The sequence below is a fragment of the Alkalihalobacterium sp. TH-98 genome (assembly GCF_057473385.1).
The window spans coordinates 1-56,810 of the sequence record NZ_JBYCKM010000005.1; the positions used below are offsets into that span (position 1 = coordinate 1).

The 56,810-nt window shown below is 36.8% G+C and carries 66 protein-coding genes (1 of these 66 running past the window's edge); 45 read left to right on the forward strand and 21 right to left on the reverse strand.

Translation table 11 applies throughout. From position 1 onward, the window contains the following. The 9 genes from AC2VNP_RS01465 to AC2VNP_RS01505 all read left to right on the forward strand — a co-directional run. Positions 1 to 476, forward strand: a 476-nt coding sequence (locus AC2VNP_RS01465; protein ID WP_486915448.1) for a hypothetical protein, incomplete at its 5' end; no start/stop codon positions are given. Positions 477 to 492: 16 nt separating this feature from the next. Continuing rightward, on the forward strand, positions 493 to 828 hold the full coding sequence (locus tag AC2VNP_RS01470) for a hypothetical protein (RefSeq protein ID WP_486915449.1): 336 nt from the start codon (positions 493 to 495) through the stop codon (positions 826 to 828). 267 nt (positions 829 to 1,095) lie between these two features. Continuing rightward, a complete protein-coding gene (locus tag AC2VNP_RS01475; protein WP_486915451.1) occupies positions 1,096 to 1,383 on the forward strand; it encodes a LytS/YhcK type 5TM receptor domain-containing protein in 288 nt (95 codons plus the stop codon). Positions 1,384 to 1,570: 187 nt separating this feature from the next. Beyond that, on the forward strand, positions 1,571 to 1,864 hold the full coding sequence (locus AC2VNP_RS01480) for a GGDEF domain-containing protein (protein ID WP_486915453.1): 294 nt from the start codon (positions 1,571 to 1,573) through the stop codon (positions 1,862 to 1,864). 487 nt (positions 1,865 to 2,351) lie between these two features. After that, the gene (locus AC2VNP_RS01485; protein ID WP_486915455.1) at positions 2,352 to 2,474 is read left to right on the forward strand and encodes a hypothetical protein; all 123 of its coding nucleotides are present in this window, start codon (positions 2,352 to 2,354) and stop codon (positions 2,472 to 2,474) included. 81 nt (positions 2,475 to 2,555) lie between these two features. Further along, positions 2,556 to 3,866, forward strand: a complete 1,311-nt coding sequence (locus AC2VNP_RS01490; RefSeq protein WP_486915457.1) for a protoglobin domain-containing protein — start codon at positions 2,556 to 2,558, stop codon at positions 3,864 to 3,866. Positions 3,867 to 4,154: 288 nt separating this feature from the next. Then, positions 4,155 to 6,086: an ATP-dependent DNA helicase gene (locus AC2VNP_RS01495; protein WP_486915459.1), complete on the forward strand. Its 1,932-nt coding sequence runs from the start codon at positions 4,155 to 4,157 to the stop codon at positions 6,084 to 6,086. 312 nt (positions 6,087 to 6,398) lie between these two features. Continuing rightward, a complete protein-coding gene (gene rocF, locus AC2VNP_RS01500; RefSeq protein WP_486915461.1) occupies positions 6,399 to 7,307 on the forward strand; it encodes an arginase in 909 nt (302 codons plus the stop codon). A gap of 63 nt (positions 7,308 to 7,370) precedes the next feature. After that, positions 7,371 to 8,744, forward strand: coding sequence for a YjiH family protein (locus AC2VNP_RS01505; protein ID WP_486915795.1), 1,374 nt, complete (start codon positions 7,371 to 7,373; stop codon positions 8,742 to 8,744). 172 nt (positions 8,745 to 8,916) lie between these two features. Here the strand turns inward: AC2VNP_RS01505 and AC2VNP_RS01510 are convergent, their stop codons facing one another. Beyond that, positions 8,917 to 9,114, reverse strand: coding sequence for a cold-shock protein (locus AC2VNP_RS01510; protein WP_486915463.1), 198 nt, complete (start codon positions 9,112 to 9,114; stop codon positions 8,917 to 8,919). Positions 9,115 to 9,696: 582 nt separating this feature from the next. On the opposite strand from AC2VNP_RS01510, the gene AC2VNP_RS01515 reads away from it, so the two are divergent. From AC2VNP_RS01515 to AC2VNP_RS01530, 4 genes are all read left to right on the forward strand, one after another. Beyond that, positions 9,697 to 9,822: a hypothetical protein gene (locus AC2VNP_RS01515; RefSeq protein ID WP_486915465.1), complete on the forward strand. Its 126-nt coding sequence runs from the start codon at positions 9,697 to 9,699 to the stop codon at positions 9,820 to 9,822. 133 nt (positions 9,823 to 9,955) lie between these two features. After that, entirely contained in the window at positions 9,956 to 10,744 is a 789-nt protein-coding gene (locus AC2VNP_RS01520) for an enoyl-CoA hydratase/isomerase family protein (protein WP_486915467.1), read from the forward strand. A 247-nt stretch (positions 10,745 to 10,991) separates the two neighbouring features. After that, positions 10,992 to 12,125, forward strand: coding sequence for a zinc-dependent alcohol dehydrogenase (locus AC2VNP_RS01525; protein ID WP_486915797.1), 1,134 nt, complete (start codon positions 10,992 to 10,994; stop codon positions 12,123 to 12,125). 186 nt (positions 12,126 to 12,311) lie between these two features. Then, positions 12,312 to 12,746 carry a PaaI family thioesterase gene (locus AC2VNP_RS01530; RefSeq protein WP_486915469.1) on the forward strand — a complete coding sequence of 145 codons (435 nt, stop codon included), beginning with the start codon at positions 12,312 to 12,314 and terminating at the stop codon, positions 12,744 to 12,746. Between the two features lie 50 nt (positions 12,747 to 12,796). Here the strand turns inward: AC2VNP_RS01530 and AC2VNP_RS01535 are convergent, their stop codons facing one another. Continuing rightward, the gene (locus tag AC2VNP_RS01535; protein WP_486915471.1) at positions 12,797 to 13,135 is read right to left on the reverse strand and encodes a hypothetical protein; all 339 of its coding nucleotides are present in this window, start codon (positions 13,133 to 13,135) and stop codon (positions 12,797 to 12,799) included. Between the two features lie 237 nt (positions 13,136 to 13,372). Then, complete coding sequence (locus AC2VNP_RS01540) at positions 13,373 to 13,576, reverse strand: hypothetical protein (protein ID WP_486915473.1); 204 nt, start codon at positions 13,574 to 13,576, stop codon at positions 13,373 to 13,375. A 180-nt stretch (positions 13,577 to 13,756) separates the two neighbouring features. Here AC2VNP_RS01540 and AC2VNP_RS01545 point away from each other — a divergent pair, with 180 nt between their 5' ends. After that, positions 13,757 to 15,022, forward strand: a complete 1,266-nt coding sequence (locus tag AC2VNP_RS01545; protein ID WP_486915475.1) for a hemolysin family protein — start codon at positions 13,757 to 13,759, stop codon at positions 15,020 to 15,022. Between the two features lie 113 nt (positions 15,023 to 15,135). Here AC2VNP_RS01545 and AC2VNP_RS01550 read toward each other — a convergent pair whose 3' ends face one another. Genes AC2VNP_RS01550 through AC2VNP_RS01560 form a run of 3 tightly spaced genes read right to left on the reverse strand, consistent with a single transcriptional unit; the run spans position 15,136 to position 16,844 of the window. Further along, complete coding sequence (locus AC2VNP_RS01550; protein ID WP_486915476.1) at positions 15,136 to 15,564, reverse strand: ferritin-like domain-containing protein; 429 nt, start codon at positions 15,562 to 15,564, stop codon at positions 15,136 to 15,138. Between the two features lie 17 nt (positions 15,565 to 15,581). After that, positions 15,582 to 16,055: a hypothetical protein gene (locus AC2VNP_RS01555; protein WP_486915478.1), complete on the reverse strand. Its 474-nt coding sequence runs from the start codon at positions 16,053 to 16,055 to the stop codon at positions 15,582 to 15,584. Between the two features lie 6 nt (positions 16,056 to 16,061). After that, positions 16,062 to 16,844, reverse strand: coding sequence for a hypothetical protein (locus AC2VNP_RS01560; protein ID WP_486915480.1), 783 nt, complete (start codon positions 16,842 to 16,844; stop codon positions 16,062 to 16,064). A 208-nt stretch (positions 16,845 to 17,052) separates the two neighbouring features. Between AC2VNP_RS01560 and AC2VNP_RS01565 the strand changes: the two genes are divergently transcribed. Continuing rightward, complete coding sequence (locus tag AC2VNP_RS01565) at positions 17,053 to 17,631, forward strand: hypothetical protein (RefSeq protein ID WP_486915482.1); 579 nt, start codon at positions 17,053 to 17,055, stop codon at positions 17,629 to 17,631. A 51-nt stretch (positions 17,632 to 17,682) separates the two neighbouring features. Here the strand turns inward: AC2VNP_RS01565 and AC2VNP_RS01570 are convergent, their stop codons facing one another. Next, a complete protein-coding gene (locus tag AC2VNP_RS01570) occupies positions 17,683 to 17,802 on the reverse strand; it encodes a DUF6254 family protein (protein ID WP_275118153.1) in 120 nt (39 codons plus the stop codon). Between the two features lie 234 nt (positions 17,803 to 18,036). On the opposite strand from AC2VNP_RS01570, the gene AC2VNP_RS01575 reads away from it, so the two are divergent. Further along, a complete protein-coding gene (locus AC2VNP_RS01575; protein WP_486915484.1) occupies positions 18,037 to 18,570 on the forward strand; it encodes a DUF3189 family protein in 534 nt (177 codons plus the stop codon). A 130-nt stretch (positions 18,571 to 18,700) separates the two neighbouring features. Here the strand turns inward: AC2VNP_RS01575 and AC2VNP_RS01580 are convergent, their stop codons facing one another. The 4 genes from AC2VNP_RS01580 to AC2VNP_RS01595 all read right to left on the reverse strand — a co-directional run bounded on the left by AC2VNP_RS01580 (position 18,701) and on the right by AC2VNP_RS01595 (position 20,916). Next, a complete protein-coding gene (locus AC2VNP_RS01580; protein WP_486915486.1) occupies positions 18,701 to 18,952 on the reverse strand; it encodes a hypothetical protein in 252 nt (83 codons plus the stop codon). A gap of 253 nt (positions 18,953 to 19,205) precedes the next feature. Next, the gene (locus AC2VNP_RS01585; RefSeq protein ID WP_486915488.1) at positions 19,206 to 19,361 is read right to left on the reverse strand and encodes a hypothetical protein; all 156 of its coding nucleotides are present in this window, start codon (positions 19,359 to 19,361) and stop codon (positions 19,206 to 19,208) included. Between the two features lie 79 nt (positions 19,362 to 19,440). Next, on the reverse strand, positions 19,441 to 19,623 hold the full coding sequence (locus AC2VNP_RS01590; protein WP_418200381.1) for a DUF3918 domain-containing protein: 183 nt from the start codon (positions 19,621 to 19,623) through the stop codon (positions 19,441 to 19,443). Positions 19,624 to 19,968: 345 nt separating this feature from the next. Continuing rightward, on the reverse strand, positions 19,969 to 20,916 hold the full coding sequence (locus AC2VNP_RS01595; protein WP_486915490.1) for a 3'-5' exonuclease: 948 nt from the start codon (positions 20,914 to 20,916) through the stop codon (positions 19,969 to 19,971). Positions 20,917 to 21,718: 802 nt separating this feature from the next. On the opposite strand from AC2VNP_RS01595, the gene AC2VNP_RS01600 reads away from it, so the two are divergent. The 9 genes from AC2VNP_RS01600 (at position 21,719) to AC2VNP_RS01640 (ending at position 29,981) form a co-directional block, all read left to right on the forward strand. Beyond that, positions 21,719 to 23,965, forward strand: coding sequence for an AAA domain-containing protein (locus AC2VNP_RS01600; protein WP_486915492.1), 2,247 nt, complete (start codon positions 21,719 to 21,721; stop codon positions 23,963 to 23,965). A gap of 199 nt (positions 23,966 to 24,164) precedes the next feature. Beyond that, a complete protein-coding gene (locus AC2VNP_RS01605; RefSeq protein ID WP_486915494.1) occupies positions 24,165 to 25,484 on the forward strand; it encodes a cell wall-binding repeat-containing protein in 1,320 nt (439 codons plus the stop codon). 120 nt (positions 25,485 to 25,604) lie between these two features. Further along, positions 25,605 to 26,261: a potassium channel family protein gene (locus tag AC2VNP_RS01610; RefSeq protein WP_486915496.1), complete on the forward strand. Its 657-nt coding sequence runs from the start codon at positions 25,605 to 25,607 to the stop codon at positions 26,259 to 26,261. Positions 26,262 to 26,402: 141 nt separating this feature from the next. Then, entirely contained in the window at positions 26,403 to 26,543 is a 141-nt protein-coding gene (locus AC2VNP_RS01615; protein ID WP_486915498.1) for a hypothetical protein, read from the forward strand. An 80-nt stretch (positions 26,544 to 26,623) separates the two neighbouring features. After that, positions 26,624 to 26,920 (forward strand): hypothetical protein, encoded by a 297-nt coding sequence (locus AC2VNP_RS01620; RefSeq protein WP_486915500.1) that lies wholly within the window; start codon positions 26,624 to 26,626, stop codon positions 26,918 to 26,920. 215 nt (positions 26,921 to 27,135) lie between these two features. After that, complete coding sequence (locus tag AC2VNP_RS01625) at positions 27,136 to 27,894, forward strand: exodeoxyribonuclease III (RefSeq protein WP_486915502.1); 759 nt, start codon at positions 27,136 to 27,138, stop codon at positions 27,892 to 27,894. A gap of 99 nt (positions 27,895 to 27,993) precedes the next feature. Beyond that, positions 27,994 to 28,179, forward strand: a complete 186-nt coding sequence (locus AC2VNP_RS01630) for a hypothetical protein (RefSeq protein WP_486915504.1) — start codon at positions 27,994 to 27,996, stop codon at positions 28,177 to 28,179. Positions 28,180 to 28,212: 33 nt separating this feature from the next. Next, the gene (locus AC2VNP_RS01635) at positions 28,213 to 29,280 is read left to right on the forward strand and encodes a two-component system sensor histidine kinase NtrB (protein ID WP_486915506.1); all 1,068 of its coding nucleotides are present in this window, start codon (positions 28,213 to 28,215) and stop codon (positions 29,278 to 29,280) included. Positions 29,281 to 29,840: 560 nt separating this feature from the next. Further along, positions 29,841 to 29,981: a BH0509 family protein gene (locus tag AC2VNP_RS01640; protein ID WP_486915508.1), complete on the forward strand. Its 141-nt coding sequence runs from the start codon at positions 29,841 to 29,843 to the stop codon at positions 29,979 to 29,981. A gap of 229 nt (positions 29,982 to 30,210) precedes the next feature. Here the strand turns inward: AC2VNP_RS01640 and AC2VNP_RS01645 are convergent, their stop codons facing one another. After that, positions 30,211 to 31,365: a glycosyltransferase family 2 protein gene (locus tag AC2VNP_RS01645; protein ID WP_486915510.1), complete on the reverse strand. Its 1,155-nt coding sequence runs from the start codon at positions 31,363 to 31,365 to the stop codon at positions 30,211 to 30,213. 302 nt (positions 31,366 to 31,667) lie between these two features. Continuing rightward, on the reverse strand, positions 31,668 to 32,846 hold the full coding sequence (locus AC2VNP_RS01650) for a GTP-binding protein (RefSeq protein ID WP_486915512.1): 1,179 nt from the start codon (positions 32,844 to 32,846) through the stop codon (positions 31,668 to 31,670). 256 nt (positions 32,847 to 33,102) lie between these two features. Between AC2VNP_RS01650 and AC2VNP_RS01655 the strand changes: the two genes are divergently transcribed. From AC2VNP_RS01655 to AC2VNP_RS01675, 5 genes are all read left to right on the forward strand, one after another. Next, on the forward strand, positions 33,103 to 33,963 hold the full coding sequence (locus tag AC2VNP_RS01655; RefSeq protein WP_486915514.1) for an SDR family oxidoreductase: 861 nt from the start codon (positions 33,103 to 33,105) through the stop codon (positions 33,961 to 33,963). After that, entirely contained in the window at positions 33,941 to 34,423 is a 483-nt protein-coding gene (locus AC2VNP_RS01660; RefSeq protein ID WP_486915516.1) for a GNAT family N-acetyltransferase, read from the forward strand. Before AC2VNP_RS01655 ends, AC2VNP_RS01660 begins: the two co-directional genes overlap by 23 nt. 123 nt (positions 34,424 to 34,546) lie before the next feature. Then, positions 34,547 to 35,524, forward strand: a complete 978-nt coding sequence (locus AC2VNP_RS01665; RefSeq protein ID WP_486915518.1) for a ParA family protein — start codon at positions 34,547 to 34,549, stop codon at positions 35,522 to 35,524. Next, complete coding sequence (locus tag AC2VNP_RS01670) at positions 35,463 to 35,969, forward strand: hypothetical protein (protein WP_486915520.1); 507 nt, start codon at positions 35,463 to 35,465, stop codon at positions 35,967 to 35,969. Before AC2VNP_RS01665 ends, AC2VNP_RS01670 begins: the two co-directional genes overlap by 62 nt. Positions 35,970 to 36,087: 118 nt before the next feature. After that, the gene (locus AC2VNP_RS01675; protein ID WP_486915521.1) at positions 36,088 to 37,101 is read left to right on the forward strand and encodes a serine hydrolase domain-containing protein; all 1,014 of its coding nucleotides are present in this window, start codon (positions 36,088 to 36,090) and stop codon (positions 37,099 to 37,101) included. A gap of 58 nt (positions 37,102 to 37,159) precedes the next feature. On the opposite strand, the gene AC2VNP_RS01680 is transcribed toward AC2VNP_RS01675, so the two are convergent. Both AC2VNP_RS01680 and AC2VNP_RS01685 read right to left on the reverse strand, forming a co-directional pair. After that, on the reverse strand, positions 37,160 to 37,612 hold the full coding sequence (locus AC2VNP_RS01680; RefSeq protein WP_486915523.1) for a DUF456 domain-containing protein: 453 nt from the start codon (positions 37,610 to 37,612) through the stop codon (positions 37,160 to 37,162). 137 nt (positions 37,613 to 37,749) lie between these two features. Continuing rightward, entirely contained in the window at positions 37,750 to 38,115 is a 366-nt protein-coding gene (locus AC2VNP_RS01685) for a hypothetical protein (protein WP_418200367.1), read from the reverse strand. Between the two features lie 343 nt (positions 38,116 to 38,458). On the opposite strand from AC2VNP_RS01685, the gene AC2VNP_RS01690 reads away from it, so the two are divergent. Both AC2VNP_RS01690 and AC2VNP_RS01695 read left to right on the forward strand, forming a co-directional pair. Then, complete coding sequence (locus AC2VNP_RS01690) at positions 38,459 to 39,103, forward strand: transporter (protein ID WP_486915526.1); 645 nt, start codon at positions 38,459 to 38,461, stop codon at positions 39,101 to 39,103. 172 nt (positions 39,104 to 39,275) lie between these two features. Next, a complete protein-coding gene (locus AC2VNP_RS01695) occupies positions 39,276 to 39,845 on the forward strand; it encodes a nitroreductase family protein (protein ID WP_486915528.1) in 570 nt (189 codons plus the stop codon). Positions 39,846 to 39,924: 79 nt separating this feature from the next. Here AC2VNP_RS01695 and AC2VNP_RS01700 read toward each other — a convergent pair whose 3' ends face one another. Beyond that, positions 39,925 to 40,881 carry a calcium/sodium antiporter gene (locus AC2VNP_RS01700; protein ID WP_486915799.1) on the reverse strand — a complete coding sequence of 319 codons (957 nt, stop codon included), beginning with the start codon at positions 40,879 to 40,881 and terminating at the stop codon, positions 39,925 to 39,927. 647 nt (positions 40,882 to 41,528) lie between these two features. Here AC2VNP_RS01700 and AC2VNP_RS01705 point away from each other — a divergent pair. From AC2VNP_RS01705 to AC2VNP_RS01745, 9 genes are all read left to right on the forward strand, one after another. Next, a complete protein-coding gene (locus AC2VNP_RS01705) occupies positions 41,529 to 42,668 on the forward strand; it encodes an MBL fold metallo-hydrolase (RefSeq protein ID WP_486915530.1) in 1,140 nt (379 codons plus the stop codon). A 366-nt stretch (positions 42,669 to 43,034) separates the two neighbouring features. Beyond that, positions 43,035 to 43,601, forward strand: coding sequence for a sulfurtransferase TusA family protein (locus tag AC2VNP_RS01710; RefSeq protein ID WP_486915532.1), 567 nt, complete (start codon positions 43,035 to 43,037; stop codon positions 43,599 to 43,601). 57 nt (positions 43,602 to 43,658) lie between these two features. Then, positions 43,659 to 43,886, forward strand: a complete 228-nt coding sequence (locus tag AC2VNP_RS01715) for a sulfurtransferase TusA family protein (protein ID WP_486915534.1) — start codon at positions 43,659 to 43,661, stop codon at positions 43,884 to 43,886. A gap of 154 nt (positions 43,887 to 44,040) precedes the next feature. Further along, positions 44,041 to 45,705 (forward strand): SulP family inorganic anion transporter, encoded by a 1,665-nt coding sequence (locus AC2VNP_RS01720; protein WP_486915536.1) that lies wholly within the window; start codon positions 44,041 to 44,043, stop codon positions 45,703 to 45,705. 5 nt (positions 45,706 to 45,710) lie between these two features. Further along, positions 45,711 to 46,289 carry a carbonic anhydrase gene (locus tag AC2VNP_RS01725; protein ID WP_486915538.1) on the forward strand — a complete coding sequence of 193 codons (579 nt, stop codon included), beginning with the start codon at positions 45,711 to 45,713 and terminating at the stop codon, positions 46,287 to 46,289. 185 nt (positions 46,290 to 46,474) lie between these two features. Continuing rightward, positions 46,475 to 46,951: a DsrE/DsrF/DrsH-like family protein gene (locus AC2VNP_RS01730; protein ID WP_216828574.1), complete on the forward strand. Its 477-nt coding sequence runs from the start codon at positions 46,475 to 46,477 to the stop codon at positions 46,949 to 46,951. Between the two features lie 206 nt (positions 46,952 to 47,157). Next, entirely contained in the window at positions 47,158 to 47,490 is a 333-nt protein-coding gene (locus tag AC2VNP_RS01735; protein WP_486915540.1) for a rhodanese-like domain-containing protein, read from the forward strand. 329 nt (positions 47,491 to 47,819) lie between these two features. Then, complete coding sequence (locus tag AC2VNP_RS01740) at positions 47,820 to 48,185, forward strand: hypothetical protein (RefSeq protein ID WP_486915541.1); 366 nt, start codon at positions 47,820 to 47,822, stop codon at positions 48,183 to 48,185. Positions 48,186 to 48,200: 15 nt separating this feature from the next. Next, positions 48,201 to 48,560, forward strand: coding sequence for a rhodanese-like domain-containing protein (locus tag AC2VNP_RS01745; protein WP_486915543.1), 360 nt, complete (start codon positions 48,201 to 48,203; stop codon positions 48,558 to 48,560). Positions 48,561 to 48,621: 61 nt separating this feature from the next. Here AC2VNP_RS01745 and AC2VNP_RS01750 read toward each other — a convergent pair whose 3' ends face one another. Both AC2VNP_RS01750 and adh read right to left on the reverse strand, forming a co-directional pair. Continuing rightward, complete coding sequence (locus AC2VNP_RS01750) at positions 48,622 to 48,978, reverse strand: DUF779 domain-containing protein (protein WP_486915545.1); 357 nt, start codon at positions 48,976 to 48,978, stop codon at positions 48,622 to 48,624. 21 nt (positions 48,979 to 48,999) lie between these two features. Continuing rightward, positions 49,000 to 50,520, reverse strand: a complete 1,521-nt coding sequence (gene adh / locus AC2VNP_RS01755) for an aldehyde dehydrogenase (RefSeq protein WP_486915547.1) — start codon at positions 50,518 to 50,520, stop codon at positions 49,000 to 49,002. Between the two features lie 282 nt (positions 50,521 to 50,802). Here adh and AC2VNP_RS01760 point away from each other — a divergent pair, with 282 nt between their 5' ends. Further along, the gene (locus AC2VNP_RS01760; protein ID WP_486915549.1) at positions 50,803 to 51,954 is read left to right on the forward strand and encodes a polysaccharide deacetylase family protein; all 1,152 of its coding nucleotides are present in this window, start codon (positions 50,803 to 50,805) and stop codon (positions 51,952 to 51,954) included. Positions 51,955 to 52,003: 49 nt separating this feature from the next. Here AC2VNP_RS01760 and AC2VNP_RS01765 read toward each other — a convergent pair whose 3' ends face one another. Further along, on the reverse strand, positions 52,004 to 52,219 hold the full coding sequence (locus AC2VNP_RS01765; RefSeq protein ID WP_486915550.1) for a hypothetical protein: 216 nt from the start codon (positions 52,217 to 52,219) through the stop codon (positions 52,004 to 52,006). Positions 52,220 to 52,426: 207 nt separating this feature from the next. Between AC2VNP_RS01765 and AC2VNP_RS01770 the strand changes: the two genes are divergently transcribed. Then, entirely contained in the window at positions 52,427 to 53,122 is a 696-nt protein-coding gene (locus AC2VNP_RS01770) for a peptidylprolyl isomerase (RefSeq protein WP_486915552.1), read from the forward strand. 267 nt (positions 53,123 to 53,389) lie between these two features. On the opposite strand, the gene AC2VNP_RS01775 is transcribed toward AC2VNP_RS01770, so the two are convergent. Next, on the reverse strand, positions 53,390 to 53,683 hold the full coding sequence (locus AC2VNP_RS01775; RefSeq protein WP_486915554.1) for an SAV0927 family protein: 294 nt from the start codon (positions 53,681 to 53,683) through the stop codon (positions 53,390 to 53,392). A 286-nt stretch (positions 53,684 to 53,969) separates the two neighbouring features. After that, on the reverse strand, positions 53,970 to 54,401 hold the full coding sequence (locus tag AC2VNP_RS01780) for a CBS domain-containing protein (RefSeq protein ID WP_486915556.1): 432 nt from the start codon (positions 54,399 to 54,401) through the stop codon (positions 53,970 to 53,972). A 226-nt stretch (positions 54,402 to 54,627) separates the two neighbouring features. Here AC2VNP_RS01780 and AC2VNP_RS01785 point away from each other — a divergent pair, with 226 nt between their 5' ends. Further along, positions 54,628 to 56,085 (forward strand): UDP-N-acetylmuramoyl-L-alanyl-D-glutamate--2,6-diaminopimelate ligase, encoded by a 1,458-nt coding sequence (locus AC2VNP_RS01785; protein ID WP_486915558.1) that lies wholly within the window; start codon positions 54,628 to 54,630, stop codon positions 56,083 to 56,085. A gap of 156 nt (positions 56,086 to 56,241) precedes the next feature. Beyond that, positions 56,242 to 56,810: the beginning of a WG repeat-containing protein gene (locus AC2VNP_RS01790; protein WP_486915560.1), read on the forward strand. It continues 1,261 nt past the right edge of the window; the window shows 569 of its 1,830 coding nt (coding positions 1-569); its start codon is at positions 56,242 to 56,244; its stop codon lies beyond the right edge, outside the window.

The window sequence follows — 56,810 nt, forward strand, 5'->3', positions numbered from 1 at the left end:
ATGCAGATGCCGAAGCGGAAGCCGACGCCAATGCCGAAGCGGAAGCCGATGCCGACGCTGACGCCGAAGCCGATGCGGACGCCGAAGCGGAAGCCGAAGCCGATGCGACAGCCGAAGCCGAAGCCGACGCTGACGCCGAAGCCGATGCCGATGCCGATGCAGATGCCGAAGCCGAAGCAGATGCTGTTGCGGAAGCCGATGCTAGATTTGATAACAATGAGATTAGAACGGGAGATAATATCATCATTAATGTTGGTGGTGGTAGTGAGACTGGAGCATTAGGGTCTCTTGCAATGGCTCTATCTACACTTACTTTATTTGAAGCATTGAGAGGAAGTCAAAATACCGAAAACCTTATGGCTACACTAACGAATACGATGAATTTAATGGCTTCACAAAATGATGAAAGTACTCGTAGAGCTATTATGGAAGCTATTAATTCTCTCAATAACAACAATAACAATAATAATCAATAAAGTTGGAGGTCATTTTATGCCAAAAAGAAACGTCTCGCGCTGTGCTATTTCTGCTAAAAGAGATGAAGTATTAGTAAAAGTAGTTAACAGCAATGAAGGAACTAGTCGCAAATTTGGGGTCAATGCGTATGACAAAGACAGTGAAACAAACCAATCATTACCTGTTTACGCCGGTGAAAAACTATTAAAAACAGATAAACTTGCACCAGGAGCAGAGCAACTCTATAAGATTGACACTTCTAATGTTAGAAACAAAATTATTTTTGAAATCGTTCAGGAAGGCGGCGGTGGAGGTATTGGAGTCTCCACAAACAATAAAGGATCATCTAGTGTTGTGATCCGCTTGAAATAAAAGTAATGAATATCAAACTGGGCCAAAGCAAATCTTTGGTTCAGTTTTTTTATTATACCGTGTGTTTATTGAAAAATTTTGGTAAATAGAATAATATGATATAGGTAAAATTAACTATGATTGCTCCTCTTTATCTATTTAACTAGTGTGCTTTCATCAGATAAAAATGAATACATGTGATCAAGGGATTAAAAAGGAGAAAATTATGTTTAATCGATCTTATCCAATTTAGCTATTATTTTATTAACTCATCTCGTGAGTACTTTAATGAATTATAAAGACCGGTTAAGACCACATCTATTGTCTATATGTATCGTTATGATATTTTCTATTGCCGTTATTACCATGTTTTATTTACCTATCCAATTTGGGGAATATCGCCTAGATTTAAGGCTGATACCACTTATCTTTTTAGCTCTACTGAGGGGTTGGAAAGTAACACTTCCTGTATTAATCATTGTTTCTACGTGGCGATTTTTTATGGGAGGTGACGGGGCCATGCCTGGAATTATCTTTGGTTGGTCTTATCGACTCTTTTTCACTAGCTTTCTATAAGAGGAGTAATGTACATACTTCTATCCTACCAAAAGTACTAATTGTTACAGTTTGTTGGTTCATTTCTGATTTTCCCATCGTATTCATCATGCCATATGGGTTAGAGGTTTTCAAAAGCATTTCCTTTATTCGCTATGGCTAATTTATGGAGGCTTCTTTTATTTTATTAGAACATAAAAGAGAAATTTTGAAACAACAGTTAGAGTTTTTAGCAACACACGATCAATTGACCCAGCTGTTAAATAAAAATAAGTTTTTCAACCTAGTGGAAGGAAAGGCTAGTGCGTCCTCATCCGAACTTTATATAGCTATGGTCGATATTGATCATTTTAAACAGTTGAATGATACATACGGACATCTTGCAGGTGATGCTATATTAGTTGAATTATCTTCAATTCTTAAAAAATATGATAATGATAATATAACCTTTACTAGATATGGAGGGGAAGAGTTTATCATTTGTGATCAGTTAGTATCATAGTGAATTTATGGAACTAAGATCGTAAAATAAACTCAACTTTTTACTATAGGCCATTATAAGAAGAGAAAGATACCATGATCTTTCTCTTCTTTAGTTACTAGTGCTTAAAAACCAGCATGTAAACGACGAAGTTCTAACTATTACTAAAAAATTCTTAAAATAGATCAAAATACCTAAAAATAAGAGTGTTGGAGAAAAGTAAATAGAAAAAGGCATATGTTAGAAAGAAAAATAATCATAATTTGATACCTATATAGGAAAAAAGACTGAAAAATTATGAACAAAGAGATGAAAATATTTTTTTGTTAATTTAAAATCAATATTATATCGAAGAAAAAAGATTGTTCCTTAAAAACAATATTGCTATCATACTAATATACTAAACTATCGACAAAAAAATACATAAGTTTTAAAAATAGACAAATAGTTAGGTGACGTTACCAATGTACATATAGATACCAACTAGTGGGAGGTCTTTCTGGAGAGTATGCTTTTACCAACTCAACATGAAATTCGCAAAGAGCTATCAGATATAAAATATGCTCTTGATAAATCATCGATCTTAGTGGTTAATGATGTTAAAGGGGTAATCACATACGTTAATACTTGATGGTACCTATCTAGAAATTAAGAGTCTAAGTTGTGGACTGATCCACGACTCTGAAAAAAATTATATAAACTTGGGGGATTTATGAGAAGTATTTTTACAGTCAAAAAAATAGAAAAGCCAAAGAGTATATTTGAAACGTTAACACAACATCAATCTGAAGTATATATTAGGATCGATCGAAATAAAGACATATTAAAACAAGTTGAGATGATCAATCTAACAATAAAGGACTTAACAATTATTCGTGCATTACAACCTGTGATTAAGGAACATTTGGATCACATTGTTGGACAATTCTATAACAATTTAGGAAAAGAACAATCCCTCATGCGTATTATTAACGACCATAGTCATGTCGATCGGTTAAAAAAGACGCTTCATAAACATATTTATGAGATGTTCAGTGGGCAAATTGATGACTCTTTTATCCAGCAAAGAAATATAATTGCACACGTTCATGTTCGGATCGGTTTAGATCCTAAGTGGTATATGTGCGCCTTTCAAGATCTTTTACAATCCTTAGTCAATATCGTTAGTGGTCAAGTGAATGATATAAAAGAAAACAGCGAAGTTATAATGGCGATTACAAAGATCCTCAATTTAGAGCAACAAATTGTGTTAGAAGCTTATGAATTAGAAAATGAGCGAATTCGGAACGAGGCAGCCAACCAAAAGAAAGAAATGGAAATTCAAGTTAGTACGAGCGCACAAGAATTAGCTGCCATAAGCGAAGAAACGAGCTCCTCTTTACAGGAAATGACCGCTAAAACAAATGGGATTAATGATCTCACTAAAGCAAGTTCACAAATTGCAATCTCAACAGAAGAGAAATCTAAAGATGGAAAAAATCGATTGGAGTATCTCGTAAAAGTTATTATTGAAACCGAAGAAAATATGAAAAATATCGCCGTTGAAATGAATGACTTAATGACAGCCTCAAAAAAAATTGAGGAAATCTCAAGAATGGTCACATCCATTGCTGATCAGACCAATCTGCTCGCCTTAAATGCCGCGATTGAAGCAGCTCGTGCAGGTGAGCAAGGTAAAGGTTTTGCCGTCGTTGCCAATGAAGTTCGAAAATTAGCGGAAGATACGAAGAATGCAGTATCTGGCGTTACTGTCCTAGTAAGTGAAATAAATCAATATACATCCAATATGTCCAAATCCATTACTAAAAACACAAAGCAAATTAATAAGGGAACAACGGAGTCCAGTATGACCAACCAATTTTTTGATGAAATAGTACAATCGATGGTTCATATGAAAAAACAAAATCTTTTAATTGCTGATGAAATGAAACATTTAGCAACTATATTCAAAGACATCAATGGAGCAGCTGAACAAGTTGCTGTTGCTTCTGATAAACTAACCAATATTACAAATTCATTATAAATAACCGTGCCAATTTTTAGACATCGTATCCATTTCTTAAGGGAAGTGATGCGATGTCTTTTGTTAATATATTTAATCCATTTATTTTAAGGGATTTTCCTTTACTCATTTACAAGTGATTAGACGTTTCGGTATGATAGATGTTGGTCTTCTTTTATAAATAGGGTCTATCTCCGGTAGACTTGTTCATATTGTAAAGACAATTGCATTATGAACAAAATTTATCAACAAAAGAACAATGCAATTTAAATCATACATACTATTTATTATTTAGAACGGAGATTTAGCATGACACAAAAGCTTCCTTTTACAATTTCAAAAACTGAACTATTTTTCGATCGCCTTGGTGACTATGTCGGTGATGTTTTTTATGATATCTTACCTGAACAAGGATATGAATTACGAGATGAACAAATTTATATGGCTTTCCAAATTGAACAAGCTTTCAAAAATAAAAGTGTCAGCTTTGCTGAAGCAGGTGTAGGAACAGGGAAAACCTTTGTTTATTTGTTATATTCGATCTGTTACGCAAGATATATGAGGAGACCTGCAATTATTTCCTGTGCCGATGAAACTCTTATTGAACAGCTTGTTAAAAAGGGTGGGGACATTGAAAAGTTAGAAAAGGCACTAGGTTTAAAGATTGATGTTCGTTTGGCGAAGTCACGCGAACAATACGTTTGTATGAAAAAGTTAGATCCTCTTGCAAACCGTACAGAAGATGAAGATATTTTGCGTGTTCATGAGGAAATCCCAAGCTTCGTTTATGATTCAAATTCTTCAATGGCTTTATTTGATCGTTATGGCGATCGAAAAGATTACCCTTGGCTTTCGAATCCGAAGTGGGAGCAAGTAGGCTGGGATCCTTTGCAGCAATGTTCAACCTGTGAGTGGCGTCACCGATGCGGCCAAACCCTTCACCGAAACTATTACCGTGAGTCGACTGACTTAATTATCTGTTCTCATGACTTTTATATGGAGCACGTATGGACAAAGGATTCACGAAAGCGTGAAGGGCAACTTCCACTGTTACCTGAAGCAAGTTGCGTCGTATTTGATGAGGGACACTTGCTTGAATTTTCTGCGCAGAAAGCTCTCACCTATCGCTTTCACTCGGAAACATTAACGACGGTATTAACCGCCTATATGAACCAAAATGTTCGTGAGGAGTCACTCGTACTGATTGAAGAGATTTTAGTATTACACGACGAATGGTTTGACGTTTTACGGGATTCGGCAAAAACAGTAGAGGGTTCTAATCGACTTGATGTACCGCGCTCAAAAGTGATGCTCAACTTGGCCGCAAAAATGGATCAATCTGTCCAAGAATTGTTAGAACAACTTGTGTTTGACTCTGAATTATTCACCCTCGAAGACTATCACGTTAAGATCATTGAAGAATATTTAGAGTTTTTCTCTTACGGATTAACAACTTTATTAAAAGAAGGCGAAGGTATTTTTTGGTTGGAAGAAACTGAGTTTGAAACGTCATTTGTTATTATGCCACGACTTGTAGAAGATATCTTAGAGAAAGAAGTATTTTCTCAAGGTATCCCATTTATCTTTTCATCGGCTACATTATCGAAGAACGGTGACTTTTCCTACATCGCCAATAGCTTAGGGATAACGAACTACTCTTCCTTTACAGTTGCGTCTCCATTCGATTATGAAAGTCAAATGAAACTAACGGGTCATATCGAAGAAAGTGAAAAGATAAAGTGGGAAAGAATCGGGGCAGCTTTAACTAATAATGAAGGCCACTCACTCATACTATTTACATCGGTAGAAGAAATGAACCGTTTCCGCAAATGGTCTGACCAACAATCATGGAGTTTTGATATCGTTTATGAAGGAGACCAGGAAATAAGCGTATCTGTACGTCATTTTCAGCAAAATCCGTCAACTGTTCTTTGTGCGTATCACTTATGGGAAGGTTTAGACGTTCCAGGGGAGTCTTTAACACAGGTCATTATTTCATCATTACCGTTCCCGCCACATGACCCTGTTTTTCAAGCGAAACGAAAGCATGTAGAAGATCCAATGACAGATATTGATACACCTTATATGTTACTCCGCCTTCGACAAGGAATGGGACGTCTCATTCGTAGTCGTGAAGACCATGGTAACATACACCTATGGATGACTGAGGACCAAAGACAATCTCATTTTGAAGAAATTAAAAAAGTACTTCCGACTGAGCTTACGTGGAATAACAATTGACAGTACTAGTAAGTAAATAAAATGAATAACTTGAAGAAGCAGCTGCATCGACGAAAAATGCATCTGCTTTTTTTCTAGAATTTGAACACTTTGTAAGGGAACCTTAATATCCTTTAGTGCAAATTATTTTTGCTCATTAATGATCAGTTTTTTTGCAATGCGCAAAAATATACATTGATGTATATTATGTATAAACCAAAGTTTATTCTATATTCAAAGTTTTATGCATAATCTGAACATTAGAATCATCTGGCACAATTTTTGCACTAATAAAATAAAAAGAGCCAAAAAGCTAGGAGAGGTGAACTTTTTATGAACACAACATTTAAAAAAGTATCTATTATTGGAGTACCCATGGATTTAGGACAAAAGCGTCGCGGCGTTGATATGGGGCCAAGCGCATTAAGATATGCTGGATTAATAGAAGAAGTTGAAGAGATTGGCTATGAAGTAAGAGATTATGGAGATTTACAGATTGACAGGTCACGAGTCAAAGAATCGGTTCCTGTGAACTTGACGAACTTACATGAAGTCATACGAGTGAGTGAGGAGCTTCAAAAGGAAGTCGAAAAAATTCAAGAAGAAGGAAGTTTTCCACTGTTATTAGGCGGAGATCATAGTATGAGCATTGGTTCGATTGCCGGGTTAAGTAAGCGTTATCAAAATCTTGGTGTCATCTGGTATGATGCTCATGCTGATTTAAATACAGCGGATACATCTCCGTCCGGAAACATACACGGTATGCCGCTTGCTGTTAATTTAGGAATAGGTCACCCTTCACTTACTAAGATCGGTGGGTACGGTCCTAAAATTAAACCAGAGAATATTGTCATTATTGGAGCTAGATCGATTGATGAAGGCGAAAGATCTTTAATTAAAGAAAAAGGAATAAAAGTGTATACCATGCATGAAATTGATCGTCTCGGTATGACAAAAGTCATTGAAGAAACAATTGAATATTTATCCGAAAGAACTGACGGTGTTCATTTAAGCCTCGATCTTGATGGAATCGATCCAACAGATGCACCAGGTGTAGGTACACCTGTTATCGGAGGTATTTCCTATCGAGAAAGTCATCTTGCACTTGAGATGTTAGCCGAATCAAATTTAATTACATCCGCAGAATTTGTGGAAGTAAATCCAATTTTAGATATAAAAAATAAAACGGGTGACGTCGCCGTTGCATTAATTACTTCCCTTCTGGGCAAAAGACTATTATAATATTAGTTCGACTTTATTTTTATACATCAGGAGGGGCTAGTATTGACATCTAGTGACAATGGAATGCAGAAGAAGAAATCAAATGCAAAAACCTTGCCGTTAAATGGTTATTTGCTTTTTATTATACCTTCATTGCTTGGTATATTTCTTTTTATGACACCTTTACCATTTGGAGAAGACGCAGCAATTACAATCCCAGTTGCATTTTTAGCGAAACAACTTGAAGGATTGTTAATCGACGTACTTCCAACATTAGTAACGCTTATCTTATTCTTTGTTGCACTTCTCACGGGTTGGGTGACTTTATTTAAACCAAAAAAGCTAATGAAAAGTGAACTTTTGATAGCCTTGTTTGATGTTCATCCAACATGGTTTGTCATTCGTGTGATTGGGTTTATTTTAGCGGCGATGACGTTATTAGAGTTAGGCCCGCAATGGGTTTGGTCAGAGGACACAGGGGGATTACTGTTATTTGTATTAATTCCTTTGCTGTTTACGGTATTTTTATTTGCAGGTCTCTTCTTACCACTGCTTTTAAATTTTGGGTTGTTAGAGTTTTTTGGGATCTTATTAAATAGAATAATGAGACCCGTTTTTACACTGCCAGGACGGTCTTCGATCGACTGTTTAACTTCGTGGATGGGGGACGGGACAATCGGTGTATTGTTAACGAATAAACAATACGAAGAAGGCTATTATACGAAGAGAGAAGCAGCAGTAATCGGAACGACATTTTCAGTCGTTTCCATTACGTTCAGTATCGTCATATTAGCCTACATGGAGTTAGAGTATTTATTTTTACAGTATTACTTCACCATTGCGATCGCTGGTTTTATTGCGGCTATTATTATTCCTAGAATCCCGCCGCTATCGCGAAAACCAGATACGTATTACGTTGAAAATCAACATCGTATAGACGATAGTGAATTAAAAGGCCAAAATTTGTTTGCTCTTGCATTGAAGAAAGCAGTCCAAAGGGCAACGTCTAGTACGAATCGCTTTTCATTTCATGTTCAAGGTGGACTTAAGAACGTTCTTGATATGTGGTTTGGCGTTCTTCCAGTTGTAATGGCATTTGGAACAATTGCAGTAATTATTGCTGAATACACAACATTATTTGCAATTCTCGGTGCGCCGTTCGTGCCGCTTCTAAATTTAATGCAAGTACCTGAAGCAGCTCAAGCAGCTCAAACAATGGTCATAGGTTTTGCGGATATGTTTTTACCGGCAGTTATAGGAAGTGGAATTGAAAGTGATTTTACACGTTTTGTTATTGCATGTGTTTCGGTTACGCAGTTGATTTTCATGTCTGAAGTTGGTGGATTATTACTAGCATCAAAATTACCTGTTAACTTTAGCGATTTAGTTATTATTTTTATTGAGAGAACGTTAATTACGCTCCCTATTATCGTATTAATGGCACATCTTATCTTTTAAGACTCATGTATACCAAAAGGCTGAATTCATTGTCGCATGAATTCAGCCTTTTGTTTATTGAAGCTACAACAACCTAAGTAGGTCTATACTGGGAACCACAAAGGTTAGAGTACTTATAAGTTCTGTGTTCTTAAACAATAGGAAAGGACTCCAAAATGGAGTCCTTCTTTACTTATTTTTGAACGTTAGCAGCTTGTGGACCACGAGCGCCTTCTTCAATATCAAACGTTACAGTTTGACCTTCTTCTAATGTTTTAAATCCATCGCCTTGGATCGCTGAAAAGTGTACGAATACATCGTCGCCACCTTCAACTTCGATAAATCCAAAACCTTTTTCTGCATTAAACCATTTTACTTTTCCTTCTGCCATGTGTATATGCCTCCATAGTGGTTATATACCACGATAGTATTACTATTTTTGTCCAATAACACGTTTGAAACTGTGTACTTATTATGTAAGCATTTGTTCTCTATGTTGAATGGAGCAAAAATAATTGTATTTATAATAGCAGTTTCGAGTAGTGCAATGCAAGTTTCTCCAAAAGGAAATTTATAACAATTTGTTTTAGTAATTTTTACAATTATTGTACAATTTCTCTAACAACTACATTATCACTTTCTTCGTACTCGAGATACAATGAGGTTAACTTTCAAAGTGTGGCTTAATATTAAATATAAATATCACCAATTCAGGAAATCACCGAACATTATAACAACAGACTCGACACTACCAGTGGAAGCGAAAAGTTAAGAGGACTGAGAAACCCTTATACAAGGCAAAAATTGCGTTTTGAGTGCTAACCGGACTGAGAAGCCCTTATTCGCTATAAAATAGCTGTTTTGAAGTGAAATTAGATTAAATAAGGGCCCTGGAGTCCGCTAAAGTTCAAAAATGTTGATTTTAGCATAAATAACGGCCTGTGAGTCCGTTTAAATGTTCTCCACACATAAAATGGCTTTCCTCGATCCGAAAACTTCAAACTTATTTAAGTACAGTGAGTTAATGGCGAACACTGAAAAATTAGATGAAATTTTATTGATCGCAATGGCTGTGTTTAAGCGATTAGGATTATTATAAGTAATAAAGATAAAGTAGGGTCTTAAATGAAAACATTATTATGAAAATGAATTTAAATTTGTAAAATTCTTATTTTTGTCTACAAAGTTTGTTAGAATTAAGAGGTTAGTAATTTTTACAGGGGGGAATAAGAATGGAAAATCAACGTGTCGTATTAACTGTAAAAAATCATGTCGGGGTCGTAACTTTAAATCGACCGGAAGCCGGAAATGCCTTAGATCTTCAAATGGCTAAAGAATTAATGGAAGCAGCAATTCACTGTTCAGAAAATGATGAAATTCGTACAGTTGTTATTACTGGACAGGGAAATAAGTTCTCTGTTGGGGGAGATTTAAAAAGTTTTGCTAAAGAAGGAGAAGATATTGGTACGCATCTAAAAACGGTTACTGCTTATTTGCACCAAGCGATTTCTTATTTTGCTAGAATGAACAAGCCGTTCATTGGAGCTGTAAATGGGATTGCAGCAGGTGCTGGTATGAGTTTAGCTTGTGCATGTGACCTCGTTTACGCATCTGACAACTCCAAGTTTATCATGGCTTATAATAAAATTGGCTTAACACCGGATGGTTCTGGCAGCTACTTTTTACCTCGTATCGTCGGAATGAAGCGAGCATTAGAATTAATGTATACTAACCGGATGTTAAATGCTCAAGAAGCAAACGAATGGGGAATTGTAAACGATGTCGTTTCTGAAGCTGAATTAATGAATGTTGTTATGCAGTTGGCAGAAAAACTGGCACAAGGACCCGTCCATGCTTTTGGGGCAACTAAGAAATTATTTGCTCATTCGTTGCAAGAAACTTTGGAGTCTCAAATGGCAATTGAAGCTACTTCATTATCTGAGCGAGCAATCAGTCAGGAAGGTCAAGAAGGGATTCATGCATTCTTAGAAAAACGCGAGGCCGACTACTTAAAGAAATAACACTTCTCGGACACAATACTATAGGAATTATAGACAAGACCTCATTTATTAGAATGAGGTTTTTTGTTGTATAGGCAAGTAATATAGACGTTATTATCCCAGATGTTTCTAATCATGAATCAAACTTGAAAAGGTAGATATGGGTACACTTAAAGTATATGAGTATAAATTTAATTACCCATAACGACAGTAAGTGTTACTTAACGAAAGAATTTAGACAGGATAAATACTGGGATGGAGTGAAATGATGAAAGCTGTAACTTATCAAGGACCTAACAATGTTGTTGTCAAAGATGTTCCTGATGCATCGATAGAAAAGAAAGATGATGTTATTGTAAAAATTACATCCACCGCGATTTGTGGTTCAGACCTGCATTTATATCAAGGTAATATGCCGTTGCCGGATGGATATATTATTGGGCATGAACCAATGGGTATCATAGAAGAAGTTGGTCCTGAAGTGACAAAAGTGAAAAAAGGTGATCGAGTCGTTGTCCCATTTAACGTTGCATGTGGGCACTGTATTTACTGTGAACATGATTTAACGAGTCAATGTGATAACTCCAATCCACATTACGACTCTGGGGGGTACTTTGGGTACACTGAAAAATTTGGAGATCACCCTGGAGGACAAGCTGAATATTTAAAAGTGCCTTTTGGTAATTTTACGCCATTTGTCATTCCTGAGTCCTGTGAATTAGAAGATGAGTCACTGTTATTTTTATCGGATGTATTGCCGACTGCCTATTGGAGCGTCGATTATAGTGGCGTAAAAAAGGGTGATACGGTCATTGTTCTCGGTTGCGGGCCTGTTGGACTAATGACACAGAAATATGCATGGATGAAAGGGGCAAAGCGGGTAATTGCCATCGATTATTTAGATTATCGTTTAAATCATGCAAAAAAAATGAACAATGTCGAAGTATTTGATTTCACCAAGTTTCCGGATATGGGAGAACATCTAAAAGAAATTACACAAGGCGGGGCAGATGTGGTCATTGATTGTGTAGGGATGGATGGTAAAAAGTCGCCGCTTGAATTCATTGAACAAAAGCTAAAGCTTCAAGGAGGAACTTTAGGACCTATTCAAATCGCAACTAAGGCGGTAAGAAAAAATGGAACCGTACATCTTACTGGTGTATACGGGTCAAATTATAACCTGTTCCCGTTAGGTGCTTTTTTTTCAAGAAATGTCACGTTAAAGATGGGACAAGCCCCGGTTATTCCGTATATGCCGATGTTATATGATCAAATTGTCAACGGTGAATATGATCCAAAAGAAATAATTACCCATAAAGTATCACTAGATGATGCCAGCCAAGCTTATAAAATATTTAACGACCATCAAGATGACTGCATTAAAGTCGTTCTAAAACCCTAACGGATGGAAATAAAGAGACTGAAAACAGATTCCTGAACTGAAATTAAAGTTATCAAATAGATAACGAAAAGGTTCAAGCGGCAATCTACGCATCAGTCTCTTTTTCGATGTTTTCAAGAGAAGGAGTTTTCTTTTGAATATCGAAGTAATAGTAGATGACTTTAGTTATTTTAGGGGGGAGAAAAGTTGGATAAAGAAGCCATAATAAAACAGGCGCAAAGAGCGGCGGAAAAAACTGAACTGACGTATGAGAAGGTGTTCCTTTTTCAATTTTTTGATTTTGAATTTTCATACGATGAGGGGAAAGACGAATGTGTAATCGAGTGTCCGGTAAGTGAAGCGATGTTTAATCCATTGGGTACCGTTCACGGTGGGATTTATACTTATTTGGCTGATACGGCCATCGGTCATTTACATTCTCGTTTTAAGGAAGACCCATATGTTTCACTCGAATTAAAAACGACTCACATGAAGGCTGTTACAAGCGGGAAGTTAATTGCTAAGGCCCATTTTTCTAAGAATGGCTACAATGTAACGTTTGCTGAATGTGACATTTTTAATGAAGAAGGAGAACTCGTCAGTACCACAACAGGAACTTTTTACAGAGTAAAAAAACGGTAAAAAGTCAACAGATAATGTTGGCTTTTTTTAGTGTATTACATATAAACTTTTTATTTAATGTTCTTGCGAAAAAAATTTGCAATGCCATAACCCATACACCCAGAAACGTTATAAATTAATATGTAAATAAGTGCAGATGAGTTTAAATAAATAATTAGAATGACTACAAACGTAAACGTTGAAACGAATAGCGATACAAGTAAAGAACTTTGTCTGAAAGCGCAAGCGACTCCTTGAAGAACATACAAGATTGGGAAGATCAATACTAGTGAAAGAATAAATAAACCTTTTAAATTCGCATGAACAGCTGAGAAAGATAAAATTGATAATACGATCATAATAACCGATGGTAAAAAGGTGGTGATAATAGCTCCCGGTTTAAACTTCATAATATATTCTCCTCTGGTATAAGTTAAATTTTCAATACTTATACACCGAGTATAGTTTGAGTTGTAACATATGGGCAATAATTTTTTGGTGACAGATTCATAGGCTTCAAAAAAGAGGTCATCTATGGAAGATGGAATGATGTTGCTAAACAGTTGGTCAGTAGCAAGATTACTACTTTTTTTAATATAACATCATATAAAAAAGCTAGGGCAAACTCCCCAGCTTAAGGATAGTAATTATTCTTCTCCAAAGTAATCACAAATCTCTTCCGTCTGTTGTTTGCTTTTTTCTTTGAAGTACGGATTATCTTCGGTAGGATCTTTTGGATCAAGATTTGTTTTCATAACAAATGTAGGGCTGTCTGTCGGTTCGGCAATTATTCGGTCCGAAAGCTTATCAAAGTCGGGCATGTTTTGACTGCCTTGTTTTTCTTTATTCATTTTGTAACACCTCCTTCGTTTTAGGTTGCTATCTCTTAAAGAAAAATATGTAATCGGAAACAAGACTGAACAAATGTTCATTTTTATGAAGATCATTTTATCTTTATGTAAAAAACATTGCTAATTATTGTAGGTTTAATATATATTAGTAGTAATACATTTCAGGAGAGTGATGGAATTTTGGACAGTATACCCTATGACTCGATAATCTTATTAGGGGCATTGTTATTGTTATCTGGATATTTTTCTGCGTCGGAAACTGCGATTACAAGTGTAAACAAAGTGAGGTTACGAAATCAAGCTGAGCAAAATAATGTAAAAGCTATACGCTCATTAAAAATGGCAGAAAATTTCGACCAAAGCTTATCAACCATCTTAATTGGGAACAACATTGTTAACATAGCGATGGCGACGATTGCGACTAAGATTGCAACTGACATGTTTGGCAGTAACGGCAGCACACTACTTGTTACGACGGTTGTTATAACCGTATTAGTTTTAGTGTTTGGTGAAATTTTACCGAAATCGTTAGCAAAGCAGTATGCAGAGAAATATTTACTTGCAATTTCTGCCACTTTGAGGGCAGTCATGAAAATCTTCTATCCAATTACATGGCTTTTTGTTCAACTCAAATTAGGAATTAATAAACTAATGGGAGATAAAGGAGAAGAGCCAAGTGTGACAGAAGAGGATGTAAAGGCCTTAGTCGAAATTGGAGAAGAGGAAGGGACATTTCACACTCAAGAACGGGAACTTCTTCATAATGCAATTGAATTTGATGATATTGTCGTTAAGGACATTCTTACACCTAGACCGGATGTTATTTCGGTGTCGATGGATACACCAATTGATGAAATTAAAGATGTGTTTATTAACGAAAAATATTCACGTGTCCCTGTATACGATGGTTCGATTGATAATATTATCGGAATTATCTCTCACCGTGACTTTTTTACAAAGTACGTGCAGGAACCGTCATTTTCATTAAGTGACATCATTCGAAAACCGCACTTTGTTATAGGTTCGGTTAAAATCTCTCATCTCCTTAAGGAATTACAAAAAAGCAAGGTCCATTTAGCTGTAGTTCTTGATGAATATGGGGGTACAGCAGGTATAATTTCAATTGAAGATATTTTGGAGGAAATTGTTGGCGAGATATGGGATGAACATGATGAAAACGAACAATTAATCGAAATACTCGAAGATGGAAAACTTCGGCTAGACGGACGAATTTCAGTAGAGGAATTCTGTGAATCTATTAATGTTACGGTGCCGGATACAAGTTCAAATACTTTGGGTGGTTGGATTTCAGATACACTCGGCTATCTTCCAAAAAAGGGAGAGACGATGGTATACGAAAATCTGCGAATTTCCATTGAGGAAGTTCGTAATCGACGAATTCAAAAAGCAACCGTAGAAATTAATTCTGAAGTTCAAACCGCATAACTTTTCTCGCAATGAGGTGTTTGGAGGAAGCAGGGGGGGGCATTAAGTCCCCCTTGCTTCTTTTTTGAGTAAGTAAGTACGCTGTTTACCGAATGGCTACGATTAAAATCGACTTAGTGTAGTAAATCTCTTAAAAATTCCACATGTTTTCGGTCTTCATCGAAGATTTGTTCTATGAGCTGATAGCTTTCAGGGTCTAGATCTCCTCTAACGATTTTTTCTGACATGCCGATGCCGTAATCACTTTCTCCCTTGATTGCAGATTCGATAATGTCTTCGGTCGTTTCTGGTAATGTAAATTGACTCATGAACCCTTGAATAGAACCGATTACCCCCTCATTATTCACTGGTGTTCCACCTAAGTTTTGAATTCGCTCCGCTACTTGCATTGCATGCTCCTTATGGTTTTGCTGTATCATTTGAAACTGTTTTTTGACTTGATCATCCTCTAATCTTTCAATTAAATGCTCATAGGCGTGAATACCCATATATTGTCCTTGTAAAAACTCATTAAGCGTATTAATCACGTGTTCTTGTTTCATTGTTTTCTCCTTTACCTTTAGTTGTTGTTTAACTTTGGTACTTGAGAGACACCTAAAGCGAGGTTTGACCAAAGGATATCTTCTACCAAATGACTTTGAGCGGCTTCACATTCAACAATCAAAACAACCTCTGTTACTGGTGTTTTTGTTTCCTTACGATTTTTTGAGTGTCTTTTCGTAAAAAAATAATCGATAATAAACCCTAAAACAGCACCTGCTGCAAATCCAATTAACCCCCAAATAATAGGTCCCCAATACAAAATAAATCCAAAACTCGCACCTAATACCGAAAAGGCGGTTCCTAGAGCTGCCGATACATCAAATAAACTTACGCCATCAGAACGATGGATGCTATCAAATAATTTTCGGTCTTCTCGTCGTTTATCAAAGGGTACTGCTAAAATTTTATCTTTTGTAATCCCGTTTTGTTCTAGATTTGCTATCGCTATTTCTAAAGTTGCGGACTGTTCAAATGAGGAAATGACCAGCATAAAAGTTCACCCTTTTCTATTGAACGAATGTAACTGCAGTGCTTGGTATTCTCTTTTCAAGTATTCCGATTGCTCCATCTTATATAGTTTGTTGTATTCTACTGCTAATGAATAGGACTCATAAATGGCAAATCCATAAAGAGATGGCATAAACAGTGACCATTGTGGATTGAGAATTGCAGTAGCGAGTGCAAACTCTCCTAATAGCGAAAAATGAAAAGCAGGGAGAATATTAGAAAAGTATGTACATAACATCCAACAAAATAATAGAAAGAAACCAGTCGGCATTCTCTTCAAATAAAGGTGACCCATGCCAGGCATGAGAAACGACCAAACCATCGCTAGCCACGGCTGGCGTCTATCTAAAAAATTTATTCCCATTGGTCCAAGGTTAAATGGAATTATAGGAGCCTTTTCTTTATTAGCTAAAATGTAAAGTTTGTTAAGGTCAATGGTCTTTCTGTAACTGTCCCAAATGGAAGCAATGTAAACGGGAATATACAGTAAAACCCACCTCGTATCAATTACTTCCTTAGCTAAGTCAAACTGACCAGTAAAAGAGTAAACCATACTTTCATTAATATGAGAATTAACGTTTACAACAAATTCCCAGATAAAAAGAATAAACCCTTTAATATACGCTCCGTGCATTAAATGCCCCATGCCAGGAAAAGCTGCAGACCACCAAACAGGGACCCAGGGATTTTTTGGGTGTATTACATTCGTATTAAAAGAACTTACATATGCTCGATAATACCGTGCGTTTTGTGTAGCGGATCGATTATCCATATCTGTTTCCTTTTATGTATTTTTTTATAGTTTTTGTTAATTTTTTCATTTTATGCGTCTGACTCAACAAGAAGTTTTCTTTAAGAAGAAGATCTCTGACAAACATAACTTAATCAAGCTGAGAATAAAATTTTGTAAAACAAGCTTTTACGGGAACTAGTTAAAGGGGAGGTGTCGGGCATTTAACAAGATAGAAGCATTAGACTTTATGTTTGAAACAGAGGATACGATTCGTAAGAAATATAACATTAAGAAACAACATATCATTGAGGCGTTAAACGGCATCCGTGCTACTGTTAAATGGTTAGAGACTTCCATTTATCAAAACATTATTGATGAGGTCACATTTTATATTTCGGATGCTCCGATTAACTATCCAGGACAATTAGAAATCGATGATGAAGGGGACTTCAAACCTGTAATATATATGAACATTATGGCGATTGCTGAAGACTATAAAAATAAAGAGTATCTATTAGACATGAAAACAGCGTCCGTTTCTTGTTATGAGTACGCGGCTTTTATTTGTTTACATGAAGTTGGTCACCTTTGTCACGGGTTGCTTGGAGGAAAAGGGCGAGATAAGAGAGATCGTTTATTTGATTATTTTAATCGAGGTGAGTATTTTTACGAGCGTTTTATCGAAGAAATGAAATATGGCCATACTCATGCAGAAAAGAAGAGGTACCGAAATATCCCACACGAAAAGGCTGCAGACCAGTTTGCTTTTCATAATTTAAATATAATGTTAGCTCAGCTAAACAAAACGAAGAAGAAAAACGAATGAAAATTTGAACAGACGGAAGACCGCCTGTTTTTTTCTTTAGTTAAGATCCTGTTATTCTTTAGGTGGTGTTTCGGCTGCAATTTCTTTTAATGATCTAATTTTTCCATGTGGATTTTGTGCTTCTTTGCGCTTTCTAAACTGGCGGTCTTCTTGACTTTTTGATTGTGACATCTGTTTTCCCACCCTATAATTTATTTTTAAAAATGACTTATCGAACTTAGTTTATCGATTTAATTTAGCATGTATGCAATTAGCTAAGTAGTGCATTTTGGCAATTGAGAACGTTTCTGTGTTTTCTAAGTATAATTTCTCTTTAAATTAGGTACTTTACAAGATATATGACAATCCTATCGTATTCAAGATGAGATAGCATCGGATCATTTTTACATGAAGGAGGAGCTTGCTTTGCTTTATGTTTATAATTGCTTTGCAGGAACACACTCTTCGGCATTAGCGGCTGCTTACCATCTCGATAAACTGCCGAAAGATCGAGAACCGACAAGAGAGGAAATATTAGGAATTGATATTTTTAATAAACTGACACCAGGAGATTTCGGAAGGTTTATTTATCATGGGAAAGATGAAAATGGACATAAGGTGTATACAGTAGGCAGAGGAAAGTCAACTGCTGTTATACCAGCTCTTCATTCCTTCATTTCTCTGTTGCAAGACGATGGGAAAGAAATTGATCAAATCGTTTTCTCTAATTGTTCACCAACCGTTCCAGTTGCTATGACCTTTGGTGGTTTATTCTCAAGACGGTTTGGTATTGACTTTATTGGAGTACCTTTGTTAATTAGAGGAGCGAAACAAGCACATCGTACGGTCATTCAATTGGTCGAACATACAAAGGCCATTGCCTCAACAACAGAGAATCATATTGAGATATTAGAAAATGAAAAGTTCAAAGTGAGTACGATTAAACCGGATGTAAAATAAAGAAGACTTCCTAGTGTTAGCTCTCCATGCTGATTTTCACAATATTTATTGTGAGTTTCTCAACTTGAGGTGTTAACGGTTTCTAGGAAGTCCGTTTTTTTTGCTCAAAATACAAATTTACGGGCACACTTTACCTTACAATTGCTCGGCTATGCTGTTTTGCAACGGAAATTTCGTAATAAGTTTGGTCATCTTCGTAAATTCGGTCGATCATAATTAAAACATCTTCAAATGCTTTTGAATAGTTTTCTGTATCATTACGAGTCATATACTGGATCATATTTTCAATCTCTACATTAATCTTTTTGTCTAAATCCTCTTCTGATAATCGTTTGCTACGATCACACTCGTCAAAGCCTTCTGGGTATTTTGGTATGTTCATCTAAGTTTCTCCTTTACTGAATGTAACTTCTTACAACAAGCATTCATTATGTATTTGTTTTATCATAATTGTTTTTAGGTAAAATGATCAAGCTTTTCGATGGAACTTTTTACATTACTTACAATGAATGTTAAGTATTTCTTTGTTCGTTGGAGCATGTTCCTGATTAGAATTTTTAATGAACATAAGAAATATCAACACTAAAAACGAGGGTGAGTAATGAGTCGCCCCTCGTTTATGATTAATATCATCGTTATAATCTTGGATCTTCATCGTATCTTAAAGAGACGACCCGTGTATAGTCTCCTCGCTCAATTTCCTCTTTAGTTGCTTTCTGACTTAATTCTTCATCATCATCAATTCCAGTAGCAATTTTCGGCTCGTTCTTTAGGTGTTGTTCTTTTTTCATCTTCATTCACCTCAGTCATTAGTTTTCCATTAAAAATGAACAGCCTATCTTTGATAAGCTGTTCAAGCCGTTCTAACGATTAGTCACGAACTTGTCGAATCGCACGTCCTACGGTATCCATCATGTTGTTCATGTTCATATTGTTGTTATTATTATTTCGGCCGCGCATCATTCCATATGCTGCAGCACCTACACCTAAGCCTACTAAAGACAGCATTAAACCATTACGATTGTTATTTCGTCTTTTTCCGAACATGTTCATGATTGAAATCCCCCTCCGTAATTTGTTTGAAGAATGTATCAAACATTAGTTATGTTCAGCTTTTACGATTAGATCTATTCTAGGGGAAGCTTTCAAACATAGCTAGGATTTGCCTTAAATAGGATTATGAGAATAGGGAAAGATAGAAGTAAACAGTTAAATGGAGTCGTTATGGAAAAAATCGAGTAAGGATAGTACGGATCAATCCGTTTATGGAAGCATGGCGATAGTGGAGTGTAGCTGAAGTGGTATTGGTACTGCCATTAAATGAGAAATATAGTGGAAAAAATTGTGGCAGATAAGGATATGGTATATATATCGTACTTATGTATGAAGCTAGATGGCTTAGCATCCTCGCTTCAGTGAAAGTTCATTCATGGGTTGAATGATACTTTCCGGTAAAATCATGATTTTTGAAGCATGACTCATATGTTCTTCAAACGATAATTGTAGTTCATGATGAAAATCAACTAACAATCGAATATTATCCATGACATCTTTTTCGAACAGACCAGATCGATTAACTAAGATGTTTTCATATTTTTGAGAAAGTCGTCGTGCTCGTTTTGTTAATTTAGAAGCGTCTTTCATTTTATAAATTTCTTTCAATTCAACTAAAAAAGAATGAACATCTTTTTCCAATTGCTCACTAATTTTTTGATTTAATTTTTTACGGTTTTGCGGAAGAAATTCAGCCTCTTGGAAAATAAATTGTTTTAGCATGATTAAATCACTTGCTTCTGGATCGTTTACAAACCTTAAATAGATTTGAAGAGTGTTATATGCGTCATGCATCGGATTATGTTGTTGGCCGCTGAAAGTTAATCCATAAAAACCTAGACCACGTTCTACAGAAACGTTTTCCTGTGTTACCCGTTTCGTAAAAATGGCTTGGAAATCTACATAACGTTGAACAATTTTTTTAACCGTTCTCGAGGACATATCATGCCTCTCAGCATCGAGTTTTAACCTCGAAATATCACTTGGAGACCAAGAGAAGAACCGAGTCCGTTTAATTCCGCCAACCCATGTCAGAAACTCTTCAAAAACTGTCGGGAAATCCTGTGCACCAACTAGATCCTGATCATGAATTCCCGTTAACTTTTTACAGAATGGCGAGAGTGGTTTAAAGTTTTGTGGACGAATATATTCATCAAAATAAAGGATATTCTCGGTAGCTAGGTCATATTTAACAGCACCTAAACGAATGGCCTCCATATCTTCAAAAGGCATACCACGATTAGAACAAAGCATTTCAAAATCAAAGAACACATATTGTTGAACATCTGCCATATCATTACCTCCTTCCCAAAAAGTAATTATAAGCTAATCTCTAAAAAAATCATAGGTCCAGTTCCTTCCTGACAACAAAAAAACGTCACATTGAGTAGGAAGCAGCTCTATTGAAGTTTATGAGAGGAGACATTCAATATTCATTTTATATGTAGAGCCGTCGGGAAAACTAAAACAAAATTTATATAAAGACACTCTTCTTTTCATCTATAGTTAAAGAAGAGTTGTGTAGTGGTTAATTTATGGAGGGAATACAGATCTGCGAGCTTATTTATAAAGAGTTGTTTCTGATTAGGACACCAGTAGAAGAAGTGGTATTTAGTAAAGGTGTTAGAGGTACTACAATGCTGAACCTAAAGTTTGGTTTTTAAATCGAGAAACATGTTTATTGAGATAATCATATTAAATGTTTTTCAGTTTATTTATAAGAGTAATATTGGTCGTCCCCTAACTCTAAGTATCAGCCCGGGCCAGTTCGTGATGTATGAGTTAGGAGACAATAATTATTATATGGAGATAGCACAAAACATATGCAAAAACTATACAAAATAAGAATAGTGGCAGTTTTCAAATAAATGGGACAAAGCATACATAGTTTTCTTACTAGGCGTATTAAATCATAATGTTTAGTGTGAAAGATCATAAATTATGTTACGATTATATTTTTATAATGTCACAGGCTACGTAAAGCCATTTTTGAATTACTTTTAACGTGAATAGAATACATCAAAATAGTCTCCTCTCACTGCTGCATATATAGACATAATAAATTTATGGACAACCAAATAAAGGAAGAGAATTAATGACGAGTACGGTAACAAATTTAAAAGAATGGCAAAAAGCACTTCAGATCGAAATTCAACATTTAAAAAAATATGGAAGCAATAAGTATCGAGTTGTAAAAGGGCATCTATTATCAAGTGATAATTATTGTACCTATTATTTCGAAACGACATCCCCTTTACGCGTTCCCGTCGGTTCAAACGTCCGTTTCGAGTGGGGACACGTGAAACAAGACGGCAGAATTCTCTCATCAGAAGGAAAAAGCATCTTATTATCCGTTGAGCAATCAATCGGAGACCTTATACCAGAAGCGAGTATATTATATGATCCGTGGGAATTGCTCGATGAATTGATCGAACGTCTAGAAGAGATCAAAAAGAACAAAAAGAAACGAGCACGAGTGAAAAGGTTGATGGATCCGACCATGGAAGCGAAACAACCAGCAGAACCAACCAAAACGGCTGCGCATGAATTGTATTTACGTACGAAAGCAAATCCGGTAACCTTTGTCTGGGGACCTCCCGGAACCGGTAAAACATACACATTAGCACGAGTTGCTGCCAATATGTATTTTAACGCCAGAAGCGTATTGATATTGTCACACAGTAATCAGGCTGTTGACGTCCTTTCGAGTGAGATCGCAACTTTTATCCAAAAGAAAAATAGATTTGAGGAAGGTGGAATCCTTCGGTACGGTTCACAAGTAGGGGAATTACTTCAAGCCTATGAAGCATTAACGACCACTCAACTCATCGAAAAGCGTGAGCCTCAATTAGCGGAAGAACGAGAAACTCTTTATACGGAACGACGAGGATTAAAACAAGATTTAGCCAGGTCTTTTAGCAAAAGAGATACAGACCAATTACTTGAAATTGAAACGAAGATTGCGAGAGTGTTGGAGAAAATTCGTCAAAAAGAAATTCAATATGTAAAACAAGCATCTATTGTTTGTACGACATTAGCCAAAGCAGCTACAGATGCCACAATTTATGAAAGAGAATATGATGTTGTCATCGTCGATGAAGCAAGTATGGCTCATATCCCACAAACTGCTTTTGCCGCTTCTCTAGGAAAGCGAGTTGTCGTATGTGGGGACTTTAAACAGTTGCCCCCTATTGCTGCAGCTAGGCATAAATTGGTTGATCAGTGGTTAAAGGAAGATATTTTTCACCGTGCCGGCATTGTTGATGTCGTTAATGAAGGTACACTTCATCCACATTTGTATCTTTTAAAAGAACAACGACGAATGCATCCGGAGATTTCCGCTTTTACAAACCAATTTATTTATCAGGGCCATGTAGGCGATCACCCATCCGTTGTTAAACAACGCGAAAAGATCGTGAGCCAGAAACCGTTTCCGAAGCAAGCTTCTATATTAGTTGATACAAGTTACACTGGAGAGTATGGGCTGCAAGAGAAGCACTCAAAATCTCGTTTTAATCTGTGGCAATTACTCCTCTCGTTCCAACTCATTCACGAAGCATTTATTGATCAGGCGAAATCGATAGGTTATGTTACTCCTTACCGTGCTCAAGCACAAATGATGGACCTTTTACTTAATGATCTTTATGAGAAAAAGCAGGCTGTCGCTGATATTATTTCTGCCACCGTGCATCGTTTTCAAGGAAGTGAGCGGGATGTTATGGTTTTTGATTCGGTTGATACGTTTCCTGAAGAACGAGCAGGGATGCTTTTGGTTGGAAAGGATAGTGAACGCCTCATCAATGTGGCGATTACCCGTACGAAAGGGAAATTTATTCATGTAAGTAATACGGCTTTTATAAAACAACGCGTATTCCGAGGAAAAACATTGAGACAACTAGTAGAATACCAAACAGATCATCAGCAGCTAATTGCACCAGAAAAGATTGGGACGTGGATTAAAAATCAACACCCACGTCTTCAATGGGTTCATGCCTTAAAATTAGAACGTGTTTTTCGTGATATGGAAAGGGTGAGTGATTCGATTGTCCTTTCGTTACCAAACGATACGGCATTATCAAACGTATGGAAAGAACAATTCGAAAAGATCCCAAGTCATGTTAAAATAACGATTTTTTCAAGCACTGAACACAAAATCAATCAACCATATAAGTGGGTAGGAGAAGAGGTTCCTTTTCCATTTGTTATAATTGACAAGCACTTGTTATGGTTGGGCCTTCCCCTTGAAGCGATGAAACGAAATCAACCTCCTTATGTTGCTGCTCGACTTGATTCAAAAGCAGTGGTGCAACAGCTTTTAGATCAATTGCCTAATATCGAATAATGTAGTGTAAAGTAGAAAAACTAGTCATAGTTGAGGTGCATTAAGCACCTCTTTTTCAATTGTTATTGAGCAAACCGCTAAGTAGTGAGAAGTCCTTTTATTTTCTAATAAATTGTGAACTTTCCTATCTGCAAACTTTCTTCAAATTTCTTTAGTACATTATAAAAGAACCGACTTATAGTACATAGGAGGACAATCTATGAAAAAGATTAAACGAACACTATCCGTCGTTACACTGGCGGCACTCATTACTGTTTTAGGAGCTTGCGCTAATCATGACGATCACGATCAAGCTAGTCCAACTCCTGAAGAAACAGAAGTTCAAGAAGAAGTAGATATGGAAGAGGGAGACGATCACGGTCATGAACACGGTCATGCTGATGAGACAGAACACGGTGGTCATTATCACGGTGATACACTTACTGCACCAACTAATTTCAATGACAACGCAGCCGAAAACTTGTTGCATTTTAATACAAAAAATATTACACGACTACCTTCGGAGGATCCACTCGAATTATCAATTATGACGTCACAAATGATTTGGCCTGCAACGCATGAGGAAAATCAGCCGGGTACAGTTATTTTAGCACCTCTTGAAAGCTGGCAATTATCACTTGCTAGTTTAAACCTTGTTCATCATCCAAATGATGGCCCGTTATTTTACACAGAAAATGGAGTCATCCCGGACAGAGTGATTACTGAAATCAACCGCTTGCAACCGAAAGGAAATGTTGCTGGTACTCAAGTGATGGTCATGGGAACGGTTAATGAAGGAGAGTTAGACAAGCTAGTTGATTTTAAAGTGGATCAAACAACGGAAACTGAAGCAGCAGCATTTGCAAATGAGATTGATCAAATTTACGCTGAACTGACCCACGGTACGCCAAATGGGGTAATTATTAGTTCGATGGATGAGGAAGCAAAGCTCCATTCTATACCTGCTGGAAGTTGGATTTCTCATATGTCTGAACCGGTACTTTATGTTACGCATTCAGAGCTTCCTCAAGAAACGATTGAAGCGTTAGAGCGACGAAATGGTAACGCAGAAATTTATGTACTTGGTTCTGAAGATATTATTTCTCAAGAGGTTGTCAAGCAATTAGAAGAATACGGAACAGTTACTACAATCTCAGGAGATACACCAGTTGAACTTTCAATTGAATTTGCAAAATTTAAAGATCGAACAACAAACTTTGGCTGGGGCGTTAATCAGCCTGGGCACGGCCTCATGATAGCATCCACTGCATCGCCTGAACTTGCTATTCTTGCAGCACCTTTCGCTCATCTGGGTAAACATGCACCGATGGTATGGTTAGAAGAAGGTGAGGTAACGGATGAATGGTATGATTTCTTAACATTATTAAAACCAATGTTTGATTTAGAGCCGACAGAAGGTCCTTATAATCATGCCTATTTATTAGGGACAACAGATGTAGTTTCGTACCAAACACAAGGGATTATTGACGAAAAACTCGAAATCATCTCTGCGCACGGTGACCATCACGCACATCACTAATTGATAAAAAGGAAGTTTGTCGGAATGCGACTACTTCCTTTTGCTTTTTACATTGACAAAAATAACATCTAGGAGTAAATTTACAATATTATACGTTTGGTGTGTATAAAGGAGAGGAACATGAGGAAACAATTTGCAGTTATTGGTTTAGGGCGTTTTGGGGGATCTGTATGTAAAGAGCTTTACAAGATGGGGCACGATGTATTAGCCATTGACTCAAACGAGGACAAAGTCAATGAGTTTACAAACTTTTCAACCCATACAGTGATCGCAAATGCAACAGAAGAGAGTACTCTTCAAAGCTTAGGGATTCGAAATTTCGACTATGTGATTGTTGCTATTGGTGAAAACATTCAATCAAGCATTTTATGTACATTGTTGTTGAAAGAAATGGGAGTTAAGAACGTTTGGGTGAAAGCGCAAAACGATTATCACCATAAAGTGTTGGAAAAAATCGGTGCAGATCGAATTGTGCACCCTGAAAAAGATATGGGCATCCGAATTGCTCAACATCTTGTATCTGAAAAAATCATCGATTATATTGAACTATCTGACGAATACAGCATTGTCGAGCTTTTAGCGACAGAAAAAGTAGCAAACCGTTCACTTATTCAACTAGATATTCGTGCTAAATACGGTTGTACCATCTTAGCCTTCAAACGAAAAGAACAGGTTATCGTATCTCCATTACCCGATGACCTCATTCATTTAAATGACATCCTCATCGTCATTGGACATAAAAATGACTTAAATCGTTTTGAAGAAGAAGGTTTATAAAAAAAGAAAGAAGTGGTGGGACGGAGCGGGGCCCCCATATATTAAAAAAAAGAAAAAAATAGACACAATAAAAAATTAAATAAAAAAAATATTTAGGTGTGGCCTGGTACGGGGCACCACTTCTTCTAGATACAGGAAGAAATGAGCCAGAAGAAGAATTTACGTACCAAAGATATCCAAGATAAAGGAAGAATTCGGCCAAAAGAAGAATTTACAAGCCCGAAAAATCCAGATACAGGAAGAAATGGGCCAGAAGAAAAATACTCACGCCCAACTATCTAGTTACAGGAAGATGTTAAGCTGTTATACAAATTGGGTTAGTGCTGCATACTAACAGCAACATCAAGATAGGAGTGAAGTCCATGTTTAACAACAATACTAATTTGAACTTTCCTTTTTTTCGTGTTGCTGATGCTGAAGCGCAAGTAAAGAATGCTCATGACATGTATGATATTTACGTCAATCGTCATTTTGTCGGACAGAAAGTATTATTAACTCAAAATGAAAGCGTCGATGATGTGTTAGATTTTTTAAGTCAGCAAGGTGTACAAAATGTTTCTGCTCATTTAGAAGGTGATCATTATGTGATTCAATCTAAGACGCCAAAAGACATCGAACATATTACAAACGTTTTAACAACATACTTAAATAACAATTAAACTCGACACTGAAGATGAGGCATAGTTTCCGGCGGTAAGTTAGGAAATTATGCTTTTTTGTTCTTAGCTAAGTCCATCCATTGCAAGGTAAGCTTCTAGCCGTGCAAAATCTTTAATTTCTTGTATAATAGAACTCTATCAGCATATAAAGAAGCTTGTTTGTTTACAAGCTAATATAATATAAAATAGAAAAACAACTAGGAGACGGAGAAGCAATGAAACTTATATCTTGGAACGTAAATGGTATTAGAGCATGTGTAACAAAAGGTTTTTTAGACTATTTTAAAGAAATGAACGCCGATATTTTTTGTCTTCAAGAAACTAAATGTCAAGAAGGGCAAATTACTCTCGAATTAGAGGGGTATGAGCAATATTGGAATTATGCCGAAAAGAAAGGCTATTCAGGAACAGCTGTTTTTACGAAGAAAAAACCGCTATCTGTATCTTATGGCGTAGGTCAAAATGATGATGAGCAGGAAGGCCGTATCATTACATTGGAATTTGATACGTTCTATTTAGTAAATGTTTATACACCCAATTCAAAGCGAGACTTGTCGCGACTTTCTTACCGACTTCAATGGGAAGATGAACTCCGCCAATATTTGAACGAACTCAATGAAAAGAAGCCGGTTGTCTATTGTGGAGATTTAAATGTCGCCCATCAAGAAATCGATCTAAGAAACCCAAAACCAAACGATGGGAATTCAGGTTTCACGAAGGAAGAGCGAGAAAAAATGACAACACTACTTTCCAGTGGATTTGTAGATACATTTAGGCACTGCTATCCAGAGACAACCGATACGTACACTTGGTGGTCATATATGAACAAAGTACGTGAACGGAATATTGGGTGGAGAATTGATTATTTTATTATTTCTGAAGCATTAAAAGAAAAGGTGATCGACGCTCACGTTCATAGTCACATTTTAGGCAGTGATCACTGTCCAATTGTGCTAGAGTTGAACATGGATTAATACTAGAAAAAACAGCGGTGTAACCGGGAGAAAACATGTTAATTGATTTAACGTGTTTTCTCCTATTTTAGTCCTATTTTTGTTTATTATTGAAGGTGTTTGTACTTTTTTGTTGAATTGAAAGATGGAGTAAATAACATTAACATATTACCAACCATTTTTAAATTCACATTATCATCTATCTTACAACTTAGAGTAGGTTACATTTATTTTATAGGGGCAGTTATCTCCACAATGGGCGTATTGGTATTAGAACCACTACATGTCGGAGTTACTGCCCGTTAATATGAAAAAAGGAATTGGGAAAGGAATGTATTCATGAATGAGGTTGACGACAAAGAAAGAAGATTAGACGAATTTATTGATAATTTGCAAGACCCTTTTTTCATATTAAATGAGCACGGGGAGTGCAAATACTTAAATAAAGCAACAGAAAGGTTATTCTTAACATCAAAAGAAGCATTGACGAACAAAGTGATTTGGAATGAAGTTAAAGCTCTGGATCAAACACCCTTATACATAAAATATCAAGAAGTTATCAAAACGGGAGAAACTGTACAATTTGAGCTATGCTGTGAGCGTACAGATAATTGGTTTAATGTAGAAATATATTCTTCAGGAAACGAATATGCAATTCAATTTCATGACATTACATCTACTAAAACAGCACTGGAAAAGACGATACAAAACTACAATTCTCTTTTTGAAGCACAGCAACTCCATATCCAATCAGAAAAGCTAAGTTTTATCAGCGAATTAGCAGCAGGCATCGCCCATGAGATTAATAATCCGTTAACGACAATTAAAGGTTTCCTCCAATTATGGAAGGAAGGTTCTATCCATTACCCAGACCACTATTCTATTTTTGAAAGTGAGCTAGATCGAATTGCATTGATTTCTAATGAATTATTAACATTAGGTAAGCCCTTATCTCAGCAGGTCAAACTGCATGACATTAGTACAATTTTAAGTACAACCACTGAGATTTTTAAACAAGATGCACGGATGAAAAACATTCAAATTTCGTGTCAAACAAAAGAAAGTACCTGTTTTGTACTGTGTAATGAAGCACAAATGAAACAAGTATTTTTTAATATAATCGAAAATGGCATAGATGCAATGGATGATGGCGGTAAAATGATTGTGGACACTTCTATTAATGATCAAAACGTTGTCGTTTCAATTAGTGATAATGGAAAAGGCATCCCATCTGAAATACTAAATAAAATTGGCGAACCCTTTTATACAACGAAAGAAAAAGGAACAGGTCTTGGATTGATGGTATGCTATGGAATCGTTAAACAATATAACGGTGATATTTTTGTTTCTACGAAAGTAGGAGTGGGAACGACATTTACAATAAAGTTACCACTTGCAAATTTGTAATGATTGAAAACAACTATGTACACTAGGGGTTAACAATAAAGATTTTTTTCAGATGGTTGTAGTCTCTCCTAAAAAAGGAGATCAAGCATTAAAAAATGACAGAAAAACAGCTTGTCAGGAAACGAAATACAAATACAGAAACTAAGTGGAAGTTTATGTTATAGAACAGTGAAACAATTTATTTGGCTGTTTATAAATTTGGGGCAACTCTTGATGAAGCACCCAATTTATTTGATTGATCCTCCTCTATGCCATTTGTAGGTCAACAAGAAGGGATCGGGCAACAAAATTACGATTTGCAAAGCGGATAATTGAATAAACTGAAATCGAAGAGGAAGATCAAAAGGGGTTCGTAACCTACTGGAAGTACAAGCTAGAGTATGACTTTAGTTTGTAGAAATCATTCGTAGGCGTGGCGGAATACCTTATAGGTCAAGCCTCTTTTCCTATTTGTAAGAAAACATAAAAAAATTCAGAAAACAGTGTTGACTTTCATTTATTCTGTTATATAATAATAAACAAATAAAACATTGTTATAATACAGAAAGGGGAAATTAAGAATGAGTAGAAAAGAACGTGAGAATATGATCCGTTATATTGAAATGGTAAAAGGGTTGGAGAAGCAAACAATGTCACATATGACAGATCAAGATATTGAGCATATCTACGAAACAACTTATATGCTTCACGAAAGCGAGTAAAAGAGTTTAGTATAAGCTTTTGTATTGTGTGATAGTAAAAATTACTAGATCATTAAATGATACTCATTCTTGTGACCTTTAATAAAACGCCAACTACTAGCAAGCGACCGCAACTAAAGATAAAGCATGATTTTGGCGTCATTACAGAAAATCACTAAAAATTGCACTTCTCTTGAACTAAGAAAAAGCGAGGTTGTCCTTCATTGAAGGAATACCTCGCTTTTTAGTATTATTTTTTATTTGGTTTACGTAGCTTCGCTAATGGGTAGTATGTGCCTCTCCAAATGATTCCGCCACGTACGGTAGTTAAAATAGTTGCGCGGATAATACAGTATATAAACAGTACTGCTGAGATCGGAAAAACCAAAAAGTATTTAAGTGCGTTTTTCGCCATAACATTAGCCGTTCGATGATATAAAAGAAACAATAGCGTGATCGCGAACAAAAAGACGACTCTAGTAAGACCAGTCGTAAAAAATACAGCAAGAAAAGGAAGGAGTTGTGAGATAAAAACACCAAAAATTGCTATGACAACCATTGTATATCGATAATAAAGACCAGCAAAAGCATTTTTCTCTAGTCCGATCAAGGCTCCTTTTAAAGTCGCATACCATTCTACTTCTATATGTTCTAACGCAGAGACAAAACGTTGTTTTTTACCAGAACTTTTTATATGGATACCTAGCATCAAATCGTCATCAGGACGTTCACGTATCACTTGATGTGTGCCTATTTCTTCATAAGCATCTCTTCTTAACATGTTAAAAGCACCAATCCCAATAGCTACTTTACTATTATCGTCATTGGCTTTCCAAGGCCTTTTAAAATAAGAAAAACCGAATAGAAAAAAGGTCACGAATGCCTTGGCCCAAAATCTTTTGACATTCATATTGGGCGCGAGCGTCAAATGATCAACTTTATGTTCAATCATATAAGAGAGTGCTTTTTCTAATGTATCCGGTTTGTAATACACATCTGCGTCTGTAAAAAGGAGAAAGTTTCCCTTTGAAGCTAAATACCCTTGATATAATGCATGGTTCTTCCCGAGCCATCCCTCTTCTAGGTGTTCGATATGAATTGGGTGGATGCGGCTGTCTGTAGTACTTATTTGATTAATGATATCACCGGTACGGTCAGTAGATCGATCATTGACAACGATCCATTCGACATTTTTATAGGTTTGTTGAAGTTGAGTTTTCAAACTTCCTTCAATATCATTTTCTTCATTCCTAGCAGCAACAATGATGGAAATCAACGGCGGGTTCAGTTTGATTGCGTCATTTGTTTCTACGTTTTCTAACTTCTCAAGTTTCCTCATTCCTAGTGTTGCATCGATTAAAACAGCGAGCCAAAATAGACAGGTAATAATGGCTAAAATAAGCATTTGTTTCACCACATTTGATTTTAGTTGAATTCAGTTACATTAGTATACGTCATGAATTAGATAATGATATTTTACAAGCAATAGGGGCTGAGGTAAATGACTATGCTTATTGGTTACTGTTATTACAATGAGTAAATTAACTAAATCGTATCGAAAAAATGAAAAAGAGCAACTCATTCGTTAATGTTTACAGGAAATTTATGAGACATGCCCCCATTTTTTCAAATAGAAACAGCCTATAAAAAACCTGTATCACAAACTGTTATGAGTTACTCTACTTTAGTCCTTAGTCCTTATCAATATTAAGCTTCAACAAAGCGAGGAATTGGATCGTTAAAAGTAGTCCAATCCAATATCATTTCTTCATCCGTTAACAAGCAATCATCAAGTGATGCCTCCACTTCAGCATGGTTCATATCAATCCCAATGAGAACAAGCTCTGTTATACGGTCGCCGAATACTGGATCCCACTTTTCAAGTAATTCTGGTTCTTCTTGTAGTGTTTTTTGTTTTTCATCTTCAGTGTAAGCAGCTACCCATTCGCCAGCACCTTGAATCGTTACTGCGGAACCTGCTTGAGAGAGAAGACCTGCCATGTCATTTCTTGATGCAAGCCAGAAGAAGCCTTTTGCTCGAACGACATCAACCGGCCAATTTTCAAGCCAATTCATTAAACGCTCTGGATGAAACGGCTTTCGGCGACGGTAAACAAACGAAGTCACTCCATATTCTTCAGTTTCTGGTGTATGCTCTTCGTTTAATTCTTTAATCCAACCAGGCGATTGACTTGATTTATCAAAATCAAAACGGTTCGTATTTAAAATTTCCGTTAGTGGAACGTTGGAATGTGAAGTTGGAATGATCTTTGCATCAGCGTTCATTTTGCGTAAGAAGTCCATTAGTTCTTTTGTATCGCTTTCTTCTAACATTTCGGTTTTATTTAAGATAATTACATTGGCAAATTCCATTTGATCTATTAAGAGGTCAGCAATATCACGCGTATCAGCTTCATCTGTACCTTGTTTACGGTCTAATAACGTTTCACCCGATGCGTAATCTTCCCAGAAACGGTTGGCATCAACGACAGTAACCATCGTATCTAAACGGCATTTTGACGTTAAATCAATATCCATTTCTTCGTCTAGATAGGTGAACGTTTGAGCAACAGGGATAGGCTCACTGATTCCTGAAGACTCGATGACAATGTAGTCAATACCGCCAGCATCGACTAATTGTTCCACTTCTTTCATTAAGTCTTCACGCAGTGTACAGCAAATACAGCCATTTTGCATTTCAACAAGTTTTTCTTCCGTACGAACAAAGCCGCCATCTTTAACTAGTCTAGCATCAACATTCACTTCACTCATATCGTTAACGATGACAGCTACTTTTAAGCCTTCACGATTTTGTAATATATGATTTAGTAAGGTTGTCTTACCTGCTCCTAAATATCCACTTAAAACTGTTACTGGTACTCTCATTTCTAATATTCCTCCTATAAGCTCAACCACGGTGTAGGGATGTAGCTTCCATTATAAACGTAATTATTACGGTTTATAGTCTATCGTAACATGTCTTGATTGTAAATAGTATTTATTTCGATTTAGAATTTTAATCAAACAAGCTATTGGTAGTAAAAGGAGATTATCGCAGAAAAACAAAATTCGACGAAATAAAGGACAATGATAGGAACGATATCGAATACCTATAGACCATAACTGTAAGGGAGAGCAGATCATGAATAAAGAAATTGTATTAATTACGGGAACGAATAGTGGTTTTGGGTACTTATCCACACTTGACTTAGCATCTCGAGGGTATACAGTCATCGCCACGATGCGTGATTTATCCAAACAAACAGAACTTCTAATGGAAGCAGAGCAAAGAAAATTAACAGATCGAATTGAAATCCTGCCATTAGACGTAACGGATTCTCACCAAATTGAACACGTCAGGCAGTATGTTGAGAATCAATATGGCAAAATAGATATTTTAATCAATAATGCTGGATTTAGTGCCGGCGGAATTACAGAGCTCTTGGACCTAGAAGAGTGGAAGGCACAGTTTGATACAAACCTTTTCGGTGTCATTGCCGTAACAAAAGCATTTCTTCCGATGATGCGTGAGAAGCGAAACGGTAAGATCATTAATATTGGAAGCGTTAGCGGACACGTTGGTTTTCCTGGTTTAGGTCCCTACGTTTCATCAAAGTTTGCACTATCTGGGTTTAGTGAGTCCCTTCGGCTAGAATTACTGCCTTTTGGCATTCAAGTGAGCATCGTCGAACCAGGTTCGTATAAAACTGAAATTTGGGAAAAATCCTTGAGTAAAATTGACCCAAATATTGATGGCGACTATGACGCGTTTATGAAAAAAGTTTACTCTGTGGCAAAGAAAACCGGGGAACGAGCAGATGACCCGAATGAAGTAGTCGAAGTTATCGCTAATATCTGTCGGTCGAAAAAAACAAAACTTCGCTATCCAGTTGGAAAAGGGATCCGAGCGACAATTTTTATGAAGAACCTTCTTCCTTGGGCATGGTTTGAATCAATGGTCCAAAAAAAGATGAAGTTAGGTGGTAACCATCGAAAAGGTTGAAGTAAGACTTATTGCAGATCTAATGAAAATTGATGTAGGTGAATTGTTAGCTGAGAGTCTAGCGGAGCGGTTTCGCTTTATTGCCAGGTTATTGGCTGAATATGAAAGGGGTACAAATACGTTTAATAGACCTGGCGAAGTACTATACGGTGCTTTTACTGAAGAAGGGTCTTTGGTTGCTATTGGTGGTTTAAACCAGGAACAGAATGCAAATTGGCCTAATGCTGGGCGTTTGAGACGGTTTTATGTAAAAAAACAAAATCGACGTCTTGGTATTGGAAAAAGGTTAGTTGAACAACTTATTGCCGATGCAGGAGGTTTCTTCAATTCACTCGTTCTATACACCGACACTGCAGAGGCTGACGATTTTTACCGTTCAATCGGATTTACAAAAACAGAGCCATATCAAGAAGTTACCAAGGTTACTCACTATTTAAGATTAAACCCCATAAACCCATAAAAAATCAAGGTTACCATAACCTTTATTTTTTTATGCAGACCGTAATTAATACGCCTAAGAATTGGAATATAAAAACAATCTTCTAATACATTGTACTATTAACTTCTAAGAGGATGTGTCGTAATGGCTACGAAGATTTTTGTTGGGAACTATAAAGGCGGAGTGGGGAAAACAACGAGTATCTATCAAATTGCATTACATCTCGTTGAAGCTCAAAAAAAAGTATTACTTATCGACTTAGATCCCCAATGTTCTTTAAGCGAAATATGTTTAACTCGGGTGAATGGCTCTCTTGATGAACTTAGCCCAAATGAATGTCTAAATTTTGTCTATGACCTTTGGTTACAGCAGAAAAAACACCCCCAGGTTCAAATATCTTTTCAAACTTCAACGTTCATTAAAACGACCGATAATGAAGTTGATTTTATTCCATCCAATATATTTTACTCATCAGGCGGTTTGGATGAGATGGAGATGAACCTTACGAATACCCTCGAAGATCTTGTGATTATGCAACAATTCCTTCAAACGACAAAGATAGAAGATCAATATGATTTCATTTTGTTTGACTGTCCTCCAAGTAATAACGTAATTACTCAAGGTGCGTTTTTATGTTCAGACTATTATCTTATTCCTTCCATTATCCAAACGATGAGCGTCCGTGGTGTTGCCCATTATATTAAAACTGTAGAGACCATTTATAAGAAATATTGCCAACATGATCAAGTTGCAATGTTAGCCCAAACAATTTTTGGACCGCAACCAAGACTACTTGGGATTTTTGAAACACTGAAAAAAACGACTGTAAAAAATCGCATTGAACACGATCAATTAAAGGCAGCCTTACTCACAGCAAATATCCAATCTATTCTTTCAGAACATAGTGGAGGGAACCATATTTTTACGACCATTATTCATAATAGTGAAATGATCGCAAGGGAAACAGCTAAAGGAAATAAGAGTGGAGAGTATGGTTTATTAACGGCTGAAATTTTACAATGCATTACTTATGATCGGTTAAACAGGGAGGAGAGGTATAGTGAAAAAACAAATCTTTCAAGATGCAATACACCATTTAGAAAAATTAAAAATGATCTATGAAACTGTGAATACGCCAAAAAAAGAGATTCGTAACCTAGAAGAGATCATCGCTACAATGACACAATATGATCAAACTCCCGCAGAACAGAATCTAGCCTTAGAAGAAAAAAAGGGACTACGGCAACAAGCAGCTAAGGCAAAGAAGTCCAAAGCTACTTCTTTCTCACAAGCAATCTCTTATATAAATGCTAAACAATATAACGATTTACAAGGAACGAAATTGGACCATGAAATCTTCCAAAGCCAAGATCAAATTATGAATTATTGGACTATAAATTCGAAAGAAAAAGTATTAAAAGAAACAACTGCGCTTGATTTAAAGCTACTTTATTTTCAGTTAACAAGTGACGGTCATGAAGCTAAAGGAAACAAAAGCCAATTGTACGAGATGATCAACTCTAATATTCGGGCGAGAAAAGGTGGGATTGCTTTTTCAAAAGTATAACTCTAGGCTGAGTGTAACTTAATTAATTTGCGGTCACCCTTTGTAACTGGAGGATAAAATTCATTTACTGTCGAATTAAGCATAAATAAATCTAATTCACTAACGTTCGGGGTGCCTAATGATTAAGCAAATTGATGAATATCTATCAAAAAACCCCCTTTTTTCTGGTTGTATCCTTGTTGCTAGAAAAGGGGAGGTCCTATTTCATAAAGCTTATGGTTTCGCAGAGTTTGATAAACAAATTAAAAACACGACCGATACACGTTTTTCTACTGCTTCTGCAATCAGTAAGCCAATTACCGCTATTGCAACCCTGCAATTGATTGAGCATGGCATTCTTTCATTAAGTCAGAAAATAGGTCTATTCTTTCCGCAATACAAAAATGAAAACATCACCATTCATCATTTACTCAACCATACGTCAGGTATCCCTAACTACTTAATGATCGGTAAAGCAATTGATAACACTAAAGAGTATAGACCGAAAGAAATCATTAATATTGTCCATAACAAAGGGCTGCGCTTCATACCGGGAAAGAAGTTTTCTTACAACAATACTGGATTTCTAATGCTAGGATTAATCATTGAGCAGGTACTAGGAACTTCTTATGAACAATATGTAAAAGAAAATATATTTGCACCTGCTGGGATGAAAAATTCGTGTTTTGAACGAGAAAACTTAGAAAATACAGCTAAAAATCATATCAAAGGAAAACAAGGCACTTTCTTTCACCCGTCCTTATTGTATGCATGTGGTGAAGTTCATTCCACCGTAGAAGATTTATATAAATTAGACCGTGCGTTAAAGGAAAATTATATTTTAAGCGAAGCGTCGGTAAACATGATGGAGGAACCGAGCTATTCCGGTAAATGGATAACTGTCGGCTATCCGTGGCTTATTAAAAATCAATTCGACCGACGGAGTATTGCTCACGGCGGAACACATCCCGGTGGTTACGTTAGCCATTTTGAAAGATACATAGACGATGATATAACGATCATCGTGTTAAGTAATAACATGGTTAAACATTCGACGTTTTCCATGAAAGAACTAGGAGCCACATGGATTTCCCGTGAAATCGCTGAAATTCTGTTTTCTCAAAAGCTGCGATTTTGGCAGAAGTACTTATAAAGGCTAGCATTAGGACCAAAAGAGAAGGTGCATACTCTAACGTAAAGCGAACCATTTGCTATAAAAACACATCGATCAAGAACACAACAATCATAACTAACTGAAAAAGAGCTTTGGCAAATGTCCCACTCAAAAAGGCGATAAGTGTTCCTAATGCTACTTTCATAGCGTCACTTAACGCTTTTCGCTGAATTAATTCGGTGAGAAGGACGAGGATAAACGGTACGATTAGAATTCCAAATGGAGGAATGACAAAACAGCCGATAATTACGCCAATTGTTGCTGCACGAATTCCCCATTTGGATCCCCCAGAGCGTTGAACGAAATAGAGATTTGCTAGATAATCGGTTAAAAACAACACGACTGTTAAGACGCCAAGTGTTGCCCAAGTCCACCAGGAAACAGCCGCAGCTGAACCGAAGAAATAATAGAGAACAACACCTAGCCAAATCAACACGACAGATGGAATGATCGGGTAAATGAGTCCAATGAAACTAAATACAAATAGCACACTAATGATTATCCAGAGCAAAATATCCAAAAGATCACCTCACCGTGATTTTAGCGAATTCCATTTCTAAATACAAATTGAAAACCTAAACGAAAGAAAACCAGAAATAGCCTAAGCCATTTCTGGTTTTCTTTCGTTTAGTCGATCTCATCCACCCATTTATGTTTAGTATTCAATAACGATTGAATACACCGATGCGACTGATCCTTAGTTTGATAGTACTCCAGTAATTGGTCTTGAAGTACAGGAACAACCGACATGGATTGTGAAGATAATGCTTCTTGCATATCTTCATATAGCGTTTGATAAAAGTCGACATCTGACTTTTGATCTCCGCAAGCACATTTTCCAGCACATAAGTGCTCGCTAAGCTTTTCATAAGAAACTCTCAGCTCATTTTTAACTTTTTCCATCAATTCACTCGTCCAATACTCATGTGTTAGCAACTCTAAAACTTGTAACGCATGGTCATGAGCCAATTTCCCAGTATTCATACCAGCCATCGCTGTACCTCCTTTTTCTAAAATTTTGAAATCAAAACTGAATAATAAAAAGTTTTGATAACTAATTTAAATTTTACAAATTTTCTAACTATTTTGCAATACCTTTAACAATATTGTCACAATTTGATTTTCTTTCCAGCTATTCATTTATTTATCTTTTGAAGCTAGATTTGTTAGGAAATGTTATAGTTAAGATGGTTATAATCCCCAGCTTCACAAACTTAGTAGAAACTATCTTAAGAAAGTATGACGGTAGCGTATGGTACTTTTTTAAGTGTTTTTTATCGAAATTTACATTACTAGGTTTGTAGTATGAACTTCCCCACTACAATATAATGAAGGTGTGAAACAACAACATATGCTCATTTTTCAACGAATTTATGAAGGGACGATGATCCTCTTAGTCGTGCTGACGGTCATGTCAATCTGGACGGATCATCCATATAATCAATTCGTCCATTGGATCGTTTGGGGTATATTTTTAGTTGATTTTTTAATACGATATATAAAGGCAGAGCACAAGTGGACATTCATTAAACAAAATCCTTTCCTTGTCATTGCTATAGTTCCATTTGATCAGTTTTTTCAGATTGCTAGGATTGTACGAGTCATATACTTATTTCGCATTAAGACGGTTACAAAATTTTATATTCAACCTATTATTGATAAAGCTTCTTACCAATCAAAAGTCAGTATAATAGTCTTACTTCTGTTTTTACTTACCATAAAGTCGACGATATTATGGAGGATAGAAGCGAAGGTAGAGACCTTTCTAGACGCATTTATATTCGTTATGCAACACATGATGTTTTTCGGGCATCGGGGGATCGAAGTGAGTCAGTTTAGTTCTATTATTCTTTTAGTCTTTACTACGATATTAGGAGTATTGCTTCACGGTTTGGCTTTACAATGGCTTTTTACAAAACTAGATGAAAAGTATAGACAATTTAAACATGAAAAAAACAAAGGCAACAAAAAGAGTATCTAACTCGAAACATAAGCTTCTCGGTGGTTTTCACACATTCACGATCTATGTCAGATCTTGCGCTTGCCCTGGAAATGATTAAAATTCGTTAAACGACTTTTAACACTTCAGTGAAACCTTTCATATAGATGAAGAAGCATTTCTGGGCTCATAACTCAATTGAAGGAGTGATTGCATGGAGTTGTTTGATGCGATTAAAACGAGAAGAAGTATAGGTATTGTTAAAGAGGACCCTGTTCCAAATCAATTGATTGAACAAATATTAGAAGCTGGAACGTATGCACCTAACCATTTTCGTACTGAACCGTGGCGCTTCTTCGTTCTAACAGGAGATAGTCGTTCGGAATTAGGGGAAGTATTTGAAAAGATTACAACAGCGAATTCCGAAGATCCTACCACGCCAGATATGGTTAAGAAACTTGAGCGAGCCAAGAAAAACCCGCTACGAGCGCCTGTTATCATAACGGTGGGGGTTGAGCCGAGCTCTAAAAAGAATGTACTAATTCAAGAGGAGTATGCCGCAGTTCATGCAGCGATACAAAATATGTTACTTGCTGCGCATGCTCTTGACCTAGGAGCGATATGGCGTACTGGAGCGATTTGCTACGAGAAACAAGTGAACGAGTTTTTCGGAATGTCTGAACGAGGAGAAATATTAGGGTTTATTTATCTTGGTTATCCCGATATGAAAACACCACAAGTGAAAAAAACAAGCTTTACAAACTTTACAACATGGATGTCTTAACTGTATCTTTCAAATTGAAGAGGCTGCTCATAAATGAGACAGCCTTTTTTGCTTTATATCCAGAGTTACTTACTCCAGTTTAATTTCTAATGATTATTAATACCAAGTAAATAATATAAACGAGTGACAAAATCAAACCTTCTAATTTTCCTATAGTATATTCTGTTCGAGAGTAGATGAATAAAACGACGGTAAGAATGATCATAACATTGACATCAAAAAATATTTTTGGATCCACTGGGAGCGGTGTGATAATTGAAGCGACTCCCAGCACAAATAAAATATTAAAAATGGAACTCCCAACAATATTACCTAAAGCCATTTGACTTTGTTTTTTTAATGCTGCAGAAATGGATATGGCGAGTTCCGGTAGTGAAGATCCAATCGCTACAATTGTTAGACCGACTAATGTTTCACTCATTCCAAACCGAATTGCAATTTCCGTACTGCTTTCAACAACTAAATATCCACCTATAATGATGGCTGCTAATCCTGCAATCGCCAGGAGGATGTTTTTCCCCCATGTTGGCTTTTGCGTATCTTCATTTTCTTCAGCTAATGTTTCACGACTATTTCTCGCTGCTTCAATAACATAATATAGAAAAATGGAAAAGAACAATAAAAAGACAATACCGTCACTTCTAGTAATCATGTTTTCTGTTGCATTCTGGAGAAATTGATCGCTAATTAACACAAGTAATGCAATGCTGGCCAAGAAAGCCAGAGGTATTTCTTTTCTAATGGTGGCACTTTCAACTTTTAAAGGAAATATTACCGCGGTTACACCAACCACTAAGGCTGTATTAATAATATTACTACCGACGACATTCCCCACTGTTACATCTGTACTACCCTCTAAAGCGGCAATAATACTAACAGTAGCTTCGGGGGCACCTGAACCGAAGGCGACAATCGTCAGACCAACTAATAAAGGAGAAACACGTAATAGCGTGGCAATGGCTGAAGATCCATCAACAAAATAGTCAGCACCTTTAATTAAAAGGACAAACCCTAAGAGTAATAGTAAATAGACCATGGTTAATACCAATCCTTTTTAATTTTACATTTATAATGAAATCTGCTTGTCACTATTTGAAAATACGTATTCTAAATTAAGTTCTCCATTCTGGAAAAATGTATCCACTAAAGCCAGTATTTCAATTACAGATGGACCTTCATTGAGCTGATGAAGGACACAGCATGGGAGAAATGCAAGGGAATTGTCCTTCATGAAGCTGATGAAGGACAAAGCAGGGTAGAAAAGCAAGGGAAGTGTCCTTCAAGGAGGTGATGAAGGACAAACCAAGGCATAAATGCAAGGGAAGTGTCCTTCAAAGAGGTGATGAAGGACAAGGCAGGGTAAAAATGCAAGGGAAGTGTCCTTCAAAGAAGTGATGAAGGACAAAGCAGGGTAGAAAAGCAAGGGAAGTGTCCTTCATAGAGGTGATGAAGGACAAAGCAGGGTAGAAAAGCAAGGGAAGTGTCCTTCATAGAGATGATGAAGGAGCGCAAATGGTGTTAGGGATAAATTTAAGAAAGTAGTGAAAATTCATTTATGAGCAATAGAAGTTGGGGTAAAAAAAATTTAATGAATTCTATTGACAAATATACCCCTTAAGGTATAAGATAGAACCAACAAAGATACCTACTAGGGTATAAAACCTATGGGAGGAGAGATGAAACATGAGTAATGTAAAAGATATTACTGCAAAACAAATTATGGATCGTATTGTAAATAACGATGAATTATTTCTTCTTGATGTTCGAAACGAGTCAGATTTCCAAGATTGGAAAATAGAAGGGAAAACTTTCTCACATCTTAATGTTCCTTACTTTGAACTGATTGATGGGGTTGACTCAATTGTAGATCAACTACCAAAAGATAAAGACATTGTTGTGTTATGTGCGAAGGGTGGATCATCTGCATTTGTAGGTGAAATGATAGTTGAAGCAGGTTTTAACAAAGTATACTCATTAGTTGATGGAATGAAAGCATGGAGTGAACATCTTCACCAAGTTCGAATTTATGAAGATGAAAAAATTAAAGTAGACCAATTTATTCGTATCGGAAAAGGGTGTCTTTCATACATGGTCACATCTAATGACCAAGCACTAATCGTTGACCCAAGCCGTTTTACAGATGTATATGTTAAAGCAGCGAGAAAAGAAGGCGCAACTATTACTCATATTGTAGACTCTCACCTACATGCAGATCATATTTCAGGAGGCCATGAATTAGCGGAAAATTTAGGGGCGAAATATTTCTTAATGAAGAGTGAAGGAGCAATCTTTGAGTTTGAAGCATTAGAAAATCACGATCGTATTGAATTTAACAACATTAAGTTAGAAGTTCTAGCTGTAAAAACACCAGGACATACGCCTGGTAGTGTATCATTCTTCGTTAATGACAAATTATTATTCTCAGGAGATACCATTTTCGTTAGTGGTTTAGGTCGTCCTGACTTAGGTAATAAAGTTCGTGAGTGGGCAGATGATTTATACCACACGATTTATGATAAAGTTTCAGCGATTGCTGATGATGTTATCGTTCTTCCGGGTCACTACGCTGACTATGTAGAAGAAGTGAATGACAAAGGCTATATTGGAGATCTATTAGGAAATATTCGTGAACGTAATGAAAAAATGTTCTCGATGACTAAAGATACATTCCTAGACCACGTAGAACAATCTGCTTCTTCTGTGAAACCACCGAACTTTGAAGATATAATTGCAATCAACCGAGGTGTTGAGCAAGCTGATGCAGAGCGTAAACAGGAATTAGAAATTGGACCAAATCGTTGTGCTGTGCACCACACGCACTAATTAAGCAAGGGAGGGACCACTTCATGAAAGATAAAAAAGATAAGTGTACAATTCACCAGTGAGGCATAAATCCAAAGAAGACAGCAGAAGATAAAAAGCATTTCACTAAACCACCAATATGACCAGCTGTCTATCTCTGGTTCCTGGTAGGAGCCATCTTCATTTTGTTTCAACTTGCAGCCTTTTTTATGAAATAGAATACTCTCTCCACATATTTGTATAGGAGAAGGTCAGTCTCTATTAGCAAGAAAAAAATTTTCAGTACTAACATACCCCTATAGGTAAAAAATGTTGACCAAAATGCGATTTGGTTGTAATATAATATATGTATAGGGGTAAGGGTATAATACAAGAGGGGGTAACAACATGGTAATTAAAGTAGATCAAGTGTTAGATGCAAAAGGGTTAGCATGCCCGATGCCAATTGTTCGTACAAAAAAAGCAATGGATCAATTAAATTCAGGTGAAGTACTTGAAATTCAAGCTACAGATAAAGGGTCGTTAGCTGACTTAAAAGCATGGGCTAACTCAACAGGCCACCAATATTTAGGTACAAACGAAGAAGGGGATGTACTACTGCATTATTTACGAAAAGCGGATCCTTCTGAGACAAAGGAGGAAGTTGACTTTCCTCATGTCACATCAAATACAGAATTAGAAAGCAAAATTGGTGAAGCCGGAGTAACGATTTTAGACGTTCGTGAGCCTGCTGAGTATGCTTTTGCTCGCATTCCTACCTCTAAATCTATTCCACTTGGCGAGCTAGAAGAACGTCTAGGTGAACTAAATCAACATGATACTGTATACGTTGTATGCCGTACAGGGAGCAGAAGTGCAATGGCTGCGAAGCTGTTAACAGACAATGGTTTTGAAATGGTTATGAACGTAAAACCTGGAATGTCTGAATGGACTGGAAAAGTTGAAAGCAACTAAACGTGATCTAAATGTAATGTATTCTAGATAATCTTAATTTTAAAGGAGAGAATGAACATGAATAGTAATAAAGTATTAAACGCAACAGGATTAGCGTGCCCGATGCCAATTGTACGCACAAAAAAAGCAATCGACGAATTAGAGGTAGGTCAAGTACTAGAAGTTCATGCAACAGATAAAGGCTCCAAAGCTGATATCGCAGCTTGGTGTAAAGCTTCTGGAAATGAACTCGTCCACCAAGACGAAGATGGTGATGTTTTTAAGTTCTGGATTAAAAAAGCTTAATAAGGTTTAAATTGAAGGTGACTCAAACTACGATTAGGCCACCTATTACTAAAAATAGATGCTATTAAACGAGATGCATCTATTTTTAGTAGAAAAGAGAAGGTGAGATCGCTAGAGAGTCACCTTCTCCTTCATTAGAAAGGAGGGAAAACCAATGCTCAAGAAGTTATTTCCAGGGCTTGAGTGGATGTTGACGTATAAAAAACATGATTTACGCGGTGATTTATCAGCGGGATTAATTGTTGCTATCATGTTAATTCCACAAGGTATGGCATATGCAATGCTTGCTGGTTTGCCACCTGTTATCGGGCTGTATGCATCAACGATCCCACTGATTGTTTATGCCTTTTTCGGTTCTTCAAGACAGCTTGCAGTGGGACCTGTTGCGATGGTGTCACTTCTTGTATTAACGGGTGTCCAAGGACTGGCTGATCCAGGTTCAAGTGAGTATATTTCACTTGTATTATTACTTACCTTAATGGTTGGGGTCATACAATTAGTTCTTGGGATATTGAAACTCGGATTTGTAACAGAATTTATTTCTCATGCAGTTATTAGTGGTTTTACTTCTGCAGCAGCTATCGTTATTGGTCTCAGCCAATTAAAACATCTACTGGGGATTAACCTTCCCTCAAGTGAAAATGTATTTGAACTATTATATCGGGCGATTCTACAAATCACTAGCATTAACTTTTATACTTTTTTCATTGGAATTACTAGTATTTTTATCTTAATCGTTATGAAGAAGTGGATACCGAAAATTCCAGCGCCACTTGTGGTCGTTGTTTATAGTATACTTCTTGTTTATATATTTGACCTTCATGAAAAAGGAGTAAGTATAATTGGAGAAGTACCAGACGGTTTACCGATGGTTTCCTTACCGGCGTGGAGTATGGAGGCTGTTAGCGCCTTAATGCCAATCGCAATCACAATCGCAATCATCGGGTTTGTTGAAAGTTTCGCGATGGCAAAAGTCATTGCTACTAAAGAGAAATATAAAGTACATGCAAATCGTGAATTAATTGGTCTAGGACTTGCTAACGTATCGGCCTCAACTTTTTCAGGGTATCCAGTAACTGGCGGTTTTTCACGTTCAGCCGTTAATTACGGTGCTGGTGCCAGAACAGGTTTTGCAGCTATTATTACAGCAACTTTAATCATTTTAACACTATTATTCTTTACATCTTGGTTTTACTACATGCCGAATGCTGTTCTCGCTGCGATTATTATGGTAGCTGTTTATGGATTAATTGATGTTAAAGAAGCGAGGCATTTATTTAAGATCAAACGAATAGACGGTGCTACATTGTTAATTACATTTGGCGCCACATTAACGTTAGGGATTGAAACGGGTATTTTCCTGGGTATTATTTTCTCTCTTATCGTTTTTATATGGAGGAGTGCAAACCCTCATGTTGCTGAATTAGGCTATGTAGAAGAGGCGAATGTCTATCGTAATATTAAAAGATATCCAGAAGCTGTCGAAAAAGAGAATGTTTCCATATTAAGAATCGACTCGCCGTTGTATTTTGCAAACATTACAAAGATCGAAGACATGATTCAACGAAAGTTCTTGGAGCAACCTTCACTTCATACTGTTATCCTTGATTTTTCAGGTGTAAATGACATGGATGCTGTTGCAATTGAACACTTAAACGAACTGTTCACCACTTATGAAAGTCTCGGAAAGAATATCATGTTGTGTGATATTAAAGGACCTGTCCGAGATGTTTTAAAGCGAGCGGGCTGGTATGAAAAATACAAGGGGAAAATCGAGTCTCATTCAATTGATGAAGCACTAGCCACAATCAAGGAGTGAGTGAAATGGAAAGGGAATTGAAACGAAACAATAAACTGTTTTATGAAGAGATGAGAAAAGTAGACCCTCATTTCTTCGATAATATGGTTCAGGGGCAAGAACCGGAATTACTTGTTTTAGCGTGTAGTGATTCACGGGTGAGTCCTTCTGTCATTACACAAATGCCGCTTGGGAAATTATTTATTCACCGTAATATTGGTAATCAAGTAAATGAACATGATGAAAGCTTTTCTGCAAGCTTATATTATGCTCTAAAGCACTTAAGAGTAAAAGGAATCCTGATCATCGGTCACACTCATTGTGGAGGGATTGATGCAGCGGTAAACGGAAATAACGAAGAAGCTTTAAAACCATGGCTGAAGGGAATCCGGGAGTCGTTTATCCATGAAGATAGTACAAAAATGTGCACTACGCAACTTTCAGAGAGACACCTTCTCAAGCAAGTAGAACGATTGCATGCGCACCCAATCTATAGAGAGTTAGGTCGACACGTACCAATCATTCCTGTTGTTTACCATATCGAAAATGGGGAAATTGAATTTATTAAGTATCCAGAGAGAATTAATAACGTAAAGGATATGTAAAAACTTAACCTAACGTCACGACCGGAACTTGAATGAAGGATCAGAACACGGACGTAAGAAAATAAAGCTGAAATTTGAAAGAGAATTGAAGTTAACCAATATATGTTTGGTTGACAAAATACCTGTAAGGGTATATTATACAGGTATAGAAAATACCTATAAGAGTATATTAGGAGGAGATCTAAATGGAACAAAAGAAAGCAACAATGATTGTATTTGATGGTGATTTAGATAAAGCATTGGCAAGTTTTATTATTGCAACTGGAGCAGCAGCGATGGGGAAACCAGTAACGATGTTTTTCACTTTTTGGGGGTTGAATGTACTGCGTAAAGATGAACATATCCCCGTTAAAAAGAATTTCTTAGAAAAAATGTTCGGTAAAATGATGCCAAGAGGTCCTGAAAAACTAGGATTATCTAAAATGAACTTCGGCGGTGCAGGATCAAAGTTAATGAAGCATATGATGAAAAAACACAATGTCGTTTCTTTAAATGAGTTAATCGAAATGGCGAAAGAGCTAGATATCAAAATGGTGGCATGTACGATGTCTATGGATGTAATGGGAATCCAAAAGGAAGAATTAATTGACGGTATCGAGTATGCTGGTGTTGCAACATACCTTGCAGAAGCAGAAGAAGGAAACGTCAACTTATTTATCTAGTAAACTTTTTATGAGCTACAGTTTATTCAAAATGGACTTTTTTGAGACTGATAGCGCCATTCTATTCGTTAATCATGGTATCCTAATTGTATGGAAAGAGAATTTTAAGTACCCAAAACAACTCAACGATAGAGAGGTCTTTGCTTGTGAAACAGAAAACCATGTTAGCGGTTCTTACATTGGTAATTGGAGTAGGAGTGATATTTATGTTTTTTGGAACATCAAATGATCAAATTGGAGAAATTACGACAACTGAACTCAAAACAAAGATGGAATCAGACAAGGGTGCGATGTTTATTGATGTTCGGGAGATTGATGAATTTGAAGAAGCCCATGTAGAAGGAATGATAAATATTCCACTTAGTCGTCTTGCTAGTGATTACACGCAACTTCCGCAAGACCAAGAGATTGTTATTTTCTGTAGAAGTGGTAACCGCAGTATGCAAGCAGCAAACTTTCTTTTTGAACAAGGTTATTCAAAATTAACAAATGTTAGTGGCGGTATCCTTTCTTGGGATGGGCCACTTGTAACAAAGTAATCTGCGATCTCAACAATACCCATTATCCCGCTATCTATATAACGGTAATGGGTATTTTTTATTCACTCGGATTCAATGACAAATTTCTAGAGTTCACATTTTGGCTAAAAAAAGTGGATTTCGCCACAAAAAAGTAAGAACACGGACAATAGGATTACAAACATGGACAATAAAATAAGCGAAATCAGACAATAAGTATCTCCCTCACAATAATAAATCAAACCAAGCTGCGCATTTTTACCAATAGATATTTTACTTAACAAATGAATTTTTATCTTATAATATAGTAAAATAGTATACGCAGCTTTGTTACACAGGAGGACCATGAAATGGTTACAATTATGATAGCATTATTATTCCTCTTTATTCTTGTATGGTTTTACAGACGTGTGGTTCCAGTACGAGGAATAAAGTGCACAAATCTTCAGCACCTTAAGGAAGGAACAAAAATACTAGATATTCGCGACTACCATATCGCTAGCCACCATCCGGTTACAGGAGCTACGAATATACCATTTGCTTATATTAAAAGATATTATCAACCATTCATAGGTAGTGAGGTCATTATTATATCAAATGATGTTGTAGCGAAAAATCTATGTATCCGATTTTTAAAACAAAAAGGGGTTCAGGTGACAGGATATTATATTAGCAATCCTGACAACAACGAGAAAACATTTGCAGAACTCTGTTAAAAGGAGAAGATCTCATTGGATATACTAAAATGGGTTATTGTTGTAGTTTTAATTATTTTAACGGTCCGAAATTTTCTACCGGCAAAAGGTGTGAAACAAATCAGTAACACTGAAGTAAAAATGCTAGTAAAGAGAAAAGACATTCAATTAATCGATGTGCGCTCGGCACTAGAATATGAGTTAAATCACATTGAAGGATTTCAAAACATTCCTTTATCAAAAATAAAGAAACGGCATAACGAATTAGACCGTGAAAAAGAAATTGTATTACTTTGTCAAAGCGGTATGAGAAGTAATAAAGCGAGTAAACGCTTGAAACGACTCGGTTTTACTAAGCTGACAAACGTAAAAGGCGGTATGTCTTCTTGGTCATAAGAAAAGGATGGCTCAAAGTGTACTAAAGGTACACTTGATCCATCCTTTCTTAGTTTAAGTCCTAAATACCTAATTGCTGTCGTTCTTCAGATGAAAATACACGGGACCGAGTTAAAAAGCGCTTTCCTTCAGGTCCTTCTAAAGAGAACATCCCGCCACGGCCTTCGACGACATCAATAATTAATTGAGTGTGCTTCCAATATTCGTATTGGTCCTTCGCAATATAGAAGGGACATCCTCCAATCTTACCAAGCAGTACATCAGAACTCCCAATACGAAGCTCACCGTTTGGATAACACATCGGAGAACTCCCGTCGCAGCACCCGCCTGATTGATGAAACATAAGGTCACCATAACGCTTTTTTAGCTTTTCTATTAGCTCAACCGTTGCTTCCGTCGCTTTTACTCTTTCTACCATAGAAGACACCCTCCCTTGATTTTAAAAGAATCCTAGTGCGTCTTCGCTATAGCTGACGAGCATATTTTTCGTTTGTTGGTAATGACTTAACATCATTTTATGATTTTCTCGCCCAATCCCCGATTTTTTATAGCCTCCAAATGCGGCGTGAGCAGGGTAAGCATGATAGCAATTTGTCCAAACGCGACCCGCTTGAATGTTACGCCCGAAACGATACGCTGTGTTGATATTACGCGACCAAACGCCCGCCCCTAAACCGTACAGTGTATCGTTAGCAACCGCTAAAGCTTCATCTGCATCTTTAAATGTAGTGACAGAAACAACTGGACCAAAAATCTCCTCCTGGAAAATACGCATGTTATTGTCACCTTTAAAGACAGTTGGTTTTACATAGTAACCATTCTTTAGGTCATCCTCTAATACATTACGCTCACCGCCAATTAAACACTGGGCACCTTCTTGTTTTCCAATATCTAAATAAGAGAGAATTTTTTCTAATTGTTCCTGTGACGCTTGAGCACCCATCATCGTATCCGGATCTAGCGGATTGCCGGTTTTAATGGCCTCAACACGTTGAAGAACTCGTTCCATGAACGGCTCATAAATCGATTCGTGGATAAGAGCACGAGAAGGGCATGTACATACTTCACCTTGATTCAGAGCAAACATTACAAACCCTTCAATCGCCTTATTTAAAAACGCATCATCTTTTTCCATAATATCTGGGAAGAAGATATTCGGCGATTTCCCACCTAACTCAAGTGTAACAGGGATAATATTTTCAGATGCATACTGCATAATGAGGCGACCTGTCGTCGTTTCTCCAGTGAAAGCAATTTTCGCAATTCGGTTGCTAGAAGCTAATGGTTTACCTGCTTCAACACCAAAACCATTTACTATATTAACAACACCTTTAGGTAAAAGATCTGCGATGAGTTCCATGACAACCATAATTGAAGCTGGTGTTTGTTCAGCTGGTTTTAATACGACGCAATTACCAGCCGCCAAAGCAGGTGCAAGTTTCCAAACGGCCATTAAAATAGGGAAGTTCCACGGAATAATTTGCCCAACGACACCTAGAGGCTCATGAAAGTGATAAGCGACCGTGTCATTGTCTATTTGTGAAATACTACCTTCTTGACTTCGAACCACACCTGCAAAATAACGGAAGTGATCGATAGCAAGAGGGAGGTCAGCATTTAACGTTTCACGAACTGCTTTACCATTTTCCCACGTTTCAGCTACAGCTAGCATTTCTAAGTTTTCTTCTAAGCGATCTGCAATTTTATTTAAAATAGTTGCTCGTTCAGCAGGAGAAGTAGCCCCCCAGCTAGTTTTTGCAGCGTGAGCCGCATCTAGAGCTAATTCGATATCCTCAGCAGATGAACGAGCGACCTCACAAAATACCTGACCAGTGACAGGTGTGATATTTTCAAAGTATTCTCCGTTCACAGGGGCTGTCCATTCCCCATTAATGTAATTGTCATAACGCTTTTTAAAATTTACTAGAGACCCATCCGTGTTTGGCTTTTGATATACCATATAAACCCCTCCTAATGTACATTTCCTTCTACTAAAAAGAAAATTTCATTCTATTAATTCTTATTATGTAAACGCTTTCCTTATTGTGGTTATCTATATATTTCCTACAAACTTGGAACGGACAGTCACAAGAAAAAGAAAGGTCACATAATCTAAACTATTACGTCGTACATAAAATATTCTTATTTTATTGTCTAAATCTAAAACTCTTTCAAAATTACTTTTTTATAAAATAGAAACAGGGTATAAGGGAGTATAAGCTTATCAGAGAAGGGACTAAGGATGATGAACCTATTTCGTATTTTCCTTGTAATAATGATCATTGCAGTCGCATCCGCATGTTCAAGTCAAACCACATCGAAAATAGAAGATTTAGAAAATGAACTACTAGAATATGAAGAAAAAGTATCGAGTCTATTAGAAGAAGAGAAGGACCTAAAGCAACAAATTGAAAGATTGAATAATGAAAAAGAGCAGCTACAACAAGACTTAGAGGAAAATGATAATCGATTAATAGAACTTGAGGATCAATTACAACAACATCAATCCACAATAGAAGAAAAACAAGGAGTTATTGAAGGTTACGAACAACAAGCGGAACAATTGAAAAATCAAGTCAATGAACTTAAAAGCCAAAACAACCAACTAAATAAGAAGAACCAGCAGTTAGAAAATGAAATAGAAGAACTAAAGAAACAGCTTGAGGCAAAGAAAAACCCACCAGTTAAGCCGAGTCCTCCTAAAGAGGACTCACGCTCTGCTACCAAAAAAGTATTTTTAACATTTGATGATGGGCCGACAACTATTACACCTAAAGTACTTGATGTCTTGAAAGAGCATCAAGTACCGGCAACGTTTTTTATGATTGGACAACGGATGGAACAACACCCTCAACTTGTTAAACGAGCTTATCAGGAGTCCCATATGGTCTTAACGCACTCTTACTCCCACGATTACTCGATTTACACCTCGTTTGAAACGTATTATAACGACTTAACGAAAGTCGAAGCCACTTATAAAAGCATTCTCGGGTTTGACGCTCCATCTATCATTCGATTTCCTGGTGGTTCTTCCAACCACAGCTCTTTTCAATACGGTGGAAAAGAATTTATGCCCAAGTTAACAGAAGACATCAAAAATAAGGGGTACTATTACATCGACTGGAACGTATCTTCGGGGGATGCCGGGACAGCGGTCAACAATGCCGATAAAATTTACGAAAATGTAGTTAGGAATGCAAGGAATAAAGATTTTATCGTCGTATTGTTTCATGATGTTTCTACCAACGGTCAGTTGGTTAAGGCATTGCCAGAGATCATCAAGTACCTGAAAGACGAAGGCTACGCATTTCGAAGTTTCCGTGATGTTACCAAAGAAGAATTAGCGACAATGGTAAATATGAAAATTGCAAACAAACCCATTATAAGAGAGTAAAGAGAGAAGAGTGACCTTCTCTCTTTACTCTTATTAAGTCTATCGACCACTATCTAGCCCTTCTTGGTGGTCGTGCTGGTTGTGCTGCCGTTTGTTGACAGGCTAAACAGTCATTGATACATTGAGTTTGCTGGAATGGGAAAAGCGATTGACAAACGTTTCTACAAAAACGCTCACAACTTGGAACTGTTGCTCCAGCCTCAACATCATAAATGCCTGGCAGGGCCCCTAGGATACGACGTAATTTCTCTTGTTTAGATAACATAAAAAAATCACCTCCTTATAGATAAGCTATGTCCACTTTTGATATTTGACCGGACGAATTACATAGTGGAGAAAACTTTTGATAAAAACGAGATTAGTGTAAATGACAAAAAATGATATAATGAATATTGGTCTATGGAAGCTAGTTAAGCTTCAGGTTTAAATCTTGAAGTATGACTTTTAAACACAGAAAGGAAGTTGAATAGACATGTTAAAGTTACTTAATCTAAAAACATTTCTACTTATGATGATCATCGTTTCTTTTACCGCTTTTATCGTTGCTTGTGGGACAGGCACAGAAGCACCAACGGATGATGTGGCCGATCAGGAGAATAGGGAAGAGGAAGTAACACCTGAAGAAGATGTAGTCGAACAAGCGAGGTCAGAAGACAATCCAATTGTCACGATTACGATGGAAAATGATGAGCAAATTATAATTGAACTTTTCCCGTCAATTGCACCAAACACGGTCACAAATTTTGTTTCCTTAATTGAAGAGGGTTTTTATGACGGTGTTATCTTTCACCGCGTTATTCCAGGGTTTATGATACAAGGTGGGGATCCTGAAGGAACAGGTAGAGGTGGCCCAGGCTATTCGATTCCTGGAGAGTTTAATGCCAATAATTTTAACAATCCAATTCCTCATGAACGTGGTGTCATTTCCATGGCGAGAACTAATGATCCTAACTCCGCTGGTCCGCAGTTCTTTATTATGCATGATCAAGCGCCACACTTAGATGGACAATATGCTGCTTTTGGAAAAGTTATTGAAGGAATGGAAACGGTTGATAACATTGCAGTTGTTGAAACGGCAGGAGAAGCCCCAAAAGAAGAACAACGCATGAAAACGGTCACAGTAGAAACCCACGGAATTGAATACGGGGCCCCTGAGATCGTCCAATAAAATTATGTAAGAGGTTGACTCGTCACCGTGTCGACCTTTTTTACTATGACGATGGTGGAGGTGGATATGAGCAGTAAATGTTGATAAGACTGAGTCATCACGAGAGTCATCCTCGACTTATTTACGAAACCACTTTATGTTTTCCTGTTCCTTGACAAAAGGGGCAGGATATTTTTTTACTTAAAAGTAACAGCCACCGCTTACGCATATTCCCTTGTCCTTGACAACGCTTACATAAAATTAAAATTGCCAATATCTCCTCCTCAATTATTCATATTGATCAAATTCTTTTGCCAACGGGATTTTCGACTGTAATAGTGCCGAAACCTCGTGTGCGATTTCATCGTCCTGAATACGAAACACTTTTTTAACAACTGAAACATCGCTTACATCGTGGAAGTCCAATAAAGAGGAGTTACCGCTCTGAAGACAAGTTACTAATGTCTTCCCAAAGAAGTGATCAGAAAAAACAAGTGTGAAATCATACATCCTGCTTTCGGACGCATAACCAATGTGTTGAACAGTCGACAAGTCATCCATACCCAAAATAGACTCAAACAACTAAATCACTCCTTTATTCAATTGTTTTGCTAGGTAATTGACATTGAGTTGAAGGGGGTAACAACAAGAGGAAAGACCATGTAACTCAGAAATTAAAGAGACTATATTTAACTATATTCGTGTAATCCTTTTATCATGCACATCATGAAAAAATTTTGTTATTCCAACCATACGGGTTAGGCTAAATTCCTACAATTTCAATAGCCAAAAGCTAACCGCGCCAATCAATTAAAAGAGGTTGCGCTTTTGATAGCACAACCTCATAAATTAAGCTGAAATACAATTTTTATTCGTGCGGAAATGCTGGGTTTGAGATACTAGAAAGTGCTTCGCCTGCTTCATTTTGATAAATATTTTCTACAGCTAGGTCTCCAATTGCAACTATTCCAACCAATTGACCGTTTTCCACAACAGGTAAACGGCGAATTTGTTGCTGGGCCATTAATTCTGCTGCTTCATGTATATCCATCATGGAATTGGCTGTGACCACATGATCTGTCATACATTGTGAGACAGGGGTTTGACTACCGATCCCTGAAGCAGTTGTTCGTAATGTAATATCACGATCCGTAATGATTCCCAGAACTTGTCCGTTTTCAACAACTGGGATGGAACCTACATTTAGTTCCTTCATTAGGGTTGCTGCTTTTTGAACCGTATCTTGCGGTGAAACGGAAGCGACATTTGTTGTCATAATGCTCTGTAAAGTTTGAGCCATAATAAAATCCCTCCTTTTCAAACTTAGTATTACCGAGCAGGGTGTAGCTATGTATGAGGAAGAACGGGACGTATTGAGAAAATCTTGTTTTTATAGCCACCGTCATGCTTTCCTTTAGTAACTTACCGATTCCCAAGGATATTACATGAAGATCTAGGAAAGACTAAATTATTATAAAAAACTGTTATCACAGTATTGTGATGTTCTTTAAGGAGTCAAATGGTCCATGAAGTTAAGTTCTTTATTACAATCGATCAAAACTGATCTTTTGACAGATGACATACCAGATATTTCTATAAGCGGTATCCATTTTCATTCTAAAAAAATACAGCAAAACTTTGTTTTTGTTGCGATTTCAGGCTATGAAACAGATGGTCACGAATACATTGACGATGCAATAAAAGCTGGTGCTGTAGCCATTCTGGGCGAGAAAGATAGAAAAGGGCTTAGTGTACCTTATATCCGTGTCAAAAATAGCCGCAACCTTCTGCCGAAACTTGCGCAACGCTTTTTTGATACAGGAACTAAAAAACATACAATTATCGGAATCACTGGAACAAACGGAAAAACAACGACTTCTTATATGCTGCGACACATATTAGAGAGTGCTGGTATTCGCTGTTCATTAATTGGCACCGTTAACAATATTATTAATGGTGAGCTGATACCACCTTCGAATACGACGCCAGATCCTATTACACTACATGAACTTATGTATAAGAGTAGAGATGAAGTGATTATACTCGAAGTTTCTTCCCATGGAATTGATCAGGGGCGTGTGAATGGCATCCCATTTGATTATGTTCTTTTTACAAATTTATCCCATGACCACTTGGATTATCATGGGACGATTTATAATTACTTTGAAGTAAAAGCTCAGCTATTTGATCAATTAAATCATGAAGGTGAAGCAATCGTTAGCAATTATTGTGATTGGAGCAGAAGACTGATTGACCGTTTAGCAACCGCCCAGAAAAATGTATTCTCTGTCGGTCACGAAGAGTCTGATCATATGAATTTAAACAATGTTAATGTGGAATTTTCAACGGAATTTGATCTAAAGCAAGCAGAACAGGAACTTAGGGTGACTTTACCTTTAAGTGGTCTACATAACGCACAAAATGCATCTTTATCTTTTTTTACAGCTCGCAGACTAGGCATAGATGCACATCAAGCTGTTCGAGCGCTAAATTCTTTTCCAGGAGTACCAGGTAGATTTGAAACGTATAATCATCCTAGTGGGGCGACTTGTGTTATTGATTATGCACATACACCAGATGGGTTGAGTCATTGTTTACAGACAATAAACAAACAAGGAGCTAAACGATTATTTCATATTTTTGGTTTTCGCGGCAACGGTGACCCATCAAAACGAAAAGAAATGATTAAAATCTCTTCCAAATTTAGTGATCATTATATTTTGACACTAGATGACCTCAATGGAATGGACGCTAAAGAGATGGTCGATGAACTTCATCGTTTACAAGAGATCTATGGGAGTGAACAAGGAACGGTCATAGAAGATCGGACCGTTGCGATCCAATTTATTCTAAAACAAGCACAAAAAGGAGATTGGATTATAATTACTGGAAAAGGTCCTGAATCCTATAAGCAAGCATTTCAATATCCAACGAGTACGGATAAAGATACCGTTCTTTATAACATGGCAACCTATGGAGGGTAAATAATACTCCGTAGGTTTTTTTTGCATGTGTTGAATTGCATTTTGCTTACTTATTAATAATGAGCCGACTTCATCTTCGAACATTTCACTAGGTAAGAACCCATATCTTTTAACCCTCATATACTATTTGAAACTATAAGTTTGGAGAGAAGCACTATGCGAGAAGAGTATCATTCAATTGATTTTGTCCGTCATTTTTTATCCGGTTCTTCCAATACGACAAAGCCAAGATTTTTTCGAAAGGAACTAACGTTAGCTGAAGCGCAAAGGAAAAGCTGTCGCCTTTATCCAGCTTCCGTTCATACTGTAGAGGGTATGAAATGGGGGTATATCAATTCTAATGGTAATTTAAAAATTCCTGCCCGGTACGACAGGGCGGATGATTTTCAAGAAAATGGTTTAGCTATTGTTTTGGTTGGTGATCGGGCAGGGGTTATTGATTGTTCTGGTCAATTTGTTATAGACCCTATTTATGAATCCATTCTTCCTTTTACTGAAGGTCGAGCTATTGTCATTGACGCTTCTGGATTTAAGGTAATCGATGAAAAAGGCACGGTCTTAACTTCAAAACCATATAATTTTATTGCTCCTTACGAAGAAGAACGTGCTGTATTTTCTGATAGGTCAGCCAACGGTCAATACCTTTATGGCTATTTAGATCGAAGCGGCCAAGAAATAATCCCATTACAGTTTGAATACGCGAATGATTTTAAAGACGGGAAAGC

Excerpts from the sequence above, each read along its gene's own strand:
- AC2VNP_RS01470 (WP_486915449.1), top strand. The coding sequence starts at position 493 with ATGCCAAAAAGAAACGTCTCGCGCTGTGCTATTTCTGCTAAAAGAGAT.
- AC2VNP_RS01475 (WP_486915451.1), top strand. The coding sequence starts at position 1,096 with ATGAATTATAAAGACCGGTTAAGACCACATCTATTGTCTATATGTATC.
- AC2VNP_RS01485 (WP_486915455.1), top strand. The coding sequence starts at position 2,352 with ATGCTTTTACCAACTCAACATGAAATTCGCAAAGAGCTATCAGATATA.
- AC2VNP_RS01490 (WP_486915457.1), top strand. The coding sequence starts at position 2,556 with ATGAGAAGTATTTTTACAGTCAAAAAAATAGAAAAGCCAAAGAGTATA.
- AC2VNP_RS01495 (WP_486915459.1), top strand. The coding sequence starts at position 4,155 with ATGACACAAAAGCTTCCTTTTACAATTTCAAAAACTGAACTATTTTTC.
- rocF (WP_486915461.1), top strand. The coding sequence starts at position 6,399 with ATGAACACAACATTTAAAAAAGTATCTATTATTGGAGTACCCATGGAT.
- AC2VNP_RS01505 (WP_486915795.1), top strand. The coding sequence starts at position 7,371 with ATGCAGAAGAAGAAATCAAATGCAAAAACCTTGCCGTTAAATGGTTAT.
- AC2VNP_RS01510 (WP_486915463.1), bottom strand. The coding sequence starts at position 9,114 with ATGGCAGAAGGAAAAGTAAAATGGTTTAATGCAGAAAAAGGTTTTGGA.
- AC2VNP_RS01515 (WP_486915465.1), top strand. The coding sequence starts at position 9,697 with ATGGCTTTCCTCGATCCGAAAACTTCAAACTTATTTAAGTACAGTGAG.
- AC2VNP_RS01520 (WP_486915467.1), top strand. The coding sequence starts at position 9,956 with ATGGAAAATCAACGTGTCGTATTAACTGTAAAAAATCATGTCGGGGTC.
- AC2VNP_RS01525 (WP_486915797.1), top strand. The coding sequence starts at position 10,992 with ATGAAAGCTGTAACTTATCAAGGACCTAACAATGTTGTTGTCAAAGAT.
- AC2VNP_RS01535 (WP_486915471.1), bottom strand. The coding sequence starts at position 13,135 with ATGAAGTTTAAACCGGGAGCTATTATCACCACCTTTTTACCATCGGTT.
- AC2VNP_RS01540 (WP_486915473.1), bottom strand. The coding sequence starts at position 13,576 with ATGAATAAAGAAAAACAAGGCAGTCAAAACATGCCCGACTTTGATAAG.
- AC2VNP_RS01550 (WP_486915476.1), bottom strand. The coding sequence starts at position 15,564 with ATGAAACAAGAACACGTGATTAATACGCTTAATGAGTTTTTACAAGGA.
- AC2VNP_RS01555 (WP_486915478.1), bottom strand. The coding sequence starts at position 16,055 with ATGCTGGTCATTTCCTCATTTGAACAGTCCGCAACTTTAGAAATAGCG.
- AC2VNP_RS01560 (WP_486915480.1), bottom strand. The coding sequence starts at position 16,844 with ATGGATAATCGATCCGCTACACAAAACGCACGGTATTATCGAGCATAT.
- AC2VNP_RS01565 (WP_486915482.1), top strand. The coding sequence starts at position 17,053 with ATGTTTGAAACAGAGGATACGATTCGTAAGAAATATAACATTAAGAAA.
- AC2VNP_RS01570 (WP_275118153.1), bottom strand. The coding sequence starts at position 17,802 with ATGTCACAATCAAAAAGTCAAGAAGACCGCCAGTTTAGAAAGCGCAAA.
- AC2VNP_RS01580 (WP_486915486.1), bottom strand. The coding sequence starts at position 18,952 with ATGAACATACCAAAATACCCAGAAGGCTTTGACGAGTGTGATCGTAGC.
- AC2VNP_RS01585 (WP_486915488.1), bottom strand. The coding sequence starts at position 19,361 with ATGAAAAAAGAACAACACCTAAAGAACGAGCCGAAAATTGCTACTGGA.
- AC2VNP_RS01590 (WP_418200381.1), bottom strand. The coding sequence starts at position 19,623 with ATGAACATGTTCGGAAAAAGACGAAATAACAATCGTAATGGTTTAATG.
- AC2VNP_RS01595 (WP_486915490.1), bottom strand. The coding sequence starts at position 20,916 with ATGGCAGATGTTCAACAATATGTGTTCTTTGATTTTGAAATGCTTTGT.
- AC2VNP_RS01600 (WP_486915492.1), top strand. The coding sequence starts at position 21,719 with ATGACGAGTACGGTAACAAATTTAAAAGAATGGCAAAAAGCACTTCAG.
- AC2VNP_RS01605 (WP_486915494.1), top strand. The coding sequence starts at position 24,165 with ATGAAAAAGATTAAACGAACACTATCCGTCGTTACACTGGCGGCACTC.
- AC2VNP_RS01610 (WP_486915496.1), top strand. The coding sequence starts at position 25,605 with ATGAGGAAACAATTTGCAGTTATTGGTTTAGGGCGTTTTGGGGGATCT.
- AC2VNP_RS01615 (WP_486915498.1), top strand. The coding sequence starts at position 26,403 with ATGAGCCAGAAGAAGAATTTACGTACCAAAGATATCCAAGATAAAGGA.
- AC2VNP_RS01620 (WP_486915500.1), top strand. The coding sequence starts at position 26,624 with ATGTTTAACAACAATACTAATTTGAACTTTCCTTTTTTTCGTGTTGCT.
- AC2VNP_RS01625 (WP_486915502.1), top strand. The coding sequence starts at position 27,136 with ATGAAACTTATATCTTGGAACGTAAATGGTATTAGAGCATGTGTAACA.
- AC2VNP_RS01635 (WP_486915506.1), top strand. The coding sequence starts at position 28,213 with ATGAATGAGGTTGACGACAAAGAAAGAAGATTAGACGAATTTATTGAT.
- AC2VNP_RS01640 (WP_486915508.1), top strand. The coding sequence starts at position 29,841 with ATGAGTAGAAAAGAACGTGAGAATATGATCCGTTATATTGAAATGGTA.
- AC2VNP_RS01645 (WP_486915510.1), bottom strand. The coding sequence starts at position 31,365 with ATGCTTATTTTAGCCATTATTACCTGTCTATTTTGGCTCGCTGTTTTA.
- AC2VNP_RS01650 (WP_486915512.1), bottom strand. The coding sequence starts at position 32,846 with ATGAGAGTACCAGTAACAGTTTTAAGTGGATATTTAGGAGCAGGTAAG.
- AC2VNP_RS01655 (WP_486915514.1), top strand. The coding sequence starts at position 33,103 with ATGAATAAAGAAATTGTATTAATTACGGGAACGAATAGTGGTTTTGGG.
- AC2VNP_RS01665 (WP_486915518.1), top strand. The coding sequence starts at position 34,547 with ATGGCTACGAAGATTTTTGTTGGGAACTATAAAGGCGGAGTGGGGAAA.
- AC2VNP_RS01675 (WP_486915521.1), top strand. The coding sequence starts at position 36,088 with ATGATTAAGCAAATTGATGAATATCTATCAAAAAACCCCCTTTTTTCT.
- AC2VNP_RS01685 (WP_418200367.1), bottom strand. The coding sequence starts at position 38,115 with ATGGCTGGTATGAATACTGGGAAATTGGCTCATGACCATGCGTTACAA.
- AC2VNP_RS01695 (WP_486915528.1), top strand. The coding sequence starts at position 39,276 with ATGGAGTTGTTTGATGCGATTAAAACGAGAAGAAGTATAGGTATTGTT.
- AC2VNP_RS01700 (WP_486915799.1), bottom strand. The coding sequence starts at position 40,881 with ATGGTCTATTTACTATTACTCTTAGGGTTTGTCCTTTTAATTAAAGGT.
- AC2VNP_RS01705 (WP_486915530.1), top strand. The coding sequence starts at position 41,529 with ATGAGTAATGTAAAAGATATTACTGCAAAACAAATTATGGATCGTATT.
- AC2VNP_RS01710 (WP_486915532.1), top strand. The coding sequence starts at position 43,035 with ATGGTAATTAAAGTAGATCAAGTGTTAGATGCAAAAGGGTTAGCATGC.
- AC2VNP_RS01715 (WP_486915534.1), top strand. The coding sequence starts at position 43,659 with ATGAATAGTAATAAAGTATTAAACGCAACAGGATTAGCGTGCCCGATG.
- AC2VNP_RS01720 (WP_486915536.1), top strand. The coding sequence starts at position 44,041 with ATGCTCAAGAAGTTATTTCCAGGGCTTGAGTGGATGTTGACGTATAAA.
- AC2VNP_RS01725 (WP_486915538.1), top strand. The coding sequence starts at position 45,711 with ATGGAAAGGGAATTGAAACGAAACAATAAACTGTTTTATGAAGAGATG.
- AC2VNP_RS01730 (WP_216828574.1), top strand. The coding sequence starts at position 46,475 with ATGGAACAAAAGAAAGCAACAATGATTGTATTTGATGGTGATTTAGAT.
- AC2VNP_RS01735 (WP_486915540.1), top strand. The coding sequence starts at position 47,158 with ATGTTTTTTGGAACATCAAATGATCAAATTGGAGAAATTACGACAACT.
- AC2VNP_RS01740 (WP_486915541.1), top strand. The coding sequence starts at position 47,820 with ATGGTTACAATTATGATAGCATTATTATTCCTCTTTATTCTTGTATGG.
- AC2VNP_RS01750 (WP_486915545.1), bottom strand. The coding sequence starts at position 48,978 with ATGGTAGAAAGAGTAAAAGCGACGGAAGCAACGGTTGAGCTAATAGAA.
- adh (WP_486915547.1), bottom strand. The coding sequence starts at position 50,520 with ATGGTATATCAAAAGCCAAACACGGATGGGTCTCTAGTAAATTTTAAA.
- AC2VNP_RS01760 (WP_486915549.1), top strand. The coding sequence starts at position 50,803 with ATGATGAACCTATTTCGTATTTTCCTTGTAATAATGATCATTGCAGTC.
- AC2VNP_RS01765 (WP_486915550.1), bottom strand. The coding sequence starts at position 52,219 with ATGTTATCTAAACAAGAGAAATTACGTCGTATCCTAGGGGCCCTGCCA.
- AC2VNP_RS01770 (WP_486915552.1), top strand. The coding sequence starts at position 52,427 with ATGTTAAAGTTACTTAATCTAAAAACATTTCTACTTATGATGATCATC.
- AC2VNP_RS01780 (WP_486915556.1), bottom strand. The coding sequence starts at position 54,401 with ATGGCTCAAACTTTACAGAGCATTATGACAACAAATGTCGCTTCCGTT.
- AC2VNP_RS01785 (WP_486915558.1), top strand. The coding sequence starts at position 54,628 with ATGAAGTTAAGTTCTTTATTACAATCGATCAAAACTGATCTTTTGACA.